This window comes from Chryseobacterium sp., from assembly GCF_029240215.1.
GTDB lineage: Bacteria > Bacteroidota > Bacteroidia > Flavobacteriales > Weeksellaceae > Chryseobacterium.
The window spans coordinates 288,358-344,024 of record NZ_JARBTK010000002.1; the positions used below are offsets into that span (position 1 = coordinate 288,358).

Below are 55,667 nucleotides of genomic sequence, written 5' to 3' on the forward strand. Positions count from 1 at the left end.
TGATCTATTACATTTTTAAGATTAAAACAACTATAATAAACCAAAAGAAATTAAAATATGAAAATACTAACGCTTCTTGAAGTTGGCGGATTGGAAGGCTTAGTTGCAATGATTATTCTGATCATTGTTGTTGTCGCTTCTGTAGTATCATTGGTCATTACAGTTTTTGTAAAGCTGATTTATGAAAGCAAAGATGGGAGAAAATTTTCTAAAAAGCAGTTTTGGCAAACCATGTTGATTTCACTATTAATTTGTGGATTGATCAGCGGTTTTGTGTGTGGAGGAATGTAAAAAAATGAAATTATGCCAGTAAGAAATTATACCTATTACGATTATACAATCAGTCTTTGTCCGGAATGCTTGAAAAGAGTAGGAGCAAAGATCATCATTGAAGATGAAGCAGTTTTTATGACCAAAAGATGTCCGGATCACGGTTTTTTTAAAACCATGATTGCTTCCGACGTTCAATATTATAAAAACATCAGAAACTACAACAAAGCCTCAGAAATGCCTTTTCATTTCGGAACTGATGTGGAATATGGTTGTCCTTATGATTGCGGTTTATGCGTAGATCATGAGCAGCACAGCTGTCTTTCGATTGTGGAGGTTACAGATCGGTGTAATCTGACCTGTCCGACTTGCTATGCGATGTCTTCGCCACATTACGGAAGTCACAGAACTTTAGAGCAGATTGAAGCCATGTTTGATACGATTGTTAAAAATGAGGGCGAACCCGATGTCGTACAGATCAGTGGTGGTGAACCAACAATTCACCCCGAGTTTTTCAAAATTATGGATATTGCAAAGTCGAAACCCATCAAACATTTGATGCTCAATACCAACGGAATCCGTATTGCTAATGACCCGGGTTTTGCAGAAAAACTGGCGACTTATGCTCCTGAATTTGAGATTTATCTTCAGTTTGATTCCTTTAAACCTGAAGTTTTGGAAGATTTCCGAGGCAAAGATCTTACAAATGTCCGCATGAAAGCTTTGGAGAAATTAAATGAATTAAACCTTTCCACAACGCTCGTTATCGTTCTTCAGAAAGGAAAAAACATTGATGAGATCGGAAAGCTGATTGATTTTGCATTAAAACAAAAATGCGTCCGCGGAATCACTTTTCAGCCCGTTGAAGTTGCCGGAAGAAACAGAGAAGATTCTGCGCATGAAAAAATTACGTTAACTGAAGTTCGTCAGGAAATTTTAAATCAGTTTCCGCTCTTGAATGGAGACGATATTATTCCTGTTCCGTGTAATCCGGATTCTTTGGCGATGGGATATATTCTAAAGCTGGAAGGTGAAACGATTCCTTTAACACGGTATATTAATCCTGCTGATCTGCTGAAGAATGAAACGAAAAATACCATCGTTTATGAACAAGATGAAGGTTTACAGATGCAGCTTTTAGACATTTTCAGTACAGGAATTTCTGTAGATAAAGTTCAGCCTAAAGTAAACCAGTTATTGTGTTGTCTTCCGGAGGTTTCTGCTCCGAATTTAGATTATGACAATTTGTTTAGAATTATAATCATGAATTTTATGGATGCGTACGATTTTGATGTTCGAGCGGTCAAAAAATCATGCGTTCACATTGTGAATAAAGATTTAAAAATGATCCCTTTCGAGACGATGAATTTATTTTATCGTGATGATAAAATTAAGTATTTGGAAGAGTTGAGGAAAGAGGATAAGATTTTGTTTTAAATTGATTTTCACGCGATTTATTGGATCTCACAGATTTGCACAGATTTTTTATTGTGATGAATCAATTACGACATCGGAAACTGAAGCGTTAAGAAAATTTAAAAATAATCCGTTAAAAAATTCCCACTGTTCGAAGCGCGAGACAAATTTTGAATTGAAGGGACTAACAGTCAATTCGCGCAAGTTTGGGAATTTTAGGATTATTTTTAAATTTTTAGCCTTCAGATTCCAAGTCTTGAATTTTTGGTTCTTTTGTTTCAAGACAAAAAGAACATAATTAATCAAACTTCATCACCTCATTCAGCGTGTTCATATACTCATAAGCCGTCATATCAAATTTCACCGGAACAATAGAAATATATCCGTTTGCCAAAGCCGTTTCGTCAGCATCTTCAGACTCATCCATATTGTTGAAATAACCAGTCAACCAATAATATTTTTTACCGTGCGGGTTGATTCTTTCGTCAAAACTTTCTTCCCATTTTGCATTGGCTTGTTTACAAATTTTCACGCCTTTAATTTCTTCTTTTGAAAGTTTCGGAATATTTACATTCAAAACAACACCTTTAGGCATCGGATTTTTCAAAGTTTTTCTTACAATATTCTGAATATATTCTTTTGCCTGCGTAAAATCTGCTTCCCAACTGAAATCAAGAAGAGAAAAACCAATGGAGGGAAGACCTTCTACACCGCCTTCAACCGCCGCAGACATCGTTCCTGAATAAATCACGTTGATAGAAGAATTAGCACCATGATTAATTCCTGAAACCACAATATCCGGCCTTCTCGGAAGAATTTTATCTAAAGCCATTTTTACACAGTCAACGGGAGTTCCGCTGCATGAAAAATCTTTTTGAGGACCTTCAAGATGTACCTCTTCATAGCTTAAAGTGGAGTTTATAGTGATGGCGTGACCTTTTCCGCTTTGGGGCGAGTTGGGAGCTACCACAATTACATCACCGATTTCGTTCATAAATTCTACAAGATTTCTGATACCGGGAGCAGTAATTCCATCATCATTGGTTACCAGAATAAGTGGCTTTTCCATAAAAAATTTAAATTTTAACAAAAATACTTAAAACTAATTGATAATTATAAATAAGGTATTAAATTTGATAGTTTGTAACAGTCATTTAATAAACACTACTTATTGGATGATTTAAAAAAATTAATAAAAATATATTACAGATTTATGTGGAAAAATTTTAAACTAAATAAATTTCTACTTTTTATTCCATTGACAAGTCTTATGTTTTGTTTCAACTCGCCAAAGAATGACGATGAGAAAATGCAGACGATAATGGTGAGCGTTAAAAACACTCTTTCATACTTACATTACAGCCCAAAACCCATCAATGATGCTTATTCAAAAGATGTTTACAAACATTATTTTGAGATGATCGATCCCGGAAAAAGATATTTTCTGCAATCGGACATGGCAGAATTTGGTAAGCACGAAACGAAGCTTGATGATTATTTGAATTTGGGTGATCTTTCTTTCTACAAATTGACGGTTGACAGATTGTACCAGAGAGTTGATGAAATTGATAAGATTACACAGGAGATTTTCAGCAAACCAATCAATTTGGAAGAAGATGAAACTTTAACTTTAGAAGCAAAGCTTAAAAACGTTCCTAAAGACAAACAGGAGCAGTATAACGAGTGGAAAAAGTTCATCAAATACAATATCCTTCAGGAAATTGAGTCGATGAACAGCAAAGAAGAAGCTCAGAAAGAAAAGAAAGATTCTGTTCAGAAATTTAAACTGAAAGATACTATCAAACTTGAAATGCTATCTCCTCAGCAAAAAATGACAAAAGCAACTGATGAGGTAAAAGATTTGGTGAAAGAAACCTTTACCAGATTCAAGAAAAGAAAAAAAATGGACTGGTTTACAGTCTACATGAATGCTTATACAGAAGTTTTTGATCCGCATACAAACTATTATTCTCCGAAAGACAAAGAAGATTTTGATACACAATTCAAAGGAAAAGTGATCGGAATAGGAGCAATTATTCAGGAAAAAAAAGGAAATCTTTTCCTTGGAGCATTGACGATTGGTGCACCGGCCTGGAAATCGAAAAAACTTTCAGAAGGAGATAAAATTCTTAAAGTCAGGTCTAAACCTAATGAAGATGCTGTAAATGTGGTTGGAATGCTTTCTGATGAAGCGGTGAGACTGATAAGAGGTGAAAAAGGAACTCCGGTAACTTTGACGGTTCAGAAAAAAGATAAAACGATTGTAGAAGTAACAATGCTTCGTGAAGAAGTGGCAATCGAAGATACTTTTGCAAGAAGTATCATTGTAAACTCTCCAAACGGGAAAAAATATGGTTTTATCAATTTACCAAGTTTCAACGCAGATTTTGAAGATGAAAAAGGAAGAAATGCTTCTGATGATATCAAAAATGAAATTGTAAAACTGAAAGCTCAGGGAATTGAAGGAATTGTTTTAGACCTTAGAAATAACGGTGGTGGTTCATTGACGGAAGTTGGTGACATCATGGGACTTTTTATGAATGCAGGACCTTACGTTCAGGTAAAAGACGGAAACGGAAAAATCCAGACTTTGAAAAATAAGCAGGAAACTCCGATTTGGACGGGTCCTTTAGTAATTATGCAAAACGAACTTTCTGCTTCAGCATCTGAGATTTTAGCAGGTGCAATGCAGGACTACGGAAGAGCAATCATCGTGGGTTCGCCACAATCTTTCGGAAAAGGAACGGTACAGACATTTGTTGATTTAAATAGATTTTTAAATACTGAAGATGATTTCGGATCATTAAAGCTGACCATTCAGAAATTCTACAGAATCAGTGGAGAATCAAACCAAAGAAAGGGAATCGTTTCAGATATCAGAATGGAAGATTTCTTTACTTACGCAGAAGTTGGTGAAAGATACGACGATTTTGCTTTGGCTTGGGATAAAATTCCTAGTTCAAACTATCAGAAACTAAGTTATTTTGATGTAAAAGCTTTAGAGAAATCGAGCAACGACAGAATGACTAATAATAAAAATTATCAGCTATTATTGGAATCTGCAAAATGGAGAGAACAATTGGATAAAGAAGAAACGATCACTTTGAACATCAACAAGTTTAATGATTTGATGAAGCAGAGAAAAGCTCAGATCGAGAAATTTAAAGCGTTGACAAAATTTGAAAACGGACTGAAATTCTCAATGTATCCTGCAGAAATCGAAAGAGAGAAAAAAGATGAAGCATTCAAGAAAAAATCTGAAATGTGGATCAAAAATTTGAAGAAAGATACTTATCTTCAGGAAGCGATGAATATTATCGCAGAAATGAAAGCTAAAGTTTAAAACTTTATCTTCAAATAAAAAGCGGCGCTAATCGAAGATTAGCGCCGCTTTTTATTTGAAGATAAGGAAAGATTATTTAATTTCTATACAACCAACTCGGCCTCCTGCATTTCCTGTTGGCTGTGTCATAAAATCATCTTTTCCTGCGTGAATGATAATTCCCTTACCCATAATGTTTTTCGATTCCTCTACACAATCTAAACACCATTTATCGGTTTTAAAGGTCAGTTTAGCCTTTCCGTCTTTATCGGCTTCAAGATTTCCGATATCTCCCATGTGAAAGCTTCCGGTTCCCCATTTTCCGTGATCGTGTTTCCCTGGATTCCAGTGTCCTCCTGTTGAAGTTGCATCAGGAGCAGAGCAATCGCCTTTTTCATGAATGTGAACGGCATGAGTTCCGGGAGTCAGATTGGTTACATCAAGATCCATAACAACGTTATTTCCTTCCTGTGTAAATTTAGCAGTTCCGCCAGTCTGGGTTCCGCTTTTTGCTAAAATGTTGTAGGTTTTACTTGTACTGCAAGACGCAGCAAATAGAGCACAACTTGCCAATAAAGTCAAAGTTTGAAATTTCATGTAATAAGATTTTTGTGATTATATTCCTTTCAGTACAAAAATATGACCATTCGGTAGAAAAAATTTAGAGATTTCAATCTTCCTTTATATTTTTGCTTAAAACTTACAGACATGAAAATAAAATTTCATAAAATCACTTTCATCTTATTCTTTTTTTCATTTATTCTGAATTTTGCTCAGGTGAAAATCTCCGGAAAAGTGACTTTTAAAAATAAGGGAATTGCCGAGGTAAATGTAACATTAAAAGATACTTACGACGGTGCAACAACCGATGCGAATGGGAATTTCTCTTTCGAAACCTCAGAAAGAGGTGCTCAAAAGTTAACATTTAGCCATGTAAAATATTATGAAATTGAAAAGGAAATCAATATTGATGACAAAGATCAAACCGTAAACGCAGAAGTAAAGGAACAGATCAACGAAATCGACGCAGTTGTAGTTTCCGCAGGATCAATTGAAGCAAGTGACAAAAAAAGAGCTACAGCTTTGTTGACACCCATTGATATTTATACAACTGCAGGAGCAGACGGACAAATTTCTTCTGCCTTAAATTATCTTCCGGGAGTTCAGAAAGTTGGTGAAACAGAAGGTTTGTTTGTCCGTGGCGGAACAGGAACCGAGTCTAAAATTTTCATGGATGGAAGTTTAATAAACAATTATTTTTCAAGTTCAGTTCCCGGAATTGCAGGAAGAGATCGATTTAATACGTCACTTTTTAAAGGAAACGTTTTTTCAAGCGGTGGATATTCTGCTTTGTACGGACAGGCTTTGTCGGGAGCTTTAATGCTCGAAAGTGTTGATCTTCCTGATCAGAGTTCTTATGATTTTGGAGTTTCTCCAATATTTTTAAGCGGAGGTTTTCAGAAATTGGGCGACAACAAAAACTATTCTTACGGAGCTACAGCAGGATATTCTAACCTGAATCTGATGCAGAAAATTTTCAGTTTTAATACAGATTTTATTGATGCTCCACAAGGTTTTAATGGAGATATGAATTTTAGATTGAAAACAAAATCAGGTGGTTTTATTAAATATTATGGAATGTTTGACACCAATACAATGGGTGTAAAAACAGAAAGTTTAGAACCAAATTATGATTTTGCTTTAGTAAAATTAAAAGGAAAAAATACCTATCATAACCTTTCCTTCAAACAAAAATTCGGAAAATACCTTTTGAATGCAGGAACTTCTTATTCTTTCAATCAGTCAGATTTAAAATTTTCTACAGAAACGAATAATGTGGAAGGTGTTGAATCAAAAGTGTCGAATGACGGAAATTACATCAATTTTAAAGCCGTTGTTGACAGAAAGATCAATAAAATAAGTGCTTTGCGCGGTGGTTTTGAATTAAATTATGCCAATGAAAAACTGAATTTTGGTGAAATCAATAAAAATTATCGCGATCTTATATCTTCTGCTTTCATGGAAACAGATTTGGGTTTCAGCAATCATCTGTCAGCAAAAATTGGAGTGAGAGCAGAAAATTCTTCTTATTTAAATAAGACCAACATCGCTCCCCGTTTTGCTTTGGCTTATCGTTTGGCAAAAGACTGGACAACTTCTTTCGCCTACGGATTGTTCTTTCAAAACCCTGAAAGTAAATATATTAACTCTTCTGAGAAATTAGATTTTCAGCAATCACAGCATTTTATTTTTCAGGTTCAAAGATCTACTGAAGGTAGAAGCTTAAGGTTTGAAGCATTTTATAAAAAATATGATGAACTGATAAAAACACAGAACATTGTTCCAAATGCAGATCAGAATCAACAGGTACAAACTGCCTTTAATAATGACGGAAATGGTTTTGCAAAAGGTCTGGAATTATTCTGGAGAGATAAGAAAACATTCGAAAATATCGATTACTGGATCAGTTACTCATTTTTGGATTCTAAAAGAGATTTTCTGAATTATCCTTTCAGCTTAAAACCAAATTTTGCTTCCGAACACACCATTTCTGCAGTCGCAAAAAGATTTATCCCAAAATGGAAAACCGGAATTAATCTTTCTTACACCTACGCAAAAGGACGACCTTACTACGATATTATCACTCAAAATGATATAAACATCATTCGCAACGAAGGAAAACTGAAGGATTACAATGCCCTGAATTTAAGTTTTAATTATCTTCCGAATTTAGGTAAAAAAGATGCCAAAGCTTTTACCATTTTTGTGTTGAGCGTTTCGAATGTTTTAGGAAATAAAAACATTTACGGATATAATTTTTCACAAAACGGAAACAGAAGTTCGGCAGTTGTTCCGCCTGTAAATACCTTTGTTTTTGTAGGAATGTTTATCAGTTTCGGAGTAGATAAAACTCAGGATGCAATCAATAATAATCTTTAAATTTATTCAAAAATATAAACCTTTAATATTAAAACAATGAGAAAACAAATTTTAAGCTTTACTTTAGTTCTGTTCAGTTTACTGTCTTTTGCTCAGAGCACTTACGAAAAAGTAATGAAAGAAAAAATTGGCAAAATCGAAACTTGTAAAACACCGGAAGATTTTCAGGTCTTAGCCAACGACTTTCAGAGAATTGCTGATAAAGAAAAAGGAAAATGGCAACCAAATTACTATGCAGCATTTTCTTACATTCAGAAGGGAAGAATTTTGATGAGAGAAAACAAAGTGCAGGGATTGGATGAGGTTGCAGACCAGGCGCAAAAATATCTTGACGATGCCCAGAATGTAGACAAAAATGCTGAAACTCAGTTATTGCAAAAAATGATCTATTCTTTGAAAATGATGGTCAATCCTATGGAAAGATACATGACTTACGGTACAAAAGCAACAGAGCAATTTAACTCCGCAGAGAAACTTGATCCCAATAACCCAAGAATTGCGTTGATCAAAGCTGAAGATGTATATTTCACACCAGAACAGTATGGCGGAAGTAAAGAGAAAGGGATTGAGCTTTTCAAACAGGCTTTAGAGAAATTTAATTCTTACAAGCCCAAAACAGATCTTGATCCGAATTGGGGGAAATCTGAAGCTGAATATTTTATAAATCAGGCTCCGAAATAGAATAATTTGATAAACCTTCCCGAGAAGGTTTATCTTTTTACGATTGAACCTGAGAAATGATATTCGCAAGATAATTTCATCTGCCTTTGAATCATTAAATTTGATAAGGAAACCATCATGGTTTGTAATACAAATACACCCGGCGATTTAGTGAATAAAGGATTTTTAAAAATAATAATACTATGAAACGTAAAAACTTAATCGTCCTGCTGTGGATCTCTATGGGAACCTCATTGTTCTTCTTTTTTGCTTTTACTGATGAAAAAACGATTGAGAACTTTATGCTTTCTTTGGTTGTTTCACTGATGTATTCATTTATTTTGGGTGCAGGAAACGGTATTCTCAATGAGTTTTTAAATAAACGATTTCCATGGTCTGAAGCAACGACAAAAAGGGCGATAATCAGCATTGTTTCGATTCTTATTGCCAATATCATCATGGTTTATTTCTGTAACTATATGAATTTTGTAGTTTTTCAGAAGTCGGCTTCTACAGAAGAATATTTTTCTGGAAAATATAATTTCATCAATTGGTTTACGATCAACATTGCTTTGCTGATCTCTACTTTTCTTCATGCAAAAGGTTTTATGGAAGAACTTAAAAAAACTTCCAGAAAAGAAGTGGTAGAGCAAAAGCTTATTGCTAAATCTGCCAATGCACAGTTTGAAAGTCTTAAAAATCAACTCGATCCGCATTTTCTTTTTAATTCTTTAAATGTTCTGAGTTCGTTAATTGATGAAAATCCGAACCAGGCTCAGAAGTTTACTGCCTCAATGTCAAAGATTTACAGGTATGTTTTGGAGCAGAAAGATAAAGAATTGGTAACTGTGGAAGATGAGATTGAATTTGCGAAAACGTATTGTCAATTATTGAAAACAAGATTTGAAGACAGCGTAGATTTTGAATTTAATGTCAAAAAAGAAGATATGCGAAGATTTGTAGTTCCGCTTTCACTTCAATTGCTTTTGGAAAATTGTATCAAACATAATTTTGCAACTTCTTCAAAACCATTATTAATCAAAGTTTTTTCAGAAAACGATACGCTTTGTATTGAAAACAATCTGCAGGTTCGCGAACAGATGAAAGAGAGTGCAGGAATAGGTTTGGCAAATATCGTTCAGCGGTATTCTTTACTGACGAAAAAGAATGTTTTTATTGAAAAGTCTGAAGATTATTTTAAAGTGAAATTACCCATTCTTTCCGAAAAACCAAATATTGTCAATACCATTGTTGATACAGAGGATAAAGCTTACGAAAGAGCTCAAAAACGTGTAAAAGAGATCAAAGGTTTCTATGGGAATCTTATTTCTTACTGTATTGTCATTCCGTTTCTGGTGATTTTAAATTTAATTACAAATCCGCATAGTTATTGGTTTTACTGGCCAATCCTAGGTTGGGGAATGGGAGTTGCAGCGCACGGAATGAGTGTTTTTACCATTGGAAAAGGTTGGGAAGAAAAGAAAATCAGAGAAATTTTAGAAAAAGAGAACTATGGAAAATAAAAGAGAACAAGATATTCGCTACAGAGAAGCGGAGAAAAGAATGAAAAAAATCAAAGGTTTTTACATTCATACGATTGTATATTTTTTTGTGAATATCTTCATCATTGCCTCAAAAGCAATCGATAGAGATCCAGGAGAGGTTTTTTGGGACTGGGATTTAGTCAGCCTTCCTTTCTTTTGGGGAATTGGTTTAGCAGCACACGGATTGAGCGTTTTTCTGCCGACTTTCATTCTTGGCAAAGATTGGGAAGAGAAGAAAATCAAAGAATTGATGGATAAAGATAAATAAATCTTTAAATTCATCAAAAAACCAAATCCCGCTTCAGTTGAGTCGGGATTTTTGCTGTTCAGTCGTCAAAACTGACGGTTCGGTTATATAAAGTTGAAATGAGGCTGTTTTCCTACATACATTTGACTCAAGAAAAATGACAAAATCAAATTTTAAAAATCAAATATCATGGAAAATTTATCATTCAACAAAGAAAATTTAGCGTACGAAAAAGCCGTAAAAAGAGTAAAAGATCTGAAAGGGTTTTATGGAAATCTTACTTCATATTGCCTTGTGATTCCATTTTTATTAGTAATCAATCTGTTAACGTCTCCACGCGAGTTGTGGTTTTACTGGCCGATGTTGGGTTGGGGAATCGGAATTGTTGCTCATGCTGTCAATGTTTTCGGAATCGGAAAAGATTGGGAAGAGAAAAAAATACAGCAATTGATGGAAGAGGAAAGAAAAAATACGAAATCACTTTAATTTAAATTGTTCACTTTAAACTAATTATCATGAAATACAATCAGGCATACGAAAGAGTACAGCAACTAAAAAAATTCTACAAAAACCTTTTTTGGTTCGGAATTGTAGCGGCAATCATCGCAATCAGAAATTATTACAGAACAGGAGATTTTGAAAGATCTATTTTCAGCGGATCGATTATTCTGACGATTTGGGGAATTATTTTAATTGTAAAAGCAGTAAAATTATTTATTCTGAATGAAGAATGGGAAAACCGAATCTATGAGGATGAATTGAAAAAAACTAAAAAGCCGATTAATTTTTAAAACCAGAAAGATTTATTTATTTTTATTTCAGATTTAAACTAAAAAAACAATGATCAGAACGCTCATTATAGAAGACGAAAAACCGGCAGCAAGAAAGCTTGAAAGAATGTTAAGCTTATTTCCTGAAATTGAGCTTGTTGCCAAGATAGAATCTGTGGAAGAAGGAGTGGAATGGTTCGCCAATAATGATCATCCGCAATTGATATTTTCAGATATTGTTTTGGGAGATGGTTTATCGTTCGATATTTTTGAGAAAATTCCGACAAAGGCTTTTATTATTTATACAACTGCTTTTGATCAATATACTTTGAAGGCTTTTAAACTCAATAGTATTGATTATTTATTAAAACCTATTTTAGACGAAGATCTTTCCGGAGCTATTGAAAAATATAAATCATTTTTACCTTCTGATCAGTCTGTTAGTTCACAGGAAATTAAACAGTTGATCAAGAAAGATAAAACCACACTTTCAAGAATTTTGGTTAAAATCGGTTACAATTTAAAAATTGTTCAGACCCATGAAGTGAGCTGCTTTTTTAGTGAAAATAAAATTGTTTATCTGCAAACCAGCGAACGAACTTATCCGTCAGATTTTACTTTGGATGAGCTTGAAGATGTTTTGGATGAAAAGAAATTTTTCCGTGTCAACAGACAGTTTATCATCAATTCAGATTACATCAAAAATATTCACACTTCGCCCAATTATAAGGTTGAATTAAATTTTCAGCCTGCAGAAGAAATTACAGTAAGCCGTGATCGTGTGAAAGATTTTAAAGACTGGTTGGTTGGAAACTAAAAACCCCGAAAAATATTTTCGAGGTTTTTAAATAAAAGCTTCACGAATTTTCTATCTTCTGAAGCCACCATTGTATGCTACTTTTTTGTCTTTTTTAAAATCTTTTTGCTGAGATCTTGTGTACTTTGCATATTGATCTTTAGAAAGTATTTTTCTGATTCTCATTTCGTACTCTCTTTGGCTTAATCTTTCTCTTGAAAGTGCATTGATTTTTCTCTGCTGATCCGGACTTAGTCTCAAACCTCCGAAATCATTGTTGTTTTGGTGAAATTCTGTTTTATCGTTTCTTACATCATTTCTTCTTTGTTGTGCGTTGGCAGTAAATGCGATCACTAAACCGACTACTAAAAATAACTTTTTCATAATACAAATTTTTAAGATTAATTATTGTTGTTCTTGCTTTAAAAGAATCAATAGATGTGCCTCAAAGTATCATGAAAAGGCTGTTATCGACGAATGGAAGTATTGTATATACCAAATGTTAAATTATGTAGACCAACCTGTTTTTATTTATTTATAAGCAATTCTGTTGGCTTCAGTATCTTCAAGTTGTTTAATGATTGAAGGAGGAATTTCGCTGCTGTCGATAGGAAAACTGATAGAATCCGGAACAAAAGCTCTTCTGTCGCTTACCTTCTGAAATATCTCGAAAAGAGCAATCGGTTCCTGATTAAAACTAATACAAGTACTTATAAAATGCAATTCATAGAGCTTATATTCTGGATTTTTGATCTTCTCATTGATATCTTTTATTCTTGAGATAAAATGTCTTTGGCGGATAAAGGTATTGCTGTTCATGATAATAAAAACGTAATCTGAATATGCCGTTACTTTCCCGAAATATTTGTGACGATCTCCGCCGCTTCTTTCGATAAAATATTCGCCTGAGGTTTCAGATTTGTAAATTTCCATTGCAGAACGCCAGATTCTGTCATCTTTTGCCTGAAGAGGATTATCCGGTAAATTTCTGTTGTAAGAATACCAACATCCAACCAAACGATCCAAAAGCAAAGTGTTTTGCTTCGTATTGTTCATATCAATTTTAAGATCATTAAAATTGAACACTTCACTATTTGAATTAATAAAATCAATATAATTCGAATAGCCCAAAACTTTTACAATAAGACTGAGTTTGGCAAGATTTGGCTTGCTCAGAATCGAATTTTCGTTTTGATAAAATTTCTTTAATTTATTGATAATCAGATGTTCATATAGGTAATTTGTTCCTAAAACATCTGCTTTTTTCTTAATATTTTTTTCTTCATTGTCATTCACAATTAATTCGTTGAGTTCATCAACAATGTAAGACCATTCAGTTTTGGTGACATTTTCCCAATGATTTTTCTTCAAAAAATGAAGGCTCAGAAAATCCATCAATTTTTCGAGATGTAAAATATCTTCTTTTTTCATGAGTTTGTTTTGTAAGACTAATTTAAGATTTTTTTAATTCTAAAAAAGATGTTTGCAGGACTTTTATATTTTCAAATCAATAGAAATTTGAATAGAAAAATTTAAAATACAAAACAAATGAAAACAGAAATTGTATTAAGAAATGAAAATCTTTGGCAAAGAATTCAGGAATTTTCATTGGATGCTCAGAATGCATCATTTCCTTTCTCTAAAAAGCTCGCAAAAGAAGAAAATTGGAGTTCGGAATTTACTCAAAGAGCTATTGAAGAGTATAAAAAGTTTGTTTATCTCTGCTGTATTTCGCCAAACGGAGCTTCGCCGAGCGAAATTGTTGATAAAGTTTGGCATATGCATCTGATTTATACTCAGAATTATTGGGAAGATTTTTGCCCGAATGTTTTGAAAATGAATTTGCATCATCATCCTTCAAAGGGAGGTTTTGAAGAAAACAGCAAACATCAAAACTGGTTTTCGGAAACTTTGGAAAACTATAAAGAAATTTTCCAACAAGAAGCTCCTGATGAAATTTGGAAATGTCACAATAAAAAATCTTCATTTTGGAACTTCGGGTTTAAATTTCTTCTCTTGCTTCTGGCTTTTTTTCTCCTCAATTCCTGCTCAAATGAAACTGGTTCTGCGATGATTACCATCGGAATAATTGCAGTAATAGTATTTTTTGTATTTGGAATTGCCGGAGCATTATTTGGAGAAAATAATTCCACAGATCTAGAGAAGAAAAATAAAAATGATGGTAATTCAGACAGTGGAAGTTGTGGCGGTGGAGGAAGCAGCTGCAGTGGCGGAAGCAGTTGCGGCTCAGGTTGCGGCGGCGGTTGTGGTGGATGTGGCGGAAGCTGAAAAAGAGTGTTATGAAAAAGATAATCATTCATTCAATCCCGGTTTTCATAAGCATGATTTGGCTTATGCTGGAACATAACACTTGCCATCCAATCTTTTTGAAAGGTCCAGATTTTTTAAGGTATTATCTGATTCTTTTAACGGGAATTTATCTCTCGATTCCTATCCTGAAATTCTTCAAAGAATCTGTTTCTAAAACAACTTTTTATTTTCTCATTTCAATATTTATTTTAGGTTTAATCAAGCTGATCAGAGGTTTGTATTTAGGAAAACCTGTTGGATATTTAATAATGATTTTAATTATAGAAATTACTGTAATTACCATTGTTAAATCATTTCAATTCAATAAAAAGTTTAATTAAATCATTTTAGTTTTTAACAAAACAAAACCCGAAACAAAGATGCTTCGGGATTATTTTTGATTAATTGTTTTCTTCTTTCTCATGTTTTGTTTTATAACCATATTTTTTACAGGTATAGATCGTAATTGCCAATAAAATAAAACTTAGAAAAAGGTGAGATTTCTCTGGATGTACAATTGCATTATACACATTATATCCGAAAACAAAAGACACTAAGAAGATCAAAATCTGATTGGTTTGAGCATACTGATTTTTTAAGGTAGTTTTCATAATTAATAATTTTTGTTGTTATTTATTAAGTAAGTATGACAAACCAAAATTTGTTACAAGAAAACAAAAAGCCCGGAAAAATATATTTCCAAACTGTAAATTTTGAATAATGAAGATAAACTAATTCATCAAACTGATATTCGTAAGACCTCCATCGGAAAGAATTTCAGTACCTACAATAAAAGAAGATTCATCAGATGCCAAAAATACTGCGGCATTACCAATATCAGAAGGAAGTCCTTGTCTTCCGACAGGTGTAATATCTATCCACATTTGCTTTACCTGATCCACTTGTTCCTGTGAGACAAGTTTTCCAAAAACCGGCGTATCGATAGAACCCGGTGAAAGTGCGTTCACTCTAATTTTTCTTGATAATAAATCCAACGACAAACCTTTTGCCAACGAAATAATCGCTGCTTTTGCTGCTCCGTAAATTGCCATTCCTGGTGCGGCACGATGAGCTGCACTCGATCCGATAAGAATGATTGACGCTCCATCATTTAGGTATGGAAGTGATTTTTGTACAGAAAAATAAGCACTTTTCAGATTGAGATCCATGTATTTGTCATAGCTTTCTTCAGTTACATTATCTACTGTTCCCATCGCAACACCATCAACAATACCACCTGCATTCACAACCAATACATCAATCTTTCCAAATTTATCAGCCGTTTTCATAAAGATATTTTCCAGATCATTAAGATTTGTGACATCACCCTTAACGGCAATAAAATCTTCTCCTAATTCGTTCAAAGAATCTTTCAGAGTTGCTTCGTTTCTTCCTGTAATTGCACCCACTGCGCCTTCTTTTTTAAACGCTTCTGCAATACCGAATCCGATACCGCTGTTTCCGCCTGTAACGACGGCTACTTTATTTTTTAACTTACTCATTTAATTTAAATTTTTAAAAGCCATAAATTCCTCCGGAAACGGCAATCTGTTCACCATTAACCCATCCTGCGTCGTCGGAAGCGAGAAATACAGCTGCTTTTGCGATATCTTCTGGTTGTCCTGTTCTTCCGAGAGGTGTGGTTGAAATTAGTTTTGCTTCAAACTCACTACCAATGAATCCTGCAGCATGAGAACCTTCTGTCTCTACAACACCTGGTAAGATTGAATTGATACGAATATTTCTTCCCGAAAACTCTTTAGATAGAGCTACGGTAATTGCATCTAATGCCGTTTTTGTTGCAGAATATACAGAACCTGTTGGCAACGGAGATCTGCTTGCTCCTGAACTAACGTTAATGATATTTCCGCCTTTCTCACCAAACATTTTTAAGGCCGATTGAATGGCGAAAATTGATCCTAAAACATTGATGTTGAATTGCTGATGAAATGTTTCTGCCGATACCTGTTCGATAGGTTCGTAGTTGTAAATTCCTGCATTGTTGACCAGAATATCCAATGTTCCGAAAGCATTTTTTGTTTCATCAAACAGTCTGATTACATCTTCTTGTTTTGATACATCTCCCTGTACTGCGATTGCTGTTCCACCATTATCGGTAATAGTTTTTACAACTTTTTCCGCATCTTCTTTACTTGATGCATAATTGACTACAACTTTAGCACCTTCTGCTGCAAAATATTTTGCGATTGATGCTCCTATTCCTTTTGAAGCGCCTGTAATTACGGCAACTTTATTTTCTAATTTACTCATTGTTTTATATATTTAAAAACTTGAGCAAAATTATTACATTAAAATTTATTTTGGTAACTTTGTAACGAAAAGTAACTGTAACCATGGAGTAACACGGTAACAAAAAAGTAACCTATATGAATTGCAAACCCCTTAAAAAAGAAGAACATAAGAAGGAAATGATGGCTGTTCAGGACTCAATGGATGTATTGAGCGGGAAGTGGAAAATAGCGATTATTTCATCGATTTGTTACTACAATAAAAGAAGATTTTCAGACATTTTAAATGACGTAGTCGGGATTTCCAACAAAATGTTGAGTAAAGAATTAAAAGAATTGGAAATCAATAAACTGATTAAAAGAACAGTTTTGGATACTCAGCCAATAACGGTTCAGTACGAACTTACAAAGCACGGAAAATCTCTGCAAACGATCATCAATAATCTGACAGATTGGGGCATCAAACATAGAAAAGAAATTATCGGGAATACTTCTGTAGCGCACATTAATACCGAATCGCAAGAAACGGTAACAGCAGATATAATTTAATATGAATGTTCGTAATTAGTAACAACTAAGTTTTTAACAGTATGTTTGTCATTCCGTAGGAATCTCAACACACTGATAACAATATAGTTAAGATTCCTACGGAATGACAAAATGACTGCTGATTTTAGCGGTATGATTAAAGAAGGACATTCCTTTAGTTTAATGAAATTCTGAAAGAAAAAAGACCTTCAGAAAAGGTCTTTTAATATATATTTACGAAATAACTCCGCTTCCTAAAAGTTCATCATCAATATACCAAGCCGCAAACTGCCCTTCAGCAATCGCAGACTGAGGCTCTTCAAATTCCACAAAAAAACAATTTTCAAACTGATAAATTGTCGCTTTCTGAAGTTCCTGTCTGTAACGGAATCTCGCCATTACTTCCATCGATTCTCCGTTTTTCAATCTTAAATCTTCACGCACCCAATGCAATTCAGAGTTATCAATTTTTAAAGCTTTTTTATGCAATCCGGGGAAACTGTGGCTTTCACCGACAAAAATAATGTTGTTTTCCATGTCTCTTGAGACGATAAAACAACTTTCTTTATGACCACCGATTCCTAAACCTTTACTTTGTCCGATTGTGAAAAATTGGGCTCCTTGATGTTTACCAATTACTTTTCCGTCAGACTTTTTATAATCTATTTTTTTAGCTAAATATTCCAATTCTTCTTCTTTTGATGAAAAAATTGGTGTTTCCTGAGAAAACAAAGGCGAATCTTTGAAAATTTCTACAATTTCACCTTCTTTCGGAACCAATTGCTGTTGTAAAAACTGAGGTAAACTTACTTTTCCGATGAAACACAATCCCTGAGAATCTTTTTTATCAGCAGTAACCAAACCAATTTCTTTTGCAATTTCTCTTACCTGCGGTTTTGTCAGTTCTCCAATCGGAAATAAAGCTTTTGAAAGCTGATCCTGATTTAACTGACACAGAAAATAAGATTGATCTTTATTGTTATCTTTTCCGGCCAAAAGATGGAAGATTTCCGTTCCGTTTTCGTCAAATGTTGAATTTACCTGAGCATAATGTCCCGTAGCAACTTTATCTGCACCCAAAGACATTGCTGTTTTCATAAAAACATCAAATTTCACTTCTCTGTTGCACAAAACATCAGGGTTTGGAGTTCTTCCTCTTTGATATTCATCGAACATATAATCAACGATTCTTTCTTTGTAAAGTTCGCTCATGTCAATCACCTGAAACGGAATTCCCAATTTTTGGGCAACCATTAAGGCATCATTGCTGTCCTCAATCCATGGACATTCATCTTCCAATGTTACCGATGCATCATTCCAGTTTCTCATAAAAAGAGCCACAACTTCGTGCCCTTGTTGTTGCAGCAAATACGCTGTAACACTTGAATCTACACCTCCGGAGAGGCCTACTACTACTTTCATTTATTCAATTTTACGAAACTCTTAACGGGAGTTCTTAGTTGAGCGACAAAATTACGATAATCCTATTCACAAAAAAAATGATAATTTTATGCATTGATAAAAACGATAGTATCATAAAAACGAAAATTACATTTCATCAAAAAATATTTAATATGAAAAAACTATTTCTTTCTTCATTCATCCTGATTTCCGGATTGTCATTCTCTCAGGTTTCTGTAGGAACTCCTTCTTCTGAGACAAAAAGGTGGACTTTCGGTGGCGGAATTGGTGTTGGTTTCGGTAGTAATTCTTATTTTAACCTTCAGGTTGCCCCAAGAGTAGGGTACAGACTTACAGATGACTTAGAGGCTGGTTTGATTGGAAGTGTTTCTTGGCAGACCTCCGATTTTTATAAATCTACGATGTTTGGTTTCGGACCGTTTGTCAATTATTATTTTGCGAGATCGTTTTATGTTAGTGGAAATCTCCAGCATTTCTTCGTTAATTATGAAGATAAATTTTATGACTTTAAAGATAATCAGCAAGAGACCGCTCTTTATTTAGGAGGAGGTTATATGCAGCAAATTGGCAATAATTCCTTCATGCAAATCGGATTGATGTACAATGTTTTATATAAAGAAAACAGCAGTATTTTTTCGGGTGGATTAATTCCGAGTGTGGGTTTTGTAGTGGGACTTTAGATTTCCCCATAAAAATAAAAAAAGCATCGGGAAATTCCCGATGCTTCATTATTTATTAAAATTGATATTAAGAGGATTTTTCAGCCGACTTTTTAGTCTTCTGTGTTTTTCCTTCTAAACCGTCTATAGCTTCATTTAAATCTAAAGTTACCGTTTCACCTTCAGTTAATTGTTTGTTTACCAACATTTCTGCCAATAAATCTTCAATATACTTCTGGATTGCTCTTTTCAATGGTCTTGCACCAAAATCTTTATCCCAACCTTTTTCAGAGATGAAATCTTTGGCTTCAGTAGTTAAATCTACTTTATAACCTAGTTTCTCAAGTCTTGAATACAGTTTTCCTAATTCGATATCGATAATTCTTGAAATATCATTTCTCTCAAGAGAGTTGAAGATCACAATATCATCAATTCTGTTTAAGAATTCCGGAGCAAATGCTTTTTTAAGAGCGTTTTCAATGGTACTTCTCGTTCTAGAATCTGAATTCGTTTTCTTAGCATTGGTTCCAAATCCTACACCATCACCGAAGTCTTTAATATCTCTGGTTCCGATGTTTGAAGTAAGGATGATAATTGTATTTCTAAAATCAATTTTTCTTCCTAAGCTGTCGGTAACGTGACCTTCATCTAAGATTTGTAACAAGATATTGAATACATCCGGATGCGCTTTTTCAATTTCATCTAAAAGAACGACTGCATAAGGTTTTCTTCTTACCGCCTCAGTTAATTGTCCGCCTTCTTCATATCCAACGTATCCCGGAGGAGCACCAACCAATCTGGAAACAGCGAATTTCTCCATATATTCACTCATGTCAATTCTGATCAATGCTTCGTCAGAATCAAAGAGTTCTCTTGCCATAACTTTAGCCAGCTCAGTTTTACCAACACCCGTTGTTCCTAAGAAGATGAATGTTCCAATCGGTCTGTTCGGATCTTTCAATCCTGCTCTGTTTCTTTGGATAGCCTTCACTACTTTTTTTACAGCATCTTCCTGACCGATTACTTTTCCATTAAGGTTAGTATCCATTCCAGCTAATTTATCCAGCTCGTTCTTACCAACTTTCGTTACAGGAACGCCGCTCATCATGGATACTACTTCAGCAACACTTTCTTCAGATACTGTTTCTTTCTTCTCTTTGACATCTTTATCCCATTGATCCTGAGCAGAATTTAATTCCATCTGCAAACGCTCTTCTTCGTCTTTCAGCTTTCTTGCTTCCAGATAATCCTGAGCTTTTACAGCTTTCTGCTTCAGTTCTTTGATGTCTTCAATTTTCTTTTCAAAATCAATGATTTCGGTGGGAACCTTCATGTTTTTAATATAAACACGAGATCCCGCTTCGTCCATTGCATCAATCGCCTTGTCCGGTAAAAATCGGTCTGTAATATATCTTGATGTCAAATTGACACAAGCTAAAATTGCTTCTTCAGTATAAACAACATTGTGGTGTTCTTCATATTTATCTTTGATCTGATTTAAAATCTGAATAGTTTCCTCAATATTGGTAGGTTCTACCATTACTTTTTGGAATCTTCTTTCTAAAGCACCATCTTTTTCGATATACTGACGATATTCATCTAAAGTAGTAGCACCAATACATTGAATTTCACCTCTTGCTAAAGCCGGCTTAAACATATTGGATGCATCCAAACTTCCTGTAGAACTTCCTGCGCCAACAATCGTGTGCAGCTCATCAATAAATAAAATTACGTCACGGTTCTTTTCAAGTTCCGTCATGATCGCTTTCATTCTTTCCTCAAACTGACCACGGTATTTTGTTCCGGCAACTAAACTCGCCAAATCTAAAGTGATCACTCTTTTACCAAAAAGAACTCTTGAAACTTTTTTCTGTTGAATTCTTAAAGCCAAACCTTCAGCGATGGCAGATTTACCAACTCCAGGCTCACCAATCAACAACGGATTGTTTTTCTTTCTTCTTGATAAGATCTGAGAAACTCTTTCGATTTCTTTCTCACGACCGATTACAGGGTCCAATTTCCCATCTCTTGCCAAAGAAGTCAAGTCTCTACCAAAGTTATCCAAAGTTGGAGTCTTACTTTTTGCAGAACCCAGATTTCCTGTAGGCTTTCTCATCTGCTCAAATTCTTCTCTGTCATCATCATCATCGTAAGCCGAGTTTTGTGGAGCTTGTCCGGAATTTTTCAGCATTGTCTGGTACTCTTTTGAAACTCCTTCATAATCAATGTCGTAAGCTCCTAAAATATTTGAAGTAGGATCTTCATATTTGTATAGAATGCCTAAAAGCAGGTGAACGGTATTGATCTCGTTGCTTTTGTATTGTCTGCATTCTAATTCTGCACGTTTAATGGAATGATCTGCCATTTTGGTGAAAGAAATATTGGTAACCTCCTCAGAAATAGGATTTAGACTTGCTGTATTTAAAGTTTCAATTTTTCTTCTGATTTGTGTTAAATCGGCATTCAGCCCTTGAAGGATTTCTTTTGCAGAGTTTTCTGTTTTTATAATACCTAAAAGTAGATGTTCTGTATTAAGAAATTCACTTTTCAGCCGCTTAGCTTCATTTTTGCTTTGTTTGAACACTTGGCTCAAACCTTGTGAAAACTTATAATCCATAATATTGTATCTCAAATTGGAATAACGACAACATTTATCGTTTATTCTTAATCTAAATTACAAATATTTTACCAAATATCAATTAATGACTTTATGGCAGAAAAAAGTTTTTTATCTTACTGAAAATGACTATGTTTGTTATCCTCAAAATTTCAAAATGAGTTCCGAAATTACAAATTACATCGGTTATGCCGCTTCAGTTTTCATCGTTTTGAGTTTTATACTTAAAGATTTAACCAAAATCAGAATTGTCAATTTGGTAGGATGCATCTGTTTTGTCATCTATGGAATTTTCAGCGGAATGCTTTGGCCGGTCATTATTCCAAACGCAATCATCTGTTTTGTACAGGTTTATCATTTACTGACTGCAAAGAAAAAGTAATGAAGCGAAAAAAAGTCCTTACTTCAGCATTCAGCAATCTTTACACCGATCAGAGAATCGAGAAAGTATGCAGAACATTACACGAAAACGGCTATGAAATTGAATTGATTGGAAACAATTGGGGTGGCGAAGAGCAAATGCAGCGCCCTTATCAGTTTTCAAGAATAAACCTTATTTCTAAAACTTTAAAGACTGCTTATTTTGAATTTAACTGGAAGTTGTATCATGAGCTAAAGAAAAAAGCTGACGAAAATACCATTCTTCACGCCAATGATCTCGATGCTTTACTGCCAAATTATCTTCTGTCTAAAAAATTAAATATTCCTCTTGTATTCGACAGTCATGAAATTTTTTCGGAAATGCCTGCTGTTCAAGGTAAAATGTCTCAGAAATTATGGCGTTATCTGCAAAATAAAATTGTTCCGAATCTGAAATTCATGATTACAGCAAGCGGAAGTTATGCAAAATGGTTTAATAATAAATATGGAATTAAACCTATTGTCATTCAAAATGCTCCTAAAAAGATTAATTTTTCATTTGAAATTCCGAACAACAATCCGAAAATACTTTTATATCAAGGTGCAATCAATCCTTTTCGGGGAATTGATAAAGCCATTTTGGCAATGCACCATCTTGAAAATGTTATTTTTAAAATTGCCGGAGACGGACCGAGAAAAAAGGAGTATGAAGATTTAGTTCTAAAGGAAAATCTGCAGCATAAAATTCAGTTTTTAGGCAAATTGCTTCCAGAAGATTTAAGGAAAATTACTTTAGCTGCAGATTTGGGAATGAGCATCGAGGAAAATGGCGGCAAAAGTTATGAATTTTCACTTCCGAATAAAGTTTTAGACTGCATTCAGGCACGAGTTCCTTTAATTTTATCTCCTCTTCCTGAAATGACTAATATTAAAAGACAATTTAATATTGGTGAAATTATAGAAAATCACCAACCTGAAAACATTGCTAAAGCGATCAGTTTAGTTTTAAATAAAGGAAGAAAAAATTATCAATCTGAATTGGAGAAAGCTTCCGAAATTCTTTGTTGGGAAAATGAAGAAGTGAAACTGTTGGAGGTTTTTGAAAGAGCTTCTCTTTGATTTTTGTTATTTCTTTGTTTCTTAGAATAATTTCAAAGAAATTTGTCAATTCGTAGGTACACTAGGTGGAGTATTAGGAAATAGAATGGAAAGATTTGTGTCTAGATCCCTACGGGATGACAAACTTTTTATGTTTCTTATAATAAATCAATTTTCATATTAAATCAGTTTTAAATTATCTTTTTTAAATTGGTTATCTTTGCCAAAAGAAAGTATAGAAAAATGACCATTAAAGAAAATCAGCAGGAAATAATTGACGAATTTGCTTTTCTTGAAGACTGGGAGCAGAAATATGAATATATCATTGATCTGGGTAAAGAACTGAAAGGTCTTCCGGACGAAAAGAAAACTGATGACAATCTTATCAAAGGTTGTCAGAGTAAAGTGTGGATTGATGCTGAATTTAAAGATGGAAAACTGTTTTTCAATGCAGATTCTGACGGAATTCTACCGAAAGGAATCGTTTCTTTACTGGTAAGTATCTATAGCGGTCATTCTACCCAGGAAATTCTGGATTCTGATTTTGAATTTATCTCCGAAATCGGATTACAGGAATTTTTGTCACCTTCCAGAGCAAACGGGTTGATGGCAATGACCAAACAGATCAAATTTTATGCTGTTGCGTATCAACTGAAATCGTAAACGTGATCAGAATTTTAGCATACCGTTTTTCCGCTTTTGGTGATGTTGCAATGACAATGCCTGTTTTTCGTGAGTTTCTGGAGCAAAATCCGAACGTTGAAATCGTAATGGTTACCCGTAATAATTTTGAAGACTTATTTGCTGATCTTCCGGGAGTTACCTTTAAAGGAATCGATCTTGATGACTATAAAGGTTTTTTAGGAATCAGAAAACTGGCAAAAGAACTTCTTGTTGAATTTAAACCAGATTATGTTGCTGATCTTCATGATGTTATCCGATCTAAGATTTTAGATAAAATTTATGTCAGAAAAGGGTTAAAGGTTTTTAAAATCAATAAAGGCAAAGAAGAAAAAGAAGAGCTTACGGATGTCTGGAATTTAGATAAAGTACAACTGAAACGAACGGTAGAACGTTATGCAGATGTTTTTCGTGAAATGGGTTTTAAGGTTGAACTTTCTCATCAGTTAAGACCTATTTATAAAGAAAAATCAGGAATTGGTTTTGCTCCGTTTGCACAGCATAAAGGAAAAATGCTTCCTTTGGAAAAATCATTTGAGCTTGCAAAAATTTTAGCCGAAAAACATACCGTGTACTTTTTTGGCGGCGGAAAAAATGAAACAGAAACCCTGGAAAGTTGGGAAAAACAGATTCCGAATACCAAAAGTTTAGCCGGAAAACTTAATCTCTCAGAAGAGTTGGACAGAATTGCTCAGCTTGAAATAATGATTTCGATGGATTCAGCTAACATGCATTTAGCCAGTATTGTAGGGACTCGTTGTGTTTCCATTTGGGGTTCTACTCATCCTTATGCAGGATTTTTAGGATTTGGGCAAAGCGAAAATGACGTTGTTCAGATCAATGATCTTACCTGCAGACCTTGCTCTGTTTTTGGCGACAAAGAATGTTATCGTGGTGATTGGGCTTGCCTGGAAGAAATCAGCGTACAGAAAATCATCGATAAAATTTAAAATGAATGAAACTTTCTATATGTATTCCTGTTTTTAATTTTGATGCTCGGGAACTTGTTGACGATATCAAAAAAGAAATAGAAAAAAACGATATAGATGCAGAAATTATTTTGATTGATGATGCTTCAAATGATCGATTTAAAACCATTAATGGCAGACTTCAAAGCGAAGTAAAATATTTTATTTTCCTCGAAAAAAATATTGGAAGATCTAAAATCCGGAATTTATTTCTACAATATATAAAAGGAGACTATCTGCTTTTCTTGGATTGCGATGGAAAGATTACCAATCCTAATTTTCTTAAAATTTATATTGAATTTCTGCGACAAACCAAAAAAACTGACGTTCTGTACGGTGGAAGAACAGTCTCAAAAAATATTGCTGACAAAAAGCATATCCTGAGATGGAAATTTGCCGTAGAACGAGAAAATTTGCCCGTTGTGATGCGAAATGATAAACCCTATCTTTCTTTTCAGACTAATAATTTTATTATCAAAAAAGAAGTTCTCAATAAGATAAAATTTAATCCTGAATTTGAAAACTACGGGTATGAAGATTTGCTTTTTGCAATGGATTTGAAATCTGAACATATTAAAATTCACCATATAGATAATCCTATTTTCAATAATGATCTGGAAAGTAATGAGGTTTACCTATCAAAAGTAGAGGAGTCTGTAGAAAGTCTTACAAAAATGCTTAAAATGGATTCTTTAAGGGATAAAATTTCTGAGATTAAACTAGTGAAGGCTTACACTTTTCTACAAAAAAAGCATTTGGAATTGGTATTTTTGTCTTTTTTTAATTTTCTTGAGAAAAGAATAAAGAGAAACCTTCTTTCGGGTCATCCCAATCTAAGAAATCTTGATTTATATAAACTTGGTTTGCTTCTTAGAAAAATGAAATAATATTTTTAAGAGTTTTCACAAAAATTTCTGTAAACTCTCATGAATAGGCATAAAATAAAAAACTCTCAGAATAATCTGAGAGTTTTTGTGGGCCCTGAGGGATTCGAACCCCCGACCCTCTGGGTGTAAACCAGATGCTCTGAACCAACTGAGCTAAGAGCCCTGAATTTTTTTGAAAGGTTTCAGTAAACCTTTGTGGGCCCTGAGGGATTCGAACCCCCGACCCTCTGGGTGTAAACCAGATGCTCTGAACCAACTGAGCTAAGAGCCCTAGACGATTTCTCGTTTTGAGTGGTGCAAATATACACACTTATTCTTTATCAGTCAAGTTTTTTTCTAAAAATTCTCCGACTACAAAGTTACTTCCGCCAATAAAAATCATTTCTTCTTGTGTAGCATGTTGTTTTGCAGAAAGATATGCCTCTTGTACCGAGTCGAAAATTTTATAAATAATTTTTGCTTTTAGCAACAAATCTTCATATTCATTAGGATGACGACCTCTGTTAGTAATGGGTTTTGCAAAATAAAACTCAGAATTTTCAGGAAGCAGAGCCATAACTTCGTCAATTTTTTTGTCATTAACAAAACCTAAGACTATATGTTTATGTTTGGGAATAGAATTTAATTGAGAAAAAACATATTCTAAGCCGGCCTGATTGTGTGCTGTGTCACAAATCGTCAAAGGATTTTGTGAAAATTCAAACCAACGACCGATAAACCCCGTGTTTTTATGAGTGTTTAATAAGCCTTTTTTTACATTTTCATCAGAAATATTTAGATTTAATTTTTTTAATTCTTCAACCAGTGCCAGAACAACTCTTATATTTTTCTCCTGATAATTTCCTTTTAAATCTGATTTTAAATCTGATTTTATCAAAGCCGCATCAACAAATTGAGTGTTTTCTTTAGCTGCTTTCTCTTTGAGAAGGTTTTTGACCACTTCATTGTCATCGCCGGAAATTATAGGAACATTCGATTTGATAATTCCTGCTTTCTCAAAAGCAATTTCTTCAAGTGTATTTCCTAAAATATTCTGATGATCAAGTTGCACATTTGTAATCGCAGAAACTAAGGGTTTAATAATATTTGTAGAATCTAATCTTCCACCCAAACCGACTTCTATAATGGCAAAGTCTACTTTTTTCTGATAAAAATATTCAAATGCCATAATGGTTGTAAATTCAAAGAAAGAAGGCAAAATATTTTCTGGAAGTGTTTTAAGCTTTTGAATAAACTGAAAAACAAATTCTTTATCACAGTTTTCTCCATTGATTTTGATTCGTTCTGTAAAATCAATCAAATGCGGAGAGTTGTACAAACCAATCCTGTAACCTGATTCTTGTAAAACAGAAGCCAGCATATTGCTTGTTGAACCTTTTCCGTTGGTTCCACCAATATGAATGCATTTTATTTTTTCCTGCGGATTGCCAAATAATTCACAGAGTTTTATAATGTTATCAAGACCCGGTTTATAGGCTTTTTCACCGTCAATCTGATAATTCGGAGCCTGAACGAAAAGCCATTCTACAGCTTCCTGATATTCTTCGTTTGTCATGATGCAAAATTCCCAAAACTTTCATTAAAATGAAACAATAATTTTTCAAAATTGTAACTTTTTTGAAATCTCAACGTCTAATGGAGAAAAAGCTATAATGAAAAAAGTTTTGATGATTATTTTAGGATTATCTGGTCTTGGTTTAAGTGCTCAGAAAAAATGGTCTTTGAGGGAATGCGTAGACTACGCAGTAGAGCATAATCTTCAGGTGATTCAAAATCAATATTCAAAACAAATTCAGGATGTCAATCTTAAAATTGCTCAAAAAAATTATCTTCCTTCTGTATCTGCAAATATAGGAAACAGTGTGAGTTTCGGGCAGGCTTCTTTGGGAACAGGAAGTATCAGAAACGACAGATTCAGCAATAATGCAAACCTTTCTGCGGATATTTTAATTTACAATAACGGAAGACTTGAAAAAACAATCAGAAAAACTCAGTTTGATGTTGAAGCAAGTCAGTATGATATTGAAACCATAAAAAACGATATTTCGCTTCAGATCGCCCAGCAATATCTGACAACTTTACTCAACAAAGAGATTGTAAAGATTTCTCAAAGTGCAACTGAGAATGCAAAAAAACAGTTTGACAGAGCAAAAATTACCACAGAAGTTGGGACTACAGCTCAAACGATTGTTGCAGAAGCTGAAGCAGCGTGGGCTAGAGAAAAGCAAAACCTGAAAACTGCTGAAATCAATGTTGGAAGAAGTCTTTTCGCATTGGCGCAGCTTTTACAATTACAGGATTACAAAGATTTTGATGTGGAAAATGTAGAAATTGGTGAGCAACTGAGTCCACAATTGATTTCTGTAGATGAGGTTTTAAACACCGCTTATGAGAGTCAACCACAAATAAAAGCAGCAGAGAGCAGAATAAAATCTGCTGTAGCACAAACAGAAGTTACACGCACCGCATTTTGGCCAACGATCACAGCAAGTGTAGGAATCGGAAGTTTTTATAATAATTTATTGAATACAAGCTTTTCAGGATATGATCAGTTTGGAAATGCCACAACCGAACCCAATTTTTTCCGTCAATACAAAGATAATTTCGGTCAGCAAGGTGGAGTTTCGGTCAATATTCCGATTTTCAATAAAGGAATTACTAAACTTCAGGTGGAGCAGTCAAAAATCAATGAAAGCATTGCTAAAAATACGTTAGATCAACAAAAACAGGCTGTAAAACAAAATGTTCAGAAAGCGCAGTTTGATGTTGATGCGAATTATGAAATTTATCTCTCTGCTGTACAAGCTGAAAAAAGCACAAAACTGGCAATGGAATTTGCGGATAAAAGCTATGCTGCGGGAAGAGGAACAATTTATGATCTGAATATTGCCCGAAACAATTACGCAAATGCGCAAGGTTCGGTAGAACAGGCAAAATATAATTATCTATTCAGCCTAAAATTATTGAATTTCTATGCAGGAATTCCGTTAAGTTTGTAAAATGTCTATTCAATCTTTAGAAAAATATTTACCACAAAATACTTTAGATCATTTAAGAAATTGGTTTTCGGATCATTCTATTCATATTAAAATTACAAGAAACAGAAATTCTAAACTTGGAGATTACAGGAAACTTCGGGATCTTTCGCATGAAATAACGATAAACTCTACATTACAGCCACAGCTTTTTTTCTTTGTACTTACGCATGAACTGGCTCATTTGATTGCTTTTGAAAAATTCGGAAGAAGAATTTCACCTCATGGAATCGAGTGGAAAGAAACTTTCAGACAGATGCTTTTGGAAAGTATCGGAGTATACGAAGATGATTTGAAGTCGATTATCATTAAATTTTCAAAGTCTCCCAAAGCCAATTTTATGGCGTCTCCTGATTTGGTAAAGTATTTTCACATTGAAAATCATGAAGATGACGAAATTTATATTGAAAGCCTGACAAAGGGTAATCATTTCATCTACAGAAACGAAAAGTATTTGTTGGAAGGTCTGATTAAAAAAAACTATCTTTGTCTAAATCTGGCTACAGGAAGAAAGTATTCTTTCAAACCTTTGGCGAGAGTGAAAAAATGCAGTTAAATATGTCAAAATCAGATAAATACTGTGTAATTATGGCCGGAGGGATCGGTAGCAGATTCTGGCCTATGAGCACACAGAAATTCCCAAAACAGTTTCAAGATATATTAGGAACAGGCAGAACGATGATTCAGCAGACTTATGACAGAATAAGTAAAATGATTCCTGATGAAAATATATTTGTAATCACCAATACAGAATACGTGAGCCTTTCTCATCAGCAGTTACCGGAAATTCCGGAAGAAAATATTGTGGGAGAACCTTTGATGAAAAATACCGCTGCCTGTAATCTTTACATGGCAAACAAAATTGCAGAGATCAATCCTGATGCTACAATGGTAGTTTTGCCTGCAGATCACTTGATTTTGAAAGAAGATGTCTTTTTAGAAAAATTAGAACTTGCATTTGAGCAGGCTTCGACCCATGATTATCTCGTGACATTGGGAATTACGCCGACTCGTCCCGATACCGGTTACGGATATATTCAGTTTGTTGACAAGAAAGATTCAGACTATTTTAAAGTTAAAACCTTCACAGAAAAACCGATTCTTGAGATTGCAAAGAGTTTTCTTGAAAGTGGTGATTTCTTATGGAATGCCGGAATTTTTATCTGGAGTGTGAAATCTATTCACAATGCTTTTGAAATGCATCTTCCTGAAATGACTCAGCACTTTAAGGCGTGTGAATACAATGCCGATAGTGAGAAAAGCTGTATCGAGCTTATTTATCCTAAAGTTCAGAAGATCTCTATCGATAACGGAATTTTAGAAAAGGCAAAAAATGTCTACGTTATTCCTGCAGATCTTGGTTGGAGCGATCTCGGAACGTGGACTTCAGTTTTTGAAAACAGCGAAAAAGACGAAAAAGATAATTCAATCAATATAAAAAGTGCTCTGACTTATCAGTCTGAAGGAAATATTATTCACGTGAAGAATAATAACAAAGCAATTGTTATCGACGGATTAAAGGATTACATCGTGGTAGATACTGAAAAAGTGCTTCTGATCTGTCCGAGAGATCATGATCAGCTGATCAAAGATTATGTTCTGGATCTGAAAAGCCTGAAAAAAGGAGATAAATTTATGTAAAAAATTGGCATAGTTTCTGCCGCATTTTGTTTTATGATAAAAAGTACGGGAAAGATCAGTTTTATTTTATTCTTTTTAATCGGAGTTTTTGCTTTTTCGCAGGAAAAAAAGAAGTTTTTCAGTACTCAGAATGTTCTGGCAAAAATTATTCCTAATGACAAGTTTGATTTTTGGGTTTTGGTTCATAACAATTACGGTAAAAATGAAGAGTTGAAAACTTCAGGCGCAAAAAAAGATTATATGCCTCAGTTTTCAGGTTTTAATATCACTCCTACAGAGGATAGCTTCTATTATATTGTGTATTCCAAAGGCGGAAAAATCAATTATATCACTGAAATTGCCGGACTTAAAGATTTTATAGGAAAAGTTGACAATCCGGAAGAAGCGGCACTTTCTGCTGTTTTGGATGGCTATATTATTGATGAGCAGTTTGTTAATGTTGCCGGAAACTATTATGAAGATAAAACCAATTACTATTTAGATTTAGGGAAAGTCACTTCAAAAGAATGTCCGTACGAGAAAAAACATTTTACGCTTACTGTAAACAAAACAACGTCGCAGATTTCTAATGTGAAAGAAAATGGTACTTACATTGAATTGTACACCAAAAAATGCCCAAATAATCCACGTCTTTTAAAAATCGAAAAGAAAGAAGAACCGAAAGATGAGCCAAAGAAAAAGCCTATCAAAAAACGAAAATAAGAGCTACGAAACTGAAAGACTGATCATTCGTCCAATGTCATTAAATGATGCGGATCTTATTCTCGAGCTTTACAATATGCCTAAATTTATCAAATTTATTGGCAACCGAAACATCAATTCTCTTTCTGATGCCGAAAATTATATTAAGGCTAAATTTCTTCCGCAGTTTGAAAAATCAGGTTTTGGAAATTATCTGATCGTTTTAAAAGAAGGAAATCAAAAGATTGGCGGAGTAGGAATCTTTGAAAGAGAAGGTTTGGATATTGTTGACATTGGTTTTTCTGTTTTAGAAAAATTTGAAGGTAAAGGATTGATGTTTGAAGCAGCTCAAAAAGTAAAATCTATTGGAATGGATGATTTTGGTTTAAATAAAATCTCAGCGATTACTACTAAAGACAATCTTTCTTCTCAAAAATTAATCGAAAAACTAGGTTTAAAATTTCAGAAATACGTTACGCTCCCCAATGAAAATGAAGAGTTGATGTATTATGAAACTGAATGATCTTTTAGGCTGTCTTTATAGATTCTAATTCTTTTAAACATTAAGTTTGTCATGCTGAAAGCATCTCAACCTCGCATTTTTAAACAATATCTTAAATGTAAAATTCTTCGTATAGATTCCTCCGGAATGACAAACAGAGTGTAAGCTTATTTCATTCCGAAGGGATCTCAAGAGGCTGTATGTAATTCTTCTATTTTAAATTAACCCTCCAAAATCTGTTCAGCTGCAGTTTTTGAAGTTACTTTTTCAATTACTCGAACACAGATTCCTTTTTCATCAAAAATAAATGTAGTTCTTACGATTCCCATATAGGTTTTTCCGAACGTTTTTTTCTCCTGCCAAACCCCGAATTTCTCGATAACATTATGGTTTTCATCAGCAATCAGGTCGTAAGGAAATGCAAATTTGTTATGAAAATTCTTTTGCTTCTTTACAGAATCTCCGCTGATTCCCAAAAGCTGAAAACCTGCTTTTTCCAATTCAGAATAATTGTCGCTGAGATTACAGGCTTCAACTGTGCAAGTCGGAGTATTTGCTTGTGGATAAAAGAAAATAACCAATTTCTTTCCAATTAGTTTTTCCGAATTTACGGTTTCTCCATCTTGATTGATTCCTTCAAAACTCGGTAATTTGTCACCTACTTTCAGCATAATGATTTATTTTTGTTCAAATTTAATGGTTACATGACAAAAAAGCAAAGAGCTGACCTTATTCAGGTCGAATTAGAGAAATTATATCCGACCGTTCCTATTCCTTTGGAACATACAGATCCGTTTACTTTGATGGTTGCGGTGGCACTTTCTGCACAGACAACGGACAAAAAGGTGAATCAGGTGACACCAGAACTTTTCGCTGTAGCAGGAACACCTCAAAAAATGGCAAAGCTAGAAGAATTTCAAATCAAAGAACTCATTAAAGAAATCGGCCTTTCCAATACGAAAGCCAAAAACCTGAAAAGAATGGCTGAGCTACTTTTAGAAAGACACAACGGAATTGTTCCTCAAACATACGTAGAATTGGAAGCTTTGCCCGGAGTAGGGCACAAAACAGCCTCTGTAGTCATGAGCCAGGGATTTGGATTTCCTGCTTTTCCGGTCGACACGCACATTCACAGACTGATGACCCAATGGAAACTCACTTCCGGAAAAAATGTTGTAGAAACTGAAAAGGATGCTAAAAACCTCTGGAAAGAAGAGGTCTGGAATAAACTGCACCTTCAGATTATTTTCTATGGACGAGAATATTCTCCCGCAATAGGAAAGGGTGAGAAAGATTTTATAACGAAAATGTTGTTTGAGAAATAAAAGATTTTGGGCAGTCGTAAAATTCCCCTCCTTTGGAGGGGTGGCGAAAATTCGAAGAGTTTTTGACGGGGTGGTTAAAGAATAAACTTTAAAAATTATCCAACAATCTGCGATGATAATTAATCTGCCCCAAATGATAACCCAAATGTCCAAACAAATGAATCAGAAAATATTCTGTTGTCATTGGATAGCCTAAAGCTTCAATAGGATATTCTTTTGCCAAATCTTCTTCAGAAAGTTGATCGAGTGTTGAGATAACTACGTTTAAAGTTTCTTCCACGTGTATAATTAATTCAGATTTTGGGATATTTTTTAATGAAAACTCCTTTTCACGATTTCTTATATATCCCGAATTTCCAAGGATTGCTCCAAAAAAATGTTTAAGATTTCCCACCAGATGAAGGCAAAGATTTCCTCCGGAATTTAAAATGTTTTTATCAATTTTCCACAGAGATTCTTCGTTTTGGTAAGATTCTATTTCTGTTTTTAACTTGTTTAAATCTCTTGTGTAAAGGGATTGTAAAGATTCTGTAATCATTATTAATTATTTTCAAAGATTGAGTATTTCGCAAGTTGACAAGTTGAAGGTTTTTGTTAATAACAAACTATCATTCTAGGCGCAATGTTGTCATTCATCAGAAGTATGATGACTTTCAATATAATTTAGAATTATTTTTCGACCATCTTGATTATGATAGGAAAAAATTTCTTTTGAATTGCACTCGGAGCACTTATTTAATAAGTAATTATACTGAGTTAATCTTTTGCAGTTTTTACAATAGCAAATATTCCATAAATCAGCTGTTATGTTTAATTCTTTATATCTTAAAAATATTCTAAATTCTTCGATTATTGTAGAATCTAGATGATTATGAAATTCATCTATTTCCAAAAAACAATAAAGACTTTCGTTTTCAATAGTAAAGTAGATGTCAATCATCATTTTCAATCCGTCTTTGGGCTTAATTTTTTTTGATAAAACATCATGAGCAATTTTTAGGCTGTATTTATTTAAAATGCCACAATCATCAAGTGTGAAATTAATTTCAGACAGGGATTGTGAAAAATATTTTTCGACAACTTTCGTCTCCTCATTCTCTCCTAAGCCAGCTAAAATTTGAATGCTTTCGGTAGAAATATTTTTCATCAACATATCTACAGCCCATCTGATATATCTTGAGGGATGGAGCGAATTTAGAAGCAATCTCTTTGCAATTAATTCTTCTGTTTGATTCATAACTTTACTTCTGCTTCTTCGCCCAAAGCTCCATCTTCCTATTCAAAACATCCAGCGGAAGACAGCCTTGATTCAAAATCTCATCATGAAATTTTGCAAGATTAAATTTATTTCCAAGCTGTTTTTGATATTGTTCTCTCAATTCACGAATTCTCAATGAACCGATTTTGTAGCCCAAAGCCTGTCCAGGCATTGCCATGTATCTTTCCACTTCTGCAGTTGCGCCAGCTTCGTCGTACGCGATGTTGCTCAAGAAATATTTAATAGCTTCTTCACGTGTCATTTGTCCGGTGTGAATTCCGGTGTCGACAACCAAACGAACGGCTCTCAACATTTGATCGCTTAAATATCCCATCTTTTGGTAAGGATCTGTGTATAATCCAAATTCAGGTCCTAAAGTTTCACAATAATGCGCCCAACCTTCGCCATAGGCTCCAAACCAGCCGAATCTCATAAACTTTGGAAGCTTTGTGTTTTCCTGCTGTAGAGAAACCTGATAATGGTGTCCCGGAATGGCTTCATGTAAGAAAAGTGATTCCATGCCTGAAGTGACGTTGAATTTTGTGGGGTCGGGAAGTGGCATATAGAAAATTCCGGGTCTTTTTCCGTCCGGAGTTCCCTGAATATATTCTGCGCTTGCACTGGCTTCTCTGAATTTTTCGGTCTGTCTGATCTCAAATTTGGTTTTCGGAGTTACACTGAACATCGTTTTTAACTTCGGGGTTATTTTCGCTAAAATTCCGTTAAAACCATCTAAAACTTCCTTCGAGGTTTTGTAAGGCATTGCTTTTTGATCTGTAGTTACAGAAGTTATAAATTCTTCAAGCGTTCCGGTAAAACCAACCTGCTGCTTTACTTTTTCCATTTCGGCACGAAGCATTGCAACCTGCTGTTGACCGATTTTGTTGATTTCTTCAGGTGTTTTATTGGTGGTTGTCCAGCTTTTTACATAATATTTGTAAATGTTGTCTCCTTTTGGAAGGCTGTTGTAACCATCTGTTTCTCTGGATTTAATCAAATATTCTTTCTCTAAAAATTCACCCATTTTTGTGTAGGCAGGAATGATGTTTTTGGTAACTGCATCTTTATAGAGTTTAGTGAATTTTTCTTTTTGTTCAGCAGTGAAATTTTTAGGGAATTTTTTTACTGGTCCCGAGAAAATATTTTTATCAAAATCTGAAGTGATGATTTCTTCCGCTTTCATCTGTGGAATCATTTTCAGAACCAGTTTTCTCGGAAGAACGATTTTATTAGTCATTCCCTCACGGAAATTTTCTGTCGCAGCAGTCATCCATTCAGGAAATTTCTCCATTCTTTTTAACCAGTCTTCATAGTCTTTTTCTGTATTGAACGGTTGGCTTCCCTCTCCGCTTCCGTACAAAGGGAAATTCAACGGAAGTCCGCCAAACTGTGTGAATGGAATATATTCCGGATGATAGGCGTAAGCTTCAATTTTATCTTTTAAAGTATAATCCAAAACATCATAAACCACTTTGTCTTCATCTGAAAGACCTTTATAATCTACATTTTCAAGCTGATTCTGTACAGAATGATAAAACGCAACTTCACCGGAAATAAAATCTTTATCAATATTAATAGGTAGCTGGTCATTGTATCTTAAATCTCCCTGAGAAGTGGCTTCCAAAGGATAGAGCTTTAAATATTGCTCATAATAATTGGCAGCAATAGAATCCAGATTGGTGGGAGTAACTTTGGTCAGAGGTGAATCGGTCTTTTTGCAAGAAGCAAGACTTACTACTAAACTTAATCCCAATATGGCTTTTGATATGATGTTTTTCATTTTGAAATCTTTAAGACACAAAAATAGATAATATTAGCACATGATAGTTTTGAAGAATTACTATTTATAAAAAAATAATTTTGAAAATATTTTAAACATTCATACAATTTTTTATCTTTGCCTAAAGCGTTTAACAATCATAGTATTACAGTTCTTTTTTAAGAAATAATGAAAGGGATTTTAAAAATTTACCATCCGGACGAAACATTGAAGTACAATATAAAAAGCACTTACTGCAAGGCTGTTTATAGTAATCAAAAGCATTTCCTAGAAGTAGAGATCATTACAGATGACGGTTTAGATCATGTAGATGATGATTCGTTGCAGTACAATTTTCCCCAGCTTTCTCTGGAGATCATTGAATTTCCTATAGAATCTTCCGAGATTGAAGGAAAAACATTTGAAATCAATGATTCGGATGATGAAGTATATACAGAGGTAAACTTGTTTGATGATGAAGATGCTTTCCTGTATGATAACGAGCTTTGCTTTGAGAAAAATGAAGATGATGAGCTTCAGGTAATCTGGAAAGGGAATATCGACGATTTCTACACGGGATCAGATAATCCGCTTCCTTTCAGATTGAAGTGCGAGTTTACACCAGACGAAATTATTGTAGACGAAGACTAATCGTCGTTCAGATATTACCGTAAATTTCTTTTCAAATATATTTTTGGAGAGAAATTTGCTGTTTTTAGGCGGAATATTTATTTTGAAACTATATTTTAAGCTTATTTTAAGATAAGTATTGATAATATTCCTTTATTTTTGTCGTTCAAACCATTATAAATAAACAAATTAATGCTGCTAACGGAACTTACTCAGATTTTATTTGCACAGGTCGCTGTACCAACTGTGCCTGTTGAAAAACTTGAATTTTCATTTTGGGACATCCTATTTCACGGTGGAGCGTTTGCTAAAATAGTAATGGCAATCGTTTTGACCCTTGGTGTCTTGTCTGTATATCTTTTCTTTGAAAGATTTTTCTACATCAGAAGAATGACAACAAAGACTGATTCAAACTTTATGAATAATATCGAAGACTTCATCAGAGACGGTAAAATTGAGGCAGCAGCAGATTATTGCAAAACTCAAAACTCTCCTGAATCGAGAATCTTAGAAAAAGGAATTTCAAGATTGGGAAGACCGGTTTCAGATATCGTAAGTGCAATGGAATCTCAAGCTCAGATCGAAGTTGCCAATATGGAAAAAAACCTGAATCTTTTGGCTGTTGTACCAAGCATTGCTCCAATGTTGGGACTTTTGGGAACCGTTATCGGGATGATCATCGCTTTCTTTGATTTGTCACATGCAGAAGGAGCGTTTTCTCCGAAAACTTTATCAGAAGGTATCTATACTGCTTTAGGACAAACGGCAGTTGGTTTGGCAGTAGCAATTCCGGCGAACTTTTTCTACAATATTTTGCTAACGAGAATTGATAAGTTCGTTTTGAGAACACAGAATGTTTCGGGAGAGTTTTTAGATCTTATTAATAAACCTTTGTAATATTCGATTATGAAAATTCAGAGAAGAAATAAAGCACATCCGGAATTTAGCTTAGCGGCAATGACAGACGTTATTTTGTTGATGTTGATCTTTTTTATGATCACCTCTTCGGCAGCTAACCAAAGTGCAATTGATGTAAAACTTCCTCAGACGGGAAGTGTGGAAGACAATATCCCGAATCCGATGACGGTAAGCGTAAAACCGGACGGTTCGTATTACGTTGATGATAAGCCTGTAGCGAGAGAATTAGTAGAACAGACAATTGTGAATGATCTGACAAGTAAATCTGCAAAATCATTTACAATAAGAGCAGACGAAAATACAATGCATAAAGATGTTGTTTTCTTAATGGAAATCGCAGAAAAGCATAAACTGAATATTGCCATTGCAACGGTAAAAGAATAAAAATGAGAGGCTACGCAATAAATAGAGAAGAAGAAAATAAAGATAAGGTAAAAAGCGCGGTGCTTTCTATCTTGATCTGGTCTGCTATCTTATTATTCGTTTTCATCTACAAAATGAAACCTACAGAGCGTCCTAAGGATGCAGAAGTGGTTACCACAATGCTCGTGAATTTTGGTGATAACAGAAACGGAGCAGGAATAGAAGAACCCGCAAATCAGGAAGGAAGTTTAGCTGCTAAAGCTGAAGAAAATGCTCCGGAACCGGTAGAAAATGTTGTTTCTCAACCAAAAACAGTCATTACGCCGGAACCCAAACCTGAAACCAAAAAAACAGAGGTAAAAGATAAAATTATTACCGGAACTAATTCTAAAGTTACCGCTCCTAAAACTGAAGATTCAAAAACAAATAAAAAATCAACAGCAAGTTCGACTACAAAAACGAAAGCTAAAAGTTCTGCCACAACAGCCAATTCAAAAACAGGAAACGGCGATGGAAAAGGAACTGCTGCGATTGGAAATTTAATCAAAGGTCGTGGAACAAAAGCCGGAAGTCAGGGAACAGGAGACGGAATTGGAAATGACGGCGATCCTTTAGGTGGCGATGGAAACGGTGACAGCAAAGTAGGAATTGACAGAAGATTAGTAGGCTACATTCCAGGAACGATGGGAAGAGGAGGAGCTCAACCAAGCCACAGTTGTTCTGCAGGAGGATCAATCACCATTTCTTACACGGTTGATAAAGCCGGAAATGTAGTGTCTGCAAGACGATCAGGAGGAGTTTCAGATCCTTGTGTGGTTTCTACCTCGGTTTCGTGGGTTAAGAAATACGTAAAGGCCGAGAAAGCCAGTGTTTCTTCCACAGGAAGTTATAAAATTTCATTCTAAAAATAAAAAAAGCACTTATTATTCAAGTGCTTTTTTTATTTCATTGATTCTGTTGATAATTGGTAAGGCAAATATTCCGCTGGTTTGAAGGTATAATTGGTAAAAAACGATTGCTTTTTCTGAAAAATCTTTGTTGTCAGTTTCCTTTGCTTTTGCATAAAAAAGATGACCTAAAAGGTCAAAATACGGAATATGATGATTACTTTCTTTTTCATGAATTGATTGTGTGATTTCTTCGGCAGATTTCGAAGAAAGTTCATCAAAACTCATCTTAAAAGTGTCGTTCATATTGGTGTCGAAGATTCTTTGCTGATCGGAAATCATTTCTTCATTTTCACCTAAAATTCTTTTAGTAAGAAATTCAGAAAATTGTTTTACAATGCGGAGAATATAGTCTTTATCGTGTATCATATTTTTTAAATTTAAGCAAAAAATAAATAAGCCAATCCAATTGCAGTGATTACACCCACCAAATCAGCCAAAAGCATGGCAATCACTGTATATCTTGTATTCTTCACAGCTACTGCTCCAAAATAAACCGCAATCACGTAAAACGTTGTATCTGAGCTTCCCTGAAGAACCGCCGCCAATTTCCCTTGAAAACTATCTGCTCCGAAAGTCGCCATCGTATCAACCATCATTCCTCGAGCTCCGGAACCTGATAATGGTTTGATTAAAGCAGTTGGAAGTCCGTCTACAAAGCGTGCATCGAGATTGGCGGAATAAGCCACCCACTTCATCCCGTCGATTATCACATCAAAAACACCTGAAGTTCTTAGTAAAGAGATTGCGATCAGCATTCCAACCAAATATGGAATAATTTTTACACATGTCCAAAAACCTTCTTTTGCGCCTTCAATAAACGCATCAAAAACATTGATTTTTTTATAAACAGCTCCAAGAACAATCGCTACGAAAATGAATAAAATCAATCCGTTACTTAAAATCTTACTGAAATCATCGAGTTCATTTTTACTCAATTGAACCAAATAAACAACTAGAAGTGCAATTAATGCTGAAATTCCACCTATATATGCAAGAACAATTGGTTTTAAAAGATTGATTTTTTGATATAACGAAACGATAATCATGGCTGCTAAGGTTGCCGCAAATGTCGCAATCATACACGGAAGAAAAATGTCGGTCGGTGTTTTTGATCCCATTGAAGCTCTGATCGCAATAATAGAAACAGGAATCAAAGTCATTCCGCCTGCATGAAGACAGAGAAACATAATCTGAGAATTGCTTGCGGTTTCTTTATTCGGATTTAAAGTTTGCAGACTTTCCATTGCTTTTAAACCAAATGGAGTTGCCGCATTATCTAATCCTAAAAGATTAGCACTGAAATTCATCAACATATGACCGAAAGCAGGATGGTTTTTTGGTATTTCAGGAAATAGCTTGGAGAAAAAAGGCTGAATAAATCGACTCAGTAAATTAATTCCACCAGCTTTCTCTGCAATACTCATGAACCCCATGAAGAGCGTCATGATTCCGATCAAACCGATGCATATTTTCACAGCAGTTTCTGAAGTGCCAATTACGCCGTCTGCTTCCTGAACACGATAAACCGTTACATTCTGTTTTAAAGAATCGGTTTTATAATGAATTCTACTGTCCGCAAAATCATTTTTCTTCATCAAACTGTCTCGGATAATAGGAGAGAGGGTGCTTATTTTTTGTGTTGCAATCTGCACAGTATCACCACCTTTTCCAACAACCATATCATTGAAAATGGTTTTGTAGTGGCTTGATGAAATGTATTTTATACTTGCAATGGCAATGGCGATGATGATAAAGGCCGACCAAATTCTGCTGAGAACCATTTGATTAAATTAATTGTTTAAACTTAGTTAAAAAAACGTCAGATTACAAAAAAGTATTGAAATATAATTTTTGTTGACATGAAGAAATTCCCAGAATGTTTGTCCTTCCGTAGGAATCTAGACTGTTTATTTTAAAGAAAATCGTGCTGGGATTCCTACGGAATGACAAACTATAAGATAATATAACGAATAAAAAATTACTTTTCATCCAGATAAACCAATTCCCCCGCAAAATCATCATCCAAACTTTTCAAAACCTTTGCTTGGGCAGTTTTCTTTTTTAATTCTTCAATAAAGAAATTTTTCTCAAAAAACTGACGATGAATTCCCGGTAAAAGTTCCATGAAATAATCCATTCCGATTTTATTGTTGTGAAGATCCATTTTGGTTTCCAAAGGCTCATTGGGAAATAATTCTTCATGAAGGTCTGTGATTTTTTTGCAGAAATCTAATGCTTTTTCTGGCGAGGAAATTTTACTGCAGTACATCATGATCAGGCAACACCAAAGCGAATGTCTGAAAGCATTACCTTCACCGTTTTTGGATGCCGTTTTCGGATATAACTTCTGTGCAATAGAAAAAGCTTTTACCGTTGCATAAAAACTTAATACCGAAAACAGAGGATGAGGTAAAACAACAGATAAGAGCTTAAGAATTTTCTTAAAACTCATGCTTTTGATTGTGTTGAAAATTACTTTAAAAGTCCTCATAATTTAGCTGTTGGCAATTGGCTTATTGCTTTTGGCTTTAAAATCAAGCCGTTTACATTTAAAATTAGATTAATAAATTATTGCCAATATTCAAATAAAAATCTCTCCCGAAATAGAGAGAGATTGTATGATTTTTAGTTTAAATTTTAAGCTTTTACGGCTAATAAATTCACTGTTTTAGAAACGATTTCCTTAATTTCCGTTCTTTTAACAATGAAATCTACAAAACCTTTTTCCTGCAAGAATTCCGAAGTCTGGAAACCTTCCGGTAAATCTCTACCAATGGTTTCACGGATAACTCTTGGACCTGCAAATCCGATCAATGCTTTTGGTTCAGCCATGATGATGTCTGCAGTCATTGCAAAAGATGCGGTAATTCCACCAAAAGTAGGATCACAAAGATAAGCGATGTATAAAAGTCCAGCTTCTGAAAGCTGAGCCAATTTTGCCTGAACTTTTGCCAACTGCATCAGAGAATAGGTTGCTTCCTGCATTCTTGCGCCTCCGGACTGACAAATAATCATGTACGGAAGTCTTTTTTCGATACAGTAATCAATCGCTCTTCTAATTTTTTCACCCATCACAGAACCCAAAGATCCTCCGATGAAAGCAAAATCCATACAAGAAACTACCATTTCGGTTCCGTTTACGGTTCCTACTGCGTTTCTGATAGAGTCAGTCAGTTTTGTTTTGGCTTTTACCTCTTTCAGACGGTCCGTGTACGATTTTGTATCTTTAAAACTAAGGATGTCAATACTTTCAACATTCGCATCCAGCTCTTTGAATTTTCCTTCGTCAAAAAGGATATCAAAAAATTCGGCACTTCCGATTCTTACATGAAATCCGTCTTCTGGAGAAACATAATTGTTTTTCTTAAGTTCTTCGTGTTCCACAACTTTTCCTGACGGAGTCTGATGCCAAAGACCTTTGGGTACATCTTTTTTCTCGTCTGTAGAAGTGGTAATATTTTGTGCTTTTCTTTTAAACCAGTCGAATGCCATTTATGAAATTTTAGATTTTAGATTTCGGGTTATCGATTAAAGTAATTTAAAATCTATAACCCGAAATTTATAATTTATTTAAGCGTATTTACGTTATTTAAATCTTCAAATGCCTGAACTAATCTTTTTGCGAAAGTTTCTTCACCTTTTCTTACCCAAACTCTTGGATCATAGAATTTTTTGTTAGGCTTTTCTTCTCCTTCAGGATTTCCGATTTGAGTTCTCAGATATTCTACATTGTCTACCATATAATCTCTGATTCCTTCTGTGTAAGCAAACTGAAGATCAGTATCAATATTCATCTTAATTACTCCATAATCAATTGCTTCTCTGATTTCTTCTAAAGTAGAACCTGAACCACCATGGAATACGAAGTTGATCGGCTTCTCAGCAGTCCCGAATTTCTCCTGAACAAATTTCTGAGAATTATCCAAGATTTTTGGAGTCAAAACAACGTTTCCTGATTTGTAAACTCCGTGTACGTTTCCGAAAGCTGCTGCAATAGTGAAATTGTCAGAGATTGCTTTCAGTTTTTCGTATGTGTAAGCTACATCTTCAGGTTGAGTATATAATTTAGAATTGTCGATGTCAGAGTTGTCAACACCATCTTCTTCACCTCCTGTTACTCCGATCTCAACTTCTAAAGTCATTTGCATTTTTGCCATTCTTTCGAAATACTCAGCAGAGATTTCAAGGTTTTCTTCCAAAGATTCTTCAGAAAGATCAAGCATGTGAGAAGAATAAAGAGATTTTCCTGTCTGCTTGAAGAATTCTTCATTAGCATCCATCAAACCGTCGATCCATGGCAATAATTTTTTTGCAGCGTGATCGGTATGTAAAATTACTGTTGCTCCGTAAGCTTCAGCAAGGGTGTGAATATGTCTTGCTCCTGCGATACCACCTAAAATAGCTGATTTCTGAGCATCATTGCTTAGTCCTTTTCCAGCGTTGAAAGATGCTCCACCGTTAGAAAACTGAATGATTACAGGTGAGTTTAATTTTGCTGCAGTTTCCATTACTGCGTTGACGTTGCTCGAACCGATAACGTTGACTGCCGGTAATGCAAATTTATTTTCTTTTGCATACTGAAAAATATCTGTAACTAACTGACCTGTGGCAACTCCTGCCGGGAAAATTCTGCTCATGTTTTACTTTATTATTATATTAGGATGTTTTTTGAAAATTCTTGTAAAGATAATCAATTTTGAGAAATTACTAATTTCTTTTATCTCGTCCCCAAAGTAGCTTTTGGCGGATGGTTTCGTAGAAACTTAAATTATTTGGCTGCACCAATAGCAGCTGGAAACTCGCTCTTTTGATCACAATTTCTTTATCCGTTTCGATATGAATTAATCTTGAATCCAGCGAAAGAGAATATTGCGGAACGCGGCTTTCTACTTTAAATTTAATTTCTACTTTATCGTTGACAACTAAAGGTCTTACATTCAGGTTGTGTGGTGCAATCGGTGTGATGACAAAATTTTCGTTGTTCGGGGAAATGATGGGTCCGCCACAGCTTAAAGAATAAGCCGTAGAACCTGTTGGGGTAGAAACAATAACACCGTCTCCCCAGAAAACATTCAAAAATTCATTATTGATATAAGAATCTACCGTCACCATTGAAGTGGTTTCTTTTCTTGATATCGTCACATCATTTAAAGCGTACGGGAAAAAGTCGTCAGATTTTGGTGAAATGACTTCAATGACTGATCGTCGGCTGGTTTTCACATCACCTTTTAAAATAGAATCAAGTTCTTTAAAGGCTTCTTCTTTAGTAAAACTTGCCAAAAAACCAAGTCTTCCGGTGTTGACACCTACAACGGGAATTTCGAGATCTTCAATAAAAGTCAAAGAGTTGACAATCGTTCCGTCACCACCAAATGTGAAGAAAAGATCAACTTCTTTGTCGATGAGATCCTGTTTATTGCTAAAAGTCTCAAATATTTTTGAAAATTGAAGCGCTTCAGCCATTTCACCAAATAAGACAGATTTTACACCTCTGCTTTCCAGTTCAGAAATAAATTTGCTTAAATATAAAAAAGTATCAAGATCTTTTTTCTGAGAATATATGGCTGCCTTCATATTATATTTCGATAAATTTTTGTAAAAAACCTAAACGGTCTTTGAAAAGGTCTGTTTTCTCATCAGAATAATATTTTTCAACAATTCTGTAATCATAACGGTCAAAAGTGGCATCAATTGAGGCTAAATTTTCGTTACTTATTTTAATGGTAATGTGAATCACTTCGTCTGACATGAAACTTATAAATCCGCCGTAGAATTTAGAATTATTGCTTTCAACAATATTTGCAATTTCGGTCATAGAATATTTTCTTGCCGGAGTTTCTATTGTAAGGATTGCGCCGGTTTCCGAAAACAGAGGGTATTTTGAAAAGGTCTGAAAAACATCATCACAACAGATATATCCCAGATATTTTTCACTTTTATTGATTACAGGAATCACGTTGGCATTGAATGTATAAAACAATCGGATGCTGTCCATGATATTATTATCCTCCAGAATTGCGAAACGTTCGATCTGATGTTCAAGATTTTTCAACGTTCCTTCTTCCTCATAAAGAAAGTCTTTGGCGATGGCTCCGTAAAAATGGTGTGATTTTTTAATGAAAATATGCGTATATCCAAATGCTTCTAGGGTTTCTCTAGCTGATTCGATAGAGTCAGTCAGATGAAAACACGGAAAATCTTTCGAGATATAGTCCTTGATAAACATTGTGCTAATTTATAAAATTTTAAACGAAACCTTTCTCTAAAAATCAAGTTATTTTTATGAAAAATAAAAAAAGCGATTTAAAAATTTGTTTGTATTAAAATTTAAATTATCTTTGTCGCCTTTCATTTTTACTTTTTATTAGATTTATTTCAAACTGCACTGTCTTTTGACAGACGCAGTTTTTTTATTTTAGGGCTTTTGCGAACTCCCACATTACAATTCCTCCGCATACGCTTACATTTAAAGAATGCTTCGTTCCAAGCTGCGGAATTTCAATAAAGAAGTCAATATTCTGCAAGGCTTCATCGCTGATTCCCTCTACTTCATTACCTAAAATTACTGCGTATTTTTTTGTTTTATCAATGTTAAAATCGGTAATCATATGACTGTTTGTCGTCTGCTCGATTCCCACAACTTCAAACCCTTGACTTTTTAGATCATTGATGGTGACATTAATGTCTGCTTGGTGCGACCAATCTACACTTTCGGTTGCTCCTAAAGCTGCTTTGTGAATTTCACGGTGTGGCGGTTGCGGCGTGATTCCGCACAGAATAATTTTCTGAACCAGAAAAGCATCTGCCGTTCTGAAAGTCGCACCCACATTGTGCATACTTCTGATATTATCTAAAACAACCACCAGCGGAATTTTCTCAACCTTTTTAAAAGTTTCTACATCGATTCTGTTGAGTTCTTCCAGTTTTAATTTATTTACCAAAATAATTTGTTTATTTCTTTATTACAATTTACGAATTCTTCTTTACGAACGGATTTAAAATGCAGCTTATATTTTCTATTTTTTTACACTCATAATCTGATGCACATTTTTCTCAATATTCTGAGCGATCGTTTCCATAGGAATATCATTTTCATCATTATTAAAAGGATCTTCAATTTCTTCAGCAATCAATTCAAGACTCATCAGTACATAATACACAAAAACCGTGAGCGGAATCATAAACAACCCTAAGTTGATGACATACGCTATCGGTAAAGCCACCACATAAAGAATGATGAATTTCTTGATAAATGAAGAATATGAATAAGGAATAGGAGTGTTTTTTATTCTTTCACACCCTCCGCAAACATCAAGAAAACCCGAAATTTGTGTATCTAAATACAGCATTTCCGTATCGGAAATTTTGCCTTCTTTTTTTAATTGATATAATTTATGGGTCAAAAGTATCACCAGATCTGTTGGACCGTGATCTTTCAGAGATTTTTCTATTTCAGAATAATCTTCATCTAAAGCCAATCTCGTCGATTCCTGCGAAAGATGTTTGGCTAAAAAATGCGGGAAATATTTCAAATAGCGAGCAATCTGATCTGCAGAATGTCTGTCATCTGTAAGAATTGTATTGATTTTTACTGCAAAATTTCTCGTATCGTTCACCAGTTTTCCCCAAAGCTTTCTGCCTTCCCACCATCTGTCATAAGCGGTATTCGTCCTGAAGACCAACAGTAATGACAAAACAAATCCTAATAAAGAATGGATAAGTCCGACATTACTGACTTTAGATTTTGCGGTTAAATGAAGATATTCAATTTCGAGATACAGGATTCCGTAAGAGTATACTGCCATCAAGACCATCGTTGGAAAAAGAATTTTCAGCGTATCACTTTTGTGTAAGCTGACCAATATTTTCAGGAAATTTTTGGTATTGTAAACTCTCATGGTTGATTCGCTTTTTGCAAAGATAAAATATTCAGATTATTATTGTTCTTAGAAAGTTTTAATAAAACTTAATTGAGGGATTTAAGCAGAAATTGTTTGTTTTTTTAAGTTTAAGAAATATCTATGTGAATTATTCGGCTATAAAATTTTAGTAAAATTCAAAAAAACACTATTTTTATTTCGCATTAAATTACATACTCATGATTCTCGAAAACGTAGATGTTGTCAATGATATCAGTAAAGAAGATTTTCAGGAAAATTATTTCAAAAAACAGAAGCCGCTGCTCATAAAAAATTATGCGAGCCGTTGGGAGGATTTCGACAAATGGAATTTCGATTTCATTAAAGAAAAAGCAGGCGAACAGGAAGTTCCGTTGTATGACAATAAACCTGCAGATTCGAAGAAGAGTTCAGATGCTCCCGTGACCAAAATGAAAATGAAAGATTATATTGATACGATAAAATCTAAACCTTCGGATCTGAGAATTTTCTTTTATATCATTACCGACCGGCTTCCGGAATTGCTGAAAAATTTCACCTATCCCGATTTGGGAATTAAATTTTTCAAAAGACTTCCGACTTTGTTTTTTGGCGGAAGTGATGCGCATGTTCTGATGCATTACGATGTCGATTTAGGGGACTTTATGCATTTTCATTTTGAAGGAAAGAAAAGAATTCTTCTGTTTGATCAGAAACAGTCGAAGTTTTTATATAAAGTTCCGTTATCGGTTCATACAGTTTATGATATCGATTATGAAAACCCTGATTATGAAAAATTCCCGGCTTTAAAATATGCAAAAGGGATCGAGATTTTCATGGAACACGGAGATGCGCTGTTTATTCCTGGAGCATTCTGGCATTTTAACAGATATTTAGAACCCGGTTTTTCGATGTCATTGAGAGCCTTACCAAATAAGCCGAAAGTTTTTGCCAATATGCTGTATCATGTTTTCATTATGCGATATACCGATAAGATTTTACGAAAATTGTTTAAATCTGAATGGGTTGATTATAAGCAAAAATGGGCTTATGAAAAAGCGACGGAAGCTTTGGAAAAGTTTGAGAGGAAATCTGCGAAAAATTAATTTCTCAAAGATAGCATAGATTTTTACTGATGATTTTAAATATTCGCTTCTTAGCAGAAATGTTATCCATGTAATACTTAAATATAAAAGATTATGAAATTACTTTACTTAAGTTTATTTTTTACTTTTTCAACTTCTTTTTTTGATTGCCAAAGTTCTTATTCACCAGCTAAAATGTATAAAGTGCTTCCAACACTCACGAAATCAAAGCTTGTTCTTCAAAGTGAAATTGATTCCTTGATTTCGGCTGACAAATGTAAGTATTTAACAAAAGGAAGAAGTTATGCTGCTCCTATTGGTTTATTTGCAAAAAATGACTTAAAAAATGCAGCGAAAGGCATAGATGAGTGGGTAGAATTAGATAAAGGAAATACATATGTACTTACAAATTACAAATGGGTACCAGCTGACCATTTAGGTTCGACCCAACTATATGTAGATTTTGATACGTTATATTGCACGAAGTAAGTTCAACTAGAATAGTTTTTCTTGCTATTTTTAAAATACTTACAGCCTTGAGAGATTATTCAATAGAAATTTCCAAAACATTCGTTTTCAATTTAATCAAAACCAATTTGCCTCAAGGATTTTATTTCCTATTTTTACCAACCCAATTTCAACCCAAATTTTAATGGCAAAGGCGACGAAAAAAGAAACCCCGTTAATGACACAGTACAATACCATCAAGGCGAAATATCCTGATGCACTTTTGCTTTTCAGAGTGGGAGATTTTTACGAAACTTTTGGGCAGGATGCCGTGAGAACTTCCCAGATTTTAGGCATTGTTCTTACTAAAAGAGCCAACGGTGACGGTCACATCGAACTGGCGGGATTTCCGCATCATTCTGTGGATTCTTATTTACCTAAATTGGTCAGAGCCGGAATCAGAGTTGCCATTTGCGATCAGTTGGAAGATCCGAAAACCGTAAAAGGAATTGTAAAACGTGGAGTAACTGAATTGGTAACGCCCGGAGTTACGTTCAACGATCAGGTTTTGACTTCCAAAAAGAACAACTTTTTGCTTTCTCTCCATAAAGAAAAAGAAAAATACGGAATTGCTTTGGTTGATGTTTCCACAGGAGAATTTTTGGTAAGCGAAGGAAATTTAGATAAGATCTTACATATCATCAATACATTTGATCCGAGTGAAATTATTTACCAGAGAAGCGTACAAATTCCGGATCAGCTGAAAAACAGGAATGTTTTTAAACTCGAAGACTGGGCATATCAATACAATTTTGCTTACGAAAAATTAACGAATCAATTCAGAACCAATTCATTAAAAGGTTTTGGTGTTGAGAATTTACCTTTGGCAATTACCGCTGCAGGAGCCATTTTCGCTTATCTTGTTGAAGATACCCACCATAAATTACTGGCGCACATCACCAAAATTCAGATTATCCCGCAGGAAGATTATCTGATGATGGATCATTTTACGCTGAGAAATCTTGAAATCGTTTATCCAAGCAATCCGAAAGGGAAATCACTTTTAGATATTATCGATAAAACGTCTACACCAATGGGCGGAAGATTATTGAGAAGAAGAATTATTCTTCCTTTAAAATCTGTTAAAGAAATCGGAAGACGACTTTCCTTAATTGACTTCTTAAACGAAAATGACCAGCTGAAGTATGAGATTTCTCAATTATTAAGAGCAATTTCAGATTTAGACCGATTAATGGGGAAATTGGCAGCAGAAAAAATTTCACCAAAAGAATTGGGATATTTGCGTCAAAGTTTGATCAATATTCAGAAAATTAAAGGATTGCTTCATCCTCATGCAGATGTTTTAGCTTGGCTTGAACCATTAAATTCTTTGGATGAATTAATAGAATTGCTTGAAAATCATTTGAATGAAGAACTCCCGGTAAATCTTGCAAAAGGAAATGTCATCAAGCAGAATATTTCTGAAGAACTCGACCATCTGAGAGGTTTACAAAATAAAGGAAGAGGCTTTCTTGATGAAATGTGTCAGCGTGAAGTAGAACGCACCGGAATTACAAGCCTGAAAATTGATTTCAATAATGTTTTCGGATATTTTATTGAGGTAAGAAATACTCATAAAGATAAAGTTCCGAGTGATTGGATTAGAAAGCAAACGCTTGTGAATGCTGAAAGATACATCACTGAAGAATTAAAAGAATATGAAAGTCAGATTCTGGGAGCCGAAGAAAAAATTAGCGTTCTGGAAAATCAATTGTATCGAAAAGTCTGTTCAGACACAATAATTTACATGGACAGGATTCAGGAAAATTCGAATATCATTGCGCAGCTTGATGTTGCGGTTGGCTTGTCTGAGCTTGCGGTTTCTGAAAGTTATACAAAACCTGTTTTGAATGATGGTTTCGCCATCGATTTAAAAGAAGCAAGACACCCGATTATAGAAAATGCACTTCCTTTAGGTGAAAAATATATTCCGAATGACATTTTTTTAGATAAAGATTCTCAGCAGATCATTATGGTTACCGGACCCAACATGGCGGGTAAATCGGCAATTCTTCGTCAGACGGCAATTGTTTGTTTGATGGCGCAAATCGGAAGTTTTGTTCCTGCAAAATATGCCGAGATCGGAGTTTTAGATAAAATTTTCACAAGAGTTGGAGCGAGCGACAATATTTCAGCCGGAGAATCAACTTTTATGGTGGAAATGAATGAAGCAGCTTATATTTTAAATAATATATCAGATCGTAGTTTGATTTTATTAGATGAAATTGGTCGTGGAACTTCCACGTACGACGGAGTTTCCATTGCATGGGCGATTGCAGAATATCTTCATCAGCATCCGACGCAGGCAAAAACATTATTTGCGACGCATTATCATGAGTTGAATGAAATGACCGTGAATTTTGATCGAATTAAAAACTTTCACGTTTCTATTCAGGAAAATAAAGGAAATATTATATTTTTAAGAAAATTGATTCCTGGTGGAAGTGAGCACAGTTTTGGTATTCACGTTGCTAAATTAGCGGGAATGCCATCAAAAGTGGTCAACAGAGCCAATGATATTCTGAAAACGTTGGAAGCCAGTCGCTCACAAAGCGGTTCTTCTGAAAGCATCAAAAAAGTTACTGAAGAAAATATGCAGCTCTCATTTTTTCAGCTGGATGATCCTGTTTTAGAAAATATCAGAGAAGAATTGACGAAAATCGATATCAATACTTTGACACCGATTGAAGCTTTAATGAAACTGAATTCTATTAAAAAAATGATTGGGAAGTAATTAAAACTTATTAGTCAGAGGAAAATACATCAGGTAACGTACCGGTTCGCCATTGACGGTTGCGGGTTTCCAGCGGGCAAATATTCGTTTTAAACCGAGTTCTGCGGCCTCAGCGTGCTTTATATTGGTTCCGACTGCGGTTACATTTCTGACGTAGCCGTTTTTTTCGACAATAAAATAGAGACGTGTATCTACTTTTTCTTTGATTTTTACATCCAAAGTTTCTATACTTTCAAAATATTTTCTTTTAAAGGCTTTAATTCCACCTGGAAATTCCGGAACGGTATCTGCATTTGTGAATACGTCTTTCAGGCTCATCTTCTTCTGTACAACAGAATAATCAGGATATGTAGTTACATTTTTCTGAACTGTAGTTTTAGTTCCTGAAACCTGAGCAAAAAGGAGTGTGGTGAAAAACAAACCAAGCAAAAGAAAAGCTTTTTTCATTAATTTAATCTTTATAATACTGATTCTGAAAATCCCAGATGTATAGTTACTCTAAAATCAGCAAACATGATACCACAAATCCTAATCTTTTATTGAATTTTATTTAAATAAAATTATACTTATATATTATTAACAAAGTTTAACAGATTGTATTTCATTGAGTTGTTAATGCTTTTGCTAAATTTGAGAATGAAGAATTTTTTAGGACTTTTAGTTTTATTATTTGGATTGTCTTTGTATAAAGGACAGGTACAGAATAATTTAACATTGGTGAATTATGAAGAACTTGAAATGAAAATTCAAAATAATAAGGATGAACTTTTGGTGGTGAATTTTTGGTCAACAACCTGTGCTCCATGCGTAAAAGAACTACCGGATTTTATGATCGTCAACGAAAAGTTTAAAAATCATCCGAAATTTAAAATGCTCTTGGTTTCATTAGATCGTGCAAAGGATAAAGAAAAAGTGATTCAGTTTATTAAAAAGAAAAATCTGACCACAGAAGTAATTTTGCTGGATGACATCAAAAGAATGAATACATGGATTCCCAGATTTGATAAAAATTGGGAGGGAAATATTCCGGTAACGATCTTGTATAAAAATGGTGAAAAAGTACATTTCAATGATGGCGAAATGAGTAAAGAAGAACTTGAAAATACAATCAACAAAAATTTATAAAATAATATGAAAAGATTTAAAACATTATTGACTGCTTTTGTGATAAGCATCAGCATACTGAGTTTTGCTCAAGCGGGGAAAACTGATTCAGAAACATCAAAGGAAAATACCGATAAGAAAGGATATCAGGTAGGAGACAGGGCAACCGATTTTGAGCTGAAAAATATTGACGGTAAAATGGTTTCGTTGAAAAATTTTACTGATGCTAAAGGTTTTATCGTTGTTTTTACGTGTAACCATTGCCCGTACGCAAAGAGTTATGAAGAAAGAATCGTAGAACTAGACAAGACATATAAACAATATGGCTATCCTGTAATTGCCATCAATCCGAATGATCCCAAAGTACAGCCACAAGACGGTTTTAAGGAAATGATTACCAGAGCAAAAGAAAAAGGTTTCACTTTTCCTTATTTGGTAGATGAAGGTCAGAAAATTTATCCTCAATATGGTGCTACAAAAACTCCTCATGTCTTTGTTTTACAGAAGGAAGGTGATAAAAATGTTGTGAAATATATTGGTGCAATCGACAATAATTATGAAAATGCCGCTGAGGCAACTGAGCATTATGTGAAAGATGCAGTAGATGCTTTGATCAAAGGAGAACCCATAAAAACAACGAAAACTGTGGCAATTGGCTGCACAATAAAAGTAAAAAAATAATATTAATTTCTTATATAGATCAATCGGGCGGACTTTAGTCCGCTCTTTTTTTTAAAACAAAAACAGAGGCTTTGGCCAAAATTAATAAGATGAAATTTAAATTTAACCTGAAGTATCTCCTTTTAACAATACTTCTTTTCTTAATTGAGGTTTTAATTGCAACAGTTCTAAAGGATCAGTTTTTCATAAGAGCTTATCTTGGAGATGTCATTGTTGTGATGTTGCTATATACTTTTGTAAAAAGTTTTTTGATCATCAATGACGTCAAGCTTATTCTCGGAATTTTTGTTTTTTCCTGTCTGATAGAATTTGCCCAATTTTTCAACATTGCAGAAAAATTAGGCTTCCAACCCGGAAGCCTGATGTATATTGTGATTGGAAATTCTTTTTCCTGGATTGATATTGTGTGTTACGCAGCGGGATGCTTATTGCTTTATCTTTTTGTGAAAATTAAAGATAAAATTTGATTCGACCGTTAGAAAATCTGTGCAGATTCGTGGGAATTTTATCTTCCAAACTGGTCATATTTATCCTCCGCATATTTTATAAAACGGTTAAGCAAAGCCACATTTTCCTTTTCCACAGGAGTAAGTTCACTGTCAACATTATTAGAAACCGGAATATACCAATCTGTCTGCTCAAAGAAATTTCTGTAAGTTTCTTTCTTGAATGAATAGCCATGTCTTGCGAAAACCGAATTTTTAATAATTTCCATATCCAATTTTCTCAGGTTTTTAAGTTCTTTTTCTGTAAGTTTCTGTTTTGAGGCATTGATTTTAAAAACGGCTTCAGAGGCAATTCTGTTTTTTGAAGCAGTGTAAGTTTCTGTTTTTCCCGTTTCTTCATCAGTATATTTTTCAACAAAATCTCTAGGATTTGCCCAATCGATCAGATCTGAATTTTCATCCAGCATAAAATTCGGATTATAGACAAACTCTTTTTTGATCAGCTTTAAATTTTTCAAAGGAGCTTTTACGGCAGATTTGTTGAATGCAGTCCATTTTCCGGTAATGCTGTCGTTAGTTAATTTAATTTCAAATCGTCCGTCGGTTTTATCATTTCCGGGCTCGTCTAGCGTAAATGAATTTGAATTCTCATTAAAAATTCCACGGAAAGGTCGCTGAGTTCCGTTCACAATACTTTGCCCGTACACACTGTCTTTGGTGATTCTGTTGATTTTCAGAGAAAGTCTTTTATAATCTGTTCCTTCGTAATATTCTCTCGTTTCACTGTCATACAATTCTCCTTTGCCCGAAAATTCACCTGTGTAAATGCCATAAAATTCTTTATGAATCTCCGGAACAACTACAGAATCTTTTTTAGTAATTAAAGAATCTTTGGAAGTTTTGGTAACTTTTCCGTCTTTTTTACAAGCTGAAAGCGAGATAATAATTAAAGAAGCTAAAGTAATTTTTAAAATTTTCATATCTGTTTATAAGTGTTTTTTTCTGATTAAAAACTCAATTAAAAGAATGTTTGGAATCCAGCCGAGCCAGGCAATGATTTGATAAACATCCATCGGATTTGGGTGGAATAAATGTACAATAAAAACTTTCCACATTCTCAAAGTAATGGCAGAAACCGTCAATGCAAAACTCCGCCACATCCATTTTTTGTGTTCACTAAATTTTTTCTGTCGGGCTAACTGATAAGCTTTAAAAGTAGTAAACCACCAAAGGCAACCTAAAATTACAAAAGAAAGTTTAGATAAAAAACCACCATTCGCAAAAATCCCCATGTAAATTCCTGAAGGAGCTGCAAAAATCAAAATTAATAAAATATAAATTTTTCCTGTATTTCTGTGAAAATTTTTCAGTCCGAAATCTTTTCTTATTATTGCTAAAAACCCTGTAAGTAAAACAAAAATGCTTGTATAAACGTGTGTGTAAAAAAAATAAAGATATTCTGGTCTTTCAACAACTTCTGTTTGCTTGATCATTAAAAAACTGACATTAGTGTCTAAAGGAATGTATTCTAAAGTGATTTTTAACATCAGCCAAAAGAAATATCCGAATCCGATGATTAAAAGGATTTTTAGAAAAGTTGAGATATTTCTTTTGGCTGAAATCATTTATAAGATATATTTCTAACAATAAGAAATTTACATAAAGTTTGTCATTCCGTAGGAATCTCAACAACGCATTTTCAAAACTAAACTTAGATTCCTTCGGAATGAAAAACAATATATTAAAACTGTTTCAAATTCAAATCCTGCGCAATCAACCATGCCTCACTCCAACAAGCCTGAAAATTAAACCCGCCGGTTACGGCATCAATATTCAACACTTCTCCGGCAACATAAAAATAAGGTAAAATTTTCGAAGTCATATTTTTAAAATTAATTTCTTTCAAATCTACACCCCCTGCAGTTACAAACTCATCTTTAAAAGTAGATTTTCCGGTTACCTGAAATTTCTTTTTACAAAGATTTTCCAAAATAGTCTGCATTTCCTTTCCGGAAATATTTGCAATCTGTTTATTCAAATCAACTTTTGAAACTTCTAAAATTCGTTGCCAGAAACGGTTTGTAACATCAAAAATTTTTGACGAACCAATTAACTTTTTAGGATTTGAAATTTTAAAATTCTGAAATAATTGTTCTGCGTCATCAATATCTTTAGAAATAAAATTTACCTGAATCTCAAAATTGTAATTTACTTTCGCCAAATTAATAGCTTCCCATGCAGAAATTTTTAAAATTGCAGGTCCTGAAAGTCCCCAATGCGTAATCAGCAACGGTCCGCTTTCTTCGGTTTTCAATTTTGGAATTGATGTTTCCGCCATTTCAAAACTTGTTCCTGCCAAATCTTTCAATAAATCATCTTTAATATTGAATGTAAAAAGAGAAGGGACCAATTCAATGATTTTATGTC

The 55,667-nt window shown here is 34.3% G+C and carries 63 protein-coding genes and 2 tRNA genes (2 of these 65 only partly in view); 36 read left to right on the forward strand and 29 right to left on the reverse strand.

Annotated features, from left to right (window positions below; translation table 11 throughout):
• The 3 genes in view from K0R77_RS05305 to K0R77_RS05315 are tightly spaced (at most 12 nt apart) and all read left to right on the forward strand, a layout consistent with a single transcriptional unit that may run on beyond the window.
• Positions 1–80 carry the 3' portion of a prolipoprotein diacylglyceryl transferase gene (locus K0R77_RS05305; protein WP_300349469.1) on the forward strand. 691 nt of this gene lie to the left of the window's left edge, so the window shows 80 of its 771 coding nt (coding positions 692–771); the start codon falls outside the window, past its left edge; it ends in the stop codon at positions 78–80.
• On the forward strand, positions 58–291 hold the full coding sequence (locus tag K0R77_RS05310; protein ID WP_300349471.1) for a hypothetical protein: 234 nt from the start codon (positions 58–60) through the stop codon (positions 289–291). Before K0R77_RS05305 ends, K0R77_RS05310 begins: the two co-directional genes overlap by 23 nt.
• Positions 292–303: 12 nt before the next feature.
• Complete coding sequence (locus K0R77_RS05315) at positions 304–1,707, forward strand: radical SAM protein (protein ID WP_300349473.1); 1,404 nt, start codon at positions 304–306, stop codon at positions 1,705–1,707.
• A gap of 277 nt (positions 1,708–1,984) precedes the next feature.
• On the opposite strand, the gene surE is transcribed toward K0R77_RS05315, so the two are convergent.
• Positions 1,985–2,755, reverse strand: coding sequence for a 5'/3'-nucleotidase SurE (gene surE, locus K0R77_RS05320; RefSeq protein WP_300349476.1), 771 nt, complete (start codon positions 2,753–2,755; stop codon positions 1,985–1,987).
• A 144-nt stretch (positions 2,756–2,899) separates the two neighbouring features.
• Between surE and K0R77_RS05325 the strand changes: the two genes are divergently transcribed.
• Positions 2,900–5,029 (forward strand): carboxy terminal-processing peptidase, encoded by a 2,130-nt coding sequence (locus tag K0R77_RS05325; protein WP_300349479.1) that lies wholly within the window; start codon positions 2,900–2,902, stop codon positions 5,027–5,029.
• Positions 5,030–5,101: 72 nt separating this feature from the next.
• On the opposite strand, the gene K0R77_RS05330 is transcribed toward K0R77_RS05325, so the two are convergent.
• Positions 5,102–5,605, reverse strand: coding sequence for a superoxide dismutase family protein (locus K0R77_RS05330; RefSeq protein ID WP_300349481.1), 504 nt, complete (start codon positions 5,603–5,605; stop codon positions 5,102–5,104).
• A gap of 111 nt (positions 5,606–5,716) precedes the next feature.
• On the opposite strand from K0R77_RS05330, the gene K0R77_RS05335 reads away from it, so the two are divergent.
• From K0R77_RS05335 to K0R77_RS05365, 7 genes are all read left to right on the forward strand, one after another.
• Positions 5,717–7,948, forward strand: coding sequence for a TonB-dependent receptor (locus tag K0R77_RS05335; protein ID WP_300349484.1), 2,232 nt, complete (start codon positions 5,717–5,719; stop codon positions 7,946–7,948).
• A gap of 36 nt (positions 7,949–7,984) precedes the next feature.
• Entirely contained in the window at positions 7,985–8,629 is a 645-nt protein-coding gene (locus tag K0R77_RS05340; protein ID WP_300349486.1) for a hypothetical protein, read from the forward strand.
• A gap of 182 nt (positions 8,630–8,811) precedes the next feature.
• Positions 8,812–10,131 carry a 2TM domain-containing protein gene (locus K0R77_RS05345; RefSeq protein ID WP_300349488.1) on the forward strand — a complete coding sequence of 440 codons (1,320 nt, stop codon included), beginning with the start codon at positions 8,812–8,814 and terminating at the stop codon, positions 10,129–10,131.
• On the forward strand, positions 10,121–10,420 hold the full coding sequence (locus K0R77_RS05350) for a 2TM domain-containing protein (RefSeq protein WP_300349490.1): 300 nt from the start codon (positions 10,121–10,123) through the stop codon (positions 10,418–10,420). The genes K0R77_RS05345 and K0R77_RS05350 overlap by 11 nt, the downstream gene beginning before the upstream one ends.
• Positions 10,421–10,588: 168 nt before the next feature.
• The gene (locus tag K0R77_RS05355; protein WP_300349493.1) at positions 10,589–10,885 is read left to right on the forward strand and encodes a 2TM domain-containing protein; all 297 of its coding nucleotides are present in this window, start codon (positions 10,589–10,591) and stop codon (positions 10,883–10,885) included.
• A 29-nt stretch (positions 10,886–10,914) separates the two neighbouring features.
• Positions 10,915–11,190 carry a 2TM domain-containing protein gene (locus K0R77_RS05360; protein ID WP_300349496.1) on the forward strand — a complete coding sequence of 92 codons (276 nt, stop codon included), beginning with the start codon at positions 10,915–10,917 and terminating at the stop codon, positions 11,188–11,190.
• Positions 11,191–11,239: 49 nt separating this feature from the next.
• Positions 11,240–11,986 (forward strand): LytTR family DNA-binding domain-containing protein, encoded by a 747-nt coding sequence (locus tag K0R77_RS05365; protein ID WP_300349499.1) that lies wholly within the window; start codon positions 11,240–11,242, stop codon positions 11,984–11,986.
• Between the two features lie 51 nt (positions 11,987–12,037).
• On the opposite strand, the gene K0R77_RS05370 is transcribed toward K0R77_RS05365, so the two are convergent.
• Positions 12,038–12,349: a hypothetical protein gene (locus K0R77_RS05370; RefSeq protein ID WP_300349502.1), complete on the reverse strand. Its 312-nt coding sequence runs from the start codon at positions 12,347–12,349 to the stop codon at positions 12,038–12,040.
• 147 nt (positions 12,350–12,496) lie between these two features.
• Positions 12,497–13,396 carry a hypothetical protein gene (locus tag K0R77_RS05375; protein WP_300349505.1) on the reverse strand — a complete coding sequence of 300 codons (900 nt, stop codon included), beginning with the start codon at positions 13,394–13,396 and terminating at the stop codon, positions 12,497–12,499.
• Between the two features lie 117 nt (positions 13,397–13,513).
• Here K0R77_RS05375 and K0R77_RS05380 point away from each other — a divergent pair, with 117 nt between their 5' ends.
• Both K0R77_RS05380 and K0R77_RS05385 read left to right on the forward strand, forming a co-directional pair.
• The gene (locus tag K0R77_RS05380; protein ID WP_300349508.1) at positions 13,514–14,254 is read left to right on the forward strand and encodes a hypothetical protein; all 741 of its coding nucleotides are present in this window, start codon (positions 13,514–13,516) and stop codon (positions 14,252–14,254) included.
• Positions 14,255–14,265: 11 nt separating this feature from the next.
• On the forward strand, positions 14,266–14,616 hold the full coding sequence (locus tag K0R77_RS05385) for a hypothetical protein (RefSeq protein WP_300349511.1): 351 nt from the start codon (positions 14,266–14,268) through the stop codon (positions 14,614–14,616).
• Positions 14,617–14,676: 60 nt separating this feature from the next.
• On the opposite strand, the gene K0R77_RS05390 is transcribed toward K0R77_RS05385, so the two are convergent.
• The 3 genes from K0R77_RS05390 to K0R77_RS05400 all read right to left on the reverse strand — a co-directional run bounded on the left by K0R77_RS05390 (position 14,677) and on the right by K0R77_RS05400 (position 16,546).
• Entirely contained in the window at positions 14,677–14,886 is a 210-nt protein-coding gene (locus K0R77_RS05390) for a hypothetical protein (protein WP_300349514.1), read from the reverse strand.
• Positions 14,887–15,006: 120 nt separating this feature from the next.
• The gene (locus K0R77_RS05395) at positions 15,007–15,777 is read right to left on the reverse strand and encodes an SDR family oxidoreductase (protein ID WP_300349517.1); all 771 of its coding nucleotides are present in this window, start codon (positions 15,775–15,777) and stop codon (positions 15,007–15,009) included.
• 13 nt (positions 15,778–15,790) lie between these two features.
• Positions 15,791–16,546, reverse strand: coding sequence for an SDR family NAD(P)-dependent oxidoreductase (locus tag K0R77_RS05400; RefSeq protein WP_300349519.1), 756 nt, complete (start codon positions 16,544–16,546; stop codon positions 15,791–15,793).
• 116 nt (positions 16,547–16,662) lie between these two features.
• Here K0R77_RS05400 and K0R77_RS05405 point away from each other — a divergent pair, with 116 nt between their 5' ends.
• Positions 16,663–17,073 (forward strand): helix-turn-helix domain-containing protein, encoded by a 411-nt coding sequence (locus K0R77_RS05405; protein WP_300349521.1) that lies wholly within the window; start codon positions 16,663–16,665, stop codon positions 17,071–17,073.
• Between the two features lie 213 nt (positions 17,074–17,286).
• On the opposite strand, the gene mnmA is transcribed toward K0R77_RS05405, so the two are convergent.
• Positions 17,287–18,474: a tRNA 2-thiouridine(34) synthase MnmA gene (gene mnmA / locus K0R77_RS05410; RefSeq protein WP_300349524.1), complete on the reverse strand. Its 1,188-nt coding sequence runs from the start codon at positions 18,472–18,474 to the stop codon at positions 17,287–17,289.
• 152 nt (positions 18,475–18,626) lie between these two features.
• On the opposite strand from mnmA, the gene K0R77_RS05415 reads away from it, so the two are divergent.
• Positions 18,627–19,154, forward strand: a complete 528-nt coding sequence (locus tag K0R77_RS05415; protein ID WP_300349527.1) for a hypothetical protein — start codon at positions 18,627–18,629, stop codon at positions 19,152–19,154.
• 67 nt (positions 19,155–19,221) lie between these two features.
• Here the strand turns inward: K0R77_RS05415 and K0R77_RS05420 are convergent, their stop codons facing one another.
• The gene (locus tag K0R77_RS05420; protein ID WP_300349530.1) at positions 19,222–21,750 is read right to left on the reverse strand and encodes an ATP-dependent Clp protease ATP-binding subunit; all 2,529 of its coding nucleotides are present in this window, start codon (positions 21,748–21,750) and stop codon (positions 19,222–19,224) included.
• Positions 21,751–21,907: 157 nt separating this feature from the next.
• Between K0R77_RS05420 and K0R77_RS05425 the strand changes: the two genes are divergently transcribed.
• The 5 genes from K0R77_RS05425 (at position 21,908) to K0R77_RS05445 (ending at position 25,744) form a co-directional block, all read left to right on the forward strand.
• Positions 21,908–22,132 carry a uroporphyrinogen decarboxylase gene (locus K0R77_RS05425; RefSeq protein WP_300349535.1) on the forward strand — a complete coding sequence of 75 codons (225 nt, stop codon included), beginning with the start codon at positions 21,908–21,910 and terminating at the stop codon, positions 22,130–22,132.
• Positions 22,132–23,229: a glycosyltransferase gene (locus K0R77_RS05430; protein ID WP_300349538.1), complete on the forward strand. Its 1,098-nt coding sequence runs from the start codon at positions 22,132–22,134 to the stop codon at positions 23,227–23,229. The genes K0R77_RS05425 and K0R77_RS05430 overlap by 1 nt, the downstream gene beginning before the upstream one ends.
• A gap of 222 nt (positions 23,230–23,451) precedes the next feature.
• A complete protein-coding gene (locus K0R77_RS05435) occupies positions 23,452–23,871 on the forward strand; it encodes a SufE family protein (RefSeq protein ID WP_300349541.1) in 420 nt (139 codons plus the stop codon).
• Between the two features lie 5 nt (positions 23,872–23,876).
• On the forward strand, positions 23,877–24,839 hold the full coding sequence (locus tag K0R77_RS05440) for a glycosyltransferase family 9 protein (protein ID WP_300350438.1): 963 nt from the start codon (positions 23,877–23,879) through the stop codon (positions 24,837–24,839).
• 5 nt (positions 24,840–24,844) lie between these two features.
• Positions 24,845–25,744, forward strand: a complete 900-nt coding sequence (locus K0R77_RS05445; protein WP_300349543.1) for a glycosyltransferase — start codon at positions 24,845–24,847, stop codon at positions 25,742–25,744.
• An 88-nt stretch (positions 25,745–25,832) separates the two neighbouring features.
• On the opposite strand, the gene K0R77_RS05450 is transcribed toward K0R77_RS05445, so the two are convergent.
• From K0R77_RS05450 to K0R77_RS05460, 3 genes are all read right to left on the reverse strand, one after another.
• A tRNA-Val gene (locus K0R77_RS05450) sits at positions 25,833–25,907 on the reverse strand.
• Positions 25,908–25,940: 33 nt separating this feature from the next.
• Positions 25,941–26,015, reverse strand: a tRNA-Val gene (locus tag K0R77_RS05455).
• 39 nt (positions 26,016–26,054) lie between these two features.
• Positions 26,055–27,299: a folylpolyglutamate synthase/dihydrofolate synthase family protein gene (locus tag K0R77_RS05460; RefSeq protein WP_300349545.1), complete on the reverse strand. Its 1,245-nt coding sequence runs from the start codon at positions 27,297–27,299 to the stop codon at positions 26,055–26,057.
• A gap of 97 nt (positions 27,300–27,396) precedes the next feature.
• Here K0R77_RS05460 and K0R77_RS05465 point away from each other — a divergent pair, with 97 nt between their 5' ends.
• From K0R77_RS05465 to K0R77_RS05485, 5 genes are read left to right on the forward strand one after another with little or no spacing between them, the layout of a single operon-like run.
• Positions 27,397–28,743 (forward strand): TolC family protein, encoded by a 1,347-nt coding sequence (locus tag K0R77_RS05465; protein WP_300349548.1) that lies wholly within the window; start codon positions 27,397–27,399, stop codon positions 28,741–28,743.
• A gap of 1 nt (position 28,744) precedes the next feature.
• Positions 28,745–29,335, forward strand: a complete 591-nt coding sequence (locus K0R77_RS05470; protein ID WP_300349550.1) for a SprT-like domain-containing protein — start codon at positions 28,745–28,747, stop codon at positions 29,333–29,335.
• A gap of 2 nt (positions 29,336–29,337) precedes the next feature.
• Complete coding sequence (locus K0R77_RS05475; protein ID WP_300349553.1) at positions 29,338–30,420, forward strand: mannose-1-phosphate guanylyltransferase; 1,083 nt, start codon at positions 29,338–29,340, stop codon at positions 30,418–30,420.
• Between the two features lie 33 nt (positions 30,421–30,453).
• Positions 30,454–31,122, forward strand: coding sequence for a hypothetical protein (locus tag K0R77_RS05480; protein ID WP_300349556.1), 669 nt, complete (start codon positions 30,454–30,456; stop codon positions 31,120–31,122).
• Complete coding sequence (locus K0R77_RS05485) at positions 31,085–31,624, forward strand: GNAT family N-acetyltransferase (protein ID WP_300349559.1); 540 nt, start codon at positions 31,085–31,087, stop codon at positions 31,622–31,624. The genes K0R77_RS05480 and K0R77_RS05485 overlap by 38 nt, the downstream gene beginning before the upstream one ends.
• Positions 31,625–31,824: 200 nt before the next feature.
• Here the strand turns inward: K0R77_RS05485 and bcp are convergent, their stop codons facing one another.
• Positions 31,825–32,274, reverse strand: a complete 450-nt coding sequence (bcp, locus tag K0R77_RS05490; RefSeq protein WP_300349561.1) for a thioredoxin-dependent thiol peroxidase — start codon at positions 32,272–32,274, stop codon at positions 31,825–31,827.
• 33 nt (positions 32,275–32,307) lie between these two features.
• On the opposite strand from bcp, the gene nth reads away from it, so the two are divergent.
• A complete protein-coding gene (nth, locus tag K0R77_RS05495) occupies positions 32,308–32,928 on the forward strand; it encodes an endonuclease III (protein ID WP_300349563.1) in 621 nt (206 codons plus the stop codon).
• Positions 32,929–33,016: 88 nt separating this feature from the next.
• On the opposite strand, the gene K0R77_RS05500 is transcribed toward nth, so the two are convergent.
• From K0R77_RS05500 to K0R77_RS05510, 3 genes are all read right to left on the reverse strand, one after another.
• Complete coding sequence (locus K0R77_RS05500; protein WP_300349565.1) at positions 33,017–33,466, reverse strand: DinB family protein; 450 nt, start codon at positions 33,464–33,466, stop codon at positions 33,017–33,019.
• A gap of 90 nt (positions 33,467–33,556) precedes the next feature.
• Positions 33,557–34,165, reverse strand: a complete 609-nt coding sequence (locus K0R77_RS05505) for a hypothetical protein (protein ID WP_300349568.1) — start codon at positions 34,163–34,165, stop codon at positions 33,557–33,559.
• Positions 34,166–34,169: 4 nt separating this feature from the next.
• Positions 34,170–35,966: a DUF885 family protein gene (locus K0R77_RS05510; RefSeq protein ID WP_300349570.1), complete on the reverse strand. Its 1,797-nt coding sequence runs from the start codon at positions 35,964–35,966 to the stop codon at positions 34,170–34,172.
• Between the two features lie 168 nt (positions 35,967–36,134).
• Here K0R77_RS05510 and K0R77_RS05515 point away from each other — a divergent pair, with 168 nt between their 5' ends.
• The 4 genes from K0R77_RS05515 (at position 36,135) to K0R77_RS05530 (ending at position 38,761) form a co-directional block, all read left to right on the forward strand.
• The gene (locus K0R77_RS05515; protein ID WP_047443301.1) at positions 36,135–36,596 is read left to right on the forward strand and encodes a hypothetical protein; all 462 of its coding nucleotides are present in this window, start codon (positions 36,135–36,137) and stop codon (positions 36,594–36,596) included.
• Positions 36,597–36,767: 171 nt separating this feature from the next.
• A complete protein-coding gene (locus K0R77_RS05520) occupies positions 36,768–37,472 on the forward strand; it encodes a MotA/TolQ/ExbB proton channel family protein (protein WP_300349577.1) in 705 nt (234 codons plus the stop codon).
• A 9-nt stretch (positions 37,473–37,481) separates the two neighbouring features.
• A complete protein-coding gene (locus K0R77_RS05525) occupies positions 37,482–37,877 on the forward strand; it encodes a biopolymer transporter ExbD (protein WP_300349580.1) in 396 nt (131 codons plus the stop codon).
• 2 nt (positions 37,878–37,879) lie between these two features.
• Positions 37,880–38,761 (forward strand): ferric siderophore ABC transporter substrate-binding protein, encoded by an 882-nt coding sequence (locus K0R77_RS05530; RefSeq protein WP_300349582.1) that lies wholly within the window; start codon positions 37,880–37,882, stop codon positions 38,759–38,761.
• Positions 38,762–38,779: 18 nt separating this feature from the next.
• Here K0R77_RS05530 and K0R77_RS05535 read toward each other — a convergent pair whose 3' ends face one another.
• From K0R77_RS05535 to K0R77_RS05575, 9 genes are all read right to left on the reverse strand, one after another.
• Positions 38,780–39,172, reverse strand: a complete 393-nt coding sequence (locus K0R77_RS05535; protein WP_300349585.1) for a hypothetical protein — start codon at positions 39,170–39,172, stop codon at positions 38,780–38,782.
• Between the two features lie 11 nt (positions 39,173–39,183).
• Positions 39,184–40,587, reverse strand: a complete 1,404-nt coding sequence (locus K0R77_RS05540) for a nucleoside recognition domain-containing protein (RefSeq protein ID WP_300349588.1) — start codon at positions 40,585–40,587, stop codon at positions 39,184–39,186.
• 197 nt (positions 40,588–40,784) lie between these two features.
• Complete coding sequence (locus K0R77_RS05545; RefSeq protein ID WP_300349591.1) at positions 40,785–41,297, reverse strand: hypothetical protein; 513 nt, start codon at positions 41,295–41,297, stop codon at positions 40,785–40,787.
• 146 nt (positions 41,298–41,443) lie between these two features.
• Positions 41,444–42,298: an acetyl-CoA carboxylase, carboxyltransferase subunit beta gene (accD, locus tag K0R77_RS05550; RefSeq protein ID WP_300349593.1), complete on the reverse strand. Its 855-nt coding sequence runs from the start codon at positions 42,296–42,298 to the stop codon at positions 41,444–41,446.
• 74 nt (positions 42,299–42,372) lie between these two features.
• Entirely contained in the window at positions 42,373–43,443 is a 1,071-nt protein-coding gene (fbaA, locus tag K0R77_RS05555) for a class II fructose-bisphosphate aldolase (RefSeq protein ID WP_300349596.1), read from the reverse strand.
• 70 nt (positions 43,444–43,513) lie between these two features.
• On the reverse strand, positions 43,514–44,380 hold the full coding sequence (locus K0R77_RS05560; RefSeq protein WP_300349599.1) for an NAD kinase: 867 nt from the start codon (positions 44,378–44,380) through the stop codon (positions 43,514–43,516).
• Position 44,381: 1 nt separating this feature from the next.
• On the reverse strand, positions 44,382–45,032 hold the full coding sequence (locus tag K0R77_RS05565) for a CBS domain-containing protein (protein ID WP_300349602.1): 651 nt from the start codon (positions 45,030–45,032) through the stop codon (positions 44,382–44,384).
• 184 nt (positions 45,033–45,216) lie between these two features.
• Complete coding sequence (locus tag K0R77_RS05570) at positions 45,217–45,747, reverse strand: RNA methyltransferase (RefSeq protein WP_300349604.1); 531 nt, start codon at positions 45,745–45,747, stop codon at positions 45,217–45,219.
• Positions 45,748–45,822: 75 nt separating this feature from the next.
• Positions 45,823–46,704: a bestrophin family protein gene (locus K0R77_RS05575; RefSeq protein WP_300349606.1), complete on the reverse strand. Its 882-nt coding sequence runs from the start codon at positions 46,702–46,704 to the stop codon at positions 45,823–45,825.
• A gap of 200 nt (positions 46,705–46,904) precedes the next feature.
• Here K0R77_RS05575 and K0R77_RS05580 point away from each other — a divergent pair, with 200 nt between their 5' ends.
• The 3 genes from K0R77_RS05580 (at position 46,905) to mutS (ending at position 51,009) form a co-directional block, all read left to right on the forward strand.
• On the forward strand, positions 46,905–47,789 hold the full coding sequence (locus K0R77_RS05580) for a cupin-like domain-containing protein (protein ID WP_300349609.1): 885 nt from the start codon (positions 46,905–46,907) through the stop codon (positions 47,787–47,789).
• A 93-nt stretch (positions 47,790–47,882) separates the two neighbouring features.
• Complete coding sequence (locus K0R77_RS05585) at positions 47,883–48,257, forward strand: hypothetical protein (protein ID WP_300349612.1); 375 nt, start codon at positions 47,883–47,885, stop codon at positions 48,255–48,257.
• A gap of 163 nt (positions 48,258–48,420) precedes the next feature.
• Positions 48,421–51,009, forward strand: a complete 2,589-nt coding sequence (mutS, locus tag K0R77_RS05590) for a DNA mismatch repair protein MutS (RefSeq protein WP_300349614.1) — start codon at positions 48,421–48,423, stop codon at positions 51,007–51,009.
• On the opposite strand, the gene K0R77_RS05595 is transcribed toward mutS, so the two are convergent.
• Complete coding sequence (locus K0R77_RS05595) at positions 51,010–51,456, reverse strand: hypothetical protein (protein WP_300349617.1); 447 nt, start codon at positions 51,454–51,456, stop codon at positions 51,010–51,012.
• Between the two features lie 189 nt (positions 51,457–51,645).
• Between K0R77_RS05595 and K0R77_RS05600 the strand changes: the two genes are divergently transcribed.
• The 3 genes from K0R77_RS05600 to K0R77_RS05610 all read left to right on the forward strand — a co-directional run bounded on the left by K0R77_RS05600 (position 51,646) and on the right by K0R77_RS05610 (position 53,261).
• Positions 51,646–52,134, forward strand: coding sequence for a TlpA disulfide reductase family protein (locus K0R77_RS05600; protein ID WP_300349620.1), 489 nt, complete (start codon positions 51,646–51,648; stop codon positions 52,132–52,134).
• A 6-nt stretch (positions 52,135–52,140) separates the two neighbouring features.
• Complete coding sequence (locus K0R77_RS05605; RefSeq protein WP_300349622.1) at positions 52,141–52,794, forward strand: thioredoxin family protein; 654 nt, start codon at positions 52,141–52,143, stop codon at positions 52,792–52,794.
• An 89-nt stretch (positions 52,795–52,883) separates the two neighbouring features.
• Positions 52,884–53,261 carry a DUF2809 domain-containing protein gene (locus tag K0R77_RS05610; protein ID WP_300349625.1) on the forward strand — a complete coding sequence of 126 codons (378 nt, stop codon included), beginning with the start codon at positions 52,884–52,886 and terminating at the stop codon, positions 53,259–53,261.
• Between the two features lie 38 nt (positions 53,262–53,299).
• Here the strand turns inward: K0R77_RS05610 and K0R77_RS05615 are convergent, their stop codons facing one another.
• From K0R77_RS05615 to K0R77_RS05625, 3 genes are all read right to left on the reverse strand, one after another.
• Entirely contained in the window at positions 53,300–54,220 is a 921-nt protein-coding gene (locus tag K0R77_RS05615; protein ID WP_300349628.1) for a YARHG domain-containing protein, read from the reverse strand.
• A gap of 6 nt (positions 54,221–54,226) precedes the next feature.
• Entirely contained in the window at positions 54,227–54,865 is a 639-nt protein-coding gene (locus K0R77_RS05620) for a DUF2306 domain-containing protein (protein WP_300349631.1), read from the reverse strand.
• A gap of 116 nt (positions 54,866–54,981) precedes the next feature.
• On the reverse strand, positions 54,982–55,667 hold the 3' portion of the coding sequence (locus tag K0R77_RS05625; protein ID WP_300349634.1) for an NAD(P)/FAD-dependent oxidoreductase. It continues 523 nt past the right edge of the window; only the last 686 of its 1,209 coding nucleotides appear in the window; its start codon lies off the right edge, out of view; the stop codon is at positions 54,982–54,984.

Bases quoted from the DNA above. Each gene is read 5' to 3' on its own strand.
- K0R77_RS05310 (WP_300349471.1), top strand. From the start codon at position 58: ATGAAAATACTAACGCTTCTTGAAGTTGGCGGATTGGAAGGCTTAGTT.
- K0R77_RS05315 (WP_300349473.1), top strand. From the start codon at position 304: ATGCCAGTAAGAAATTATACCTATTACGATTATACAATCAGTCTTTGT.
- surE (WP_300349476.1), bottom strand. From the start codon at position 2,755: ATGGAAAAGCCACTTATTCTGGTAACCAATGATGATGGAATTACTGCT.
- K0R77_RS05325 (WP_300349479.1), top strand. From the start codon at position 2,900: ATGTGGAAAAATTTTAAACTAAATAAATTTCTACTTTTTATTCCATTG.
- K0R77_RS05330 (WP_300349481.1), bottom strand. From the start codon at position 5,605: ATGAAATTTCAAACTTTGACTTTATTGGCAAGTTGTGCTCTATTTGCT.
- K0R77_RS05335 (WP_300349484.1), top strand. From the start codon at position 5,717: ATGAAAATAAAATTTCATAAAATCACTTTCATCTTATTCTTTTTTTCA.
- K0R77_RS05340 (WP_300349486.1), top strand. From the start codon at position 7,985: ATGAGAAAACAAATTTTAAGCTTTACTTTAGTTCTGTTCAGTTTACTG.
- K0R77_RS05345 (WP_300349488.1), top strand. From the start codon at position 8,812: ATGAAACGTAAAAACTTAATCGTCCTGCTGTGGATCTCTATGGGAACC.
- K0R77_RS05350 (WP_300349490.1), top strand. From the start codon at position 10,121: ATGGAAAATAAAAGAGAACAAGATATTCGCTACAGAGAAGCGGAGAAA.
- K0R77_RS05355 (WP_300349493.1), top strand. From the start codon at position 10,589: ATGGAAAATTTATCATTCAACAAAGAAAATTTAGCGTACGAAAAAGCC.
- K0R77_RS05360 (WP_300349496.1), top strand. From the start codon at position 10,915: ATGAAATACAATCAGGCATACGAAAGAGTACAGCAACTAAAAAAATTC.
- K0R77_RS05365 (WP_300349499.1), top strand. From the start codon at position 11,240: ATGATCAGAACGCTCATTATAGAAGACGAAAAACCGGCAGCAAGAAAG.
- K0R77_RS05370 (WP_300349502.1), bottom strand. From the start codon at position 12,349: ATGAAAAAGTTATTTTTAGTAGTCGGTTTAGTGATCGCATTTACTGCC.
- K0R77_RS05375 (WP_300349505.1), bottom strand. From the start codon at position 13,396: ATGAAAAAAGAAGATATTTTACATCTCGAAAAATTGATGGATTTTCTG.
- K0R77_RS05380 (WP_300349508.1), top strand. From the start codon at position 13,514: ATGAAAACAGAAATTGTATTAAGAAATGAAAATCTTTGGCAAAGAATT.
- K0R77_RS05385 (WP_300349511.1), top strand. From the start codon at position 14,266: ATGAAAAAGATAATCATTCATTCAATCCCGGTTTTCATAAGCATGATT.
- K0R77_RS05390 (WP_300349514.1), bottom strand. From the start codon at position 14,886: ATGAAAACTACCTTAAAAAATCAGTATGCTCAAACCAATCAGATTTTG.
- K0R77_RS05395 (WP_300349517.1), bottom strand. From the start codon at position 15,777: ATGAGTAAGTTAAAAAATAAAGTAGCCGTCGTTACAGGCGGAAACAGC.
- K0R77_RS05400 (WP_300349519.1), bottom strand. From the start codon at position 16,546: ATGAGTAAATTAGAAAATAAAGTTGCCGTAATTACAGGCGCTTCAAAA.
- K0R77_RS05405 (WP_300349521.1), top strand. From the start codon at position 16,663: ATGAATTGCAAACCCCTTAAAAAAGAAGAACATAAGAAGGAAATGATG.
- mnmA (WP_300349524.1), bottom strand. From the start codon at position 18,474: ATGAAAGTAGTAGTAGGCCTCTCCGGAGGTGTAGATTCAAGTGTTACA.
- K0R77_RS05415 (WP_300349527.1), top strand. From the start codon at position 18,627: ATGAAAAAACTATTTCTTTCTTCATTCATCCTGATTTCCGGATTGTCA.
- K0R77_RS05420 (WP_300349530.1), bottom strand. From the start codon at position 21,750: ATGGATTATAAGTTTTCACAAGGTTTGAGCCAAGTGTTCAAACAAAGC.
- K0R77_RS05425 (WP_300349535.1), top strand. From the start codon at position 21,908: ATGAGTTCCGAAATTACAAATTACATCGGTTATGCCGCTTCAGTTTTC.
- K0R77_RS05430 (WP_300349538.1), top strand. From the start codon at position 22,132: ATGAAGCGAAAAAAAGTCCTTACTTCAGCATTCAGCAATCTTTACACC.
- K0R77_RS05435 (WP_300349541.1), top strand. From the start codon at position 23,452: ATGACCATTAAAGAAAATCAGCAGGAAATAATTGACGAATTTGCTTTT.
- K0R77_RS05445 (WP_300349543.1), top strand. From the start codon at position 24,845: ATGAAACTTTCTATATGTATTCCTGTTTTTAATTTTGATGCTCGGGAA.
- K0R77_RS05460 (WP_300349545.1), bottom strand. From the start codon at position 27,299: ATGACAAACGAAGAATATCAGGAAGCTGTAGAATGGCTTTTCGTTCAG.
- K0R77_RS05465 (WP_300349548.1), top strand. From the start codon at position 27,397: ATGAAAAAAGTTTTGATGATTATTTTAGGATTATCTGGTCTTGGTTTA.
- K0R77_RS05470 (WP_300349550.1), top strand. From the start codon at position 28,745: ATGTCTATTCAATCTTTAGAAAAATATTTACCACAAAATACTTTAGAT.
- K0R77_RS05475 (WP_300349553.1), top strand. From the start codon at position 29,338: ATGTCAAAATCAGATAAATACTGTGTAATTATGGCCGGAGGGATCGGT.
- K0R77_RS05480 (WP_300349556.1), top strand. From the start codon at position 30,454: ATGATAAAAAGTACGGGAAAGATCAGTTTTATTTTATTCTTTTTAATC.
- K0R77_RS05485 (WP_300349559.1), top strand. From the start codon at position 31,085: ATGAGCCAAAGAAAAAGCCTATCAAAAAACGAAAATAAGAGCTACGAA.
- bcp (WP_300349561.1), bottom strand. From the start codon at position 32,274: ATGCTGAAAGTAGGTGACAAATTACCGAGTTTTGAAGGAATCAATCAA.
- nth (WP_300349563.1), top strand. From the start codon at position 32,308: ATGACAAAAAAGCAAAGAGCTGACCTTATTCAGGTCGAATTAGAGAAA.
- K0R77_RS05500 (WP_300349565.1), bottom strand. From the start codon at position 33,466: ATGATTACAGAATCTTTACAATCCCTTTACACAAGAGATTTAAACAAG.
- K0R77_RS05505 (WP_300349568.1), bottom strand. From the start codon at position 34,165: ATGAATCAAACAGAAGAATTAATTGCAAAGAGATTGCTTCTAAATTCG.
- K0R77_RS05510 (WP_300349570.1), bottom strand. From the start codon at position 35,966: ATGAAAAACATCATATCAAAAGCCATATTGGGATTAAGTTTAGTAGTA.
- K0R77_RS05515 (WP_047443301.1), top strand. From the start codon at position 36,135: ATGAAAGGGATTTTAAAAATTTACCATCCGGACGAAACATTGAAGTAC.
- K0R77_RS05520 (WP_300349577.1), top strand. From the start codon at position 36,768: ATGCTGCTAACGGAACTTACTCAGATTTTATTTGCACAGGTCGCTGTA.
- K0R77_RS05525 (WP_300349580.1), top strand. From the start codon at position 37,482: ATGAAAATTCAGAGAAGAAATAAAGCACATCCGGAATTTAGCTTAGCG.
- K0R77_RS05530 (WP_300349582.1), top strand. From the start codon at position 37,880: ATGAGAGGCTACGCAATAAATAGAGAAGAAGAAAATAAAGATAAGGTA.
- K0R77_RS05535 (WP_300349585.1), bottom strand. From the start codon at position 39,172: ATGATACACGATAAAGACTATATTCTCCGCATTGTAAAACAATTTTCT.
- K0R77_RS05540 (WP_300349588.1), bottom strand. From the start codon at position 40,587: ATGGTTCTCAGCAGAATTTGGTCGGCCTTTATCATCATCGCCATTGCC.
- K0R77_RS05545 (WP_300349591.1), bottom strand. From the start codon at position 41,297: ATGAGGACTTTTAAAGTAATTTTCAACACAATCAAAAGCATGAGTTTT.
- accD (WP_300349593.1), bottom strand. From the start codon at position 42,298: ATGGCATTCGACTGGTTTAAAAGAAAAGCACAAAATATTACCACTTCT.
- fbaA (WP_300349596.1), bottom strand. From the start codon at position 43,443: ATGAGCAGAATTTTCCCGGCAGGAGTTGCCACAGGTCAGTTAGTTACA.
- K0R77_RS05560 (WP_300349599.1), bottom strand. From the start codon at position 44,380: ATGAAGGCAGCCATATATTCTCAGAAAAAAGATCTTGATACTTTTTTA.
- K0R77_RS05565 (WP_300349602.1), bottom strand. From the start codon at position 45,032: ATGTTTATCAAGGACTATATCTCGAAAGATTTTCCGTGTTTTCATCTG.
- K0R77_RS05575 (WP_300349606.1), bottom strand. From the start codon at position 46,704: ATGAGAGTTTACAATACCAAAAATTTCCTGAAAATATTGGTCAGCTTA.
- K0R77_RS05580 (WP_300349609.1), top strand. From the start codon at position 46,905: ATGATTCTCGAAAACGTAGATGTTGTCAATGATATCAGTAAAGAAGAT.
- K0R77_RS05585 (WP_300349612.1), top strand. From the start codon at position 47,883: ATGAAATTACTTTACTTAAGTTTATTTTTTACTTTTTCAACTTCTTTT.
- mutS (WP_300349614.1), top strand. From the start codon at position 48,421: ATGGCAAAGGCGACGAAAAAAGAAACCCCGTTAATGACACAGTACAAT.
- K0R77_RS05595 (WP_300349617.1), bottom strand. From the start codon at position 51,456: ATGAAAAAAGCTTTTCTTTTGCTTGGTTTGTTTTTCACCACACTCCTT.
- K0R77_RS05600 (WP_300349620.1), top strand. From the start codon at position 51,646: ATGAAGAATTTTTTAGGACTTTTAGTTTTATTATTTGGATTGTCTTTG.
- K0R77_RS05605 (WP_300349622.1), top strand. From the start codon at position 52,141: ATGAAAAGATTTAAAACATTATTGACTGCTTTTGTGATAAGCATCAGC.
- K0R77_RS05610 (WP_300349625.1), top strand. From the start codon at position 52,884: ATGAAATTTAAATTTAACCTGAAGTATCTCCTTTTAACAATACTTCTT.
- K0R77_RS05615 (WP_300349628.1), bottom strand. From the start codon at position 54,220: ATGAAAATTTTAAAAATTACTTTAGCTTCTTTAATTATTATCTCGCTT.
- K0R77_RS05620 (WP_300349631.1), bottom strand. From the start codon at position 54,865: ATGATTTCAGCCAAAAGAAATATCTCAACTTTTCTAAAAATCCTTTTA.